This window comes from Acinetobacter sp. A22 (assembly GCF_030913345.1).
GTDB classification, from domain to species: Bacteria; Pseudomonadota; Gammaproteobacteria; order Pseudomonadales; family Moraxellaceae; genus Acinetobacter; species Acinetobacter junii.
Genome location: NZ_CP133162.1, coordinates 2,997,896 through 3,055,566, shown reverse-complemented (window position 1 = coordinate 3,055,566; position 57,671 = coordinate 2,997,896). Strand labels below are relative to the sequence as shown.

Sequence of the window (57,671 nt, the reverse complement as noted above, 5' to 3'; positions counted from 1 at the left end):
TTATCATGTGCCATATAAGCTAAGAATTCTTCAAGAGGAATTTTTGGACATGATATCGGTAAACGAGCACGTTGAATGATTTTTTTTGTACGCTCAAGATCTTCACTTGTAATCCAACCCAAACGTTCAGACAAGTCAGCAGCCATCACCATCCCCGTAGCAACAGCTTCTCCATGCAACCAAATACCGTAACCTAAATAAGACTCTATTGCATGCCCAAATGTATGACCTAAATTCAACAAAGCTCGTTCACCTTGCTCTTTCTCATCATTTGCAACAATTCTAGCCTTATGAGCACAAGAGCGATAAACTGCTTCAGCTAACAAGTTAGCATCTCGAGCAACCAACCCATCCATGTTCTCTTCGAGCCAAGTTAAAAAATCAAGATCACCAAGTAAGGCATATTTAATCACTTCTGCCAATCCAGCCGATAACTCTCGATCAGGCAAGGTTTCTAACTGCGCCATATCCGCAAGTACAACTTGAGGTTGTTGAAACGCACCCAGCATATTTTTACCCAGTGGATGATTAATTCCTGTTTTCCCCCCAACACTCGAGTCCACTTGCGACAATAAAGTTGTAGGAACCTGAATGAAATTTACACCACGTTGAAAACAAGCGGATGCAAAACCAGCCATATCACCTACAACACCACCACCTAAGGCAAGCACTGTACAATCTCGATTAAAACCCGCTTCTAATAAAGCATTAAAAATCAGATTCAAATGCTCAATATCTTTATACTGCTCACCGTCAGGTAAGATACAAGTTGCAACTTGCTTATCTAATTGCTCTAAAGCTTTAACATAATGCTCCGCGTATAAAGGTGCGACAGTTGTGTTAGATACCAACATCACTTGTCGTCCGAGCAGATAAGGTTCAAGTAATCTCTTGGGATCTAAATGACTACCAATAAAAATAGGATACCGACGATCCCCCAACTCTACATGTAACGTCTGCATAGCATTAACCACTAAATAAATTACTTGTCTTGTTTAGATAAAATTAACTGAAGAATTCTTTGAGCTAAATCTCTTGCTGCACCTTGATTTGTTTCAATAATATAATGAGCAACTTCGCGATAGAGTGGATCTCTCGCATCTAGCAATTCTCTAAGTTTCTTTTCAGGATTTTCAACTTGAAGTAATGGACGATTTTTATCACGATAGGTACGCTGCAGTTGAAGTTCTACAGGCGTATAAAGATAAACAACTATTCCTCGCTGATGAAGGAATTGACGATTTTCTGCTTGAGTAACTGCACCACCACCTGTTGCTAGAACTAATGATGAACGAGAAGTTAAGTCATTTAATACATTTGTCTCGCGTAAACGAAATCCAACTTCACCTTCTTTTTCAAATATCCATGGAATGGTAGCGCCTGTTTTACGTTCGATTTCATGATCACTATCAATAAAATCACGACCTAACAATTCTGCTAAATGCCGACCAACTGTTGTTTTACCTGCCCCCATTGGCCCTACCAAATAAATATTTGGTAGGGATTCAAACGCTTTGCTTGGCAACGCGCCACCTATATTCATTGCGACTATTGAAAATATATTAATGATTTCTTGTCAAAGTGTCATTAACAATTCTCGGCGTAACAAAAATAAGCAACTCGCGTTTATTGTCTTGTTTAGACTCTCTGCGGAATAATTTCCCAACATAAGGTAAATCACCCAAGAATGGAACTTTGGTCTGAGAATTAATATTTTCTTGCTCGAAGATTCCACCAAGAACAACAGTTTCACCATTATCAACCACAACATTCGTATCAATTGTGTTTTTATTAATCGTCAACTGCCCTGTAGGTGTTGGTGTTCCTGGTGAGTCTTTGGTGATGTTTAATTTCATCATCACCTTACCCTCAGGGGTAATACTTGGTGTAACATCCAAACTTAAGGTCGCATCAATAAATTCAGTTTTTGGAACAGCATTAGCTCCACCACCCGTAGAAGATGAATAAGGAATTTGAGTCCCTGATTCAATTTTTGCAGCTTGCTTATCTGCGGTTAGAACTTTCGGAGTTGAGATTACTTCACCATAACCATCAGCCTGAACAGCCGACAACTCTAGGTCCAACATAAAATCTGAAAGACTAATTAAACCAAAAGCAATACGACTTGCTCCACGTGTCACAGCACCTAAATTCACATTCAGATTATCTGGACGCTCAATATCATATTTCCAACCACCAGTTTCACTATCAGCTGTAGGTTCTCGTAAATTCCATAAAGTTGTATCACTACCACCAACAAGCAAATCATTATTAGATGCTATACCTTGAGACAATATCCCCCACTTCACACCCATCTCTTTGGTAAAGTCTGTACTTGCACGCACAATACGTGCTTCAATCATCACTTGTTTAACCGAAACATCGAGTAAATCGATCATTTTACGTATTTGATCAATCTTTTGAGATGTATCATTTATAATCAACGTATTTGTCCGTGGGTCAATCGAAACAGTTCCGCGTGGGCTCAATAAACTACCTACGCTATCCCCTAACAGATCATTAGCTCCCTGATTACGATTACCATTACCTGAGCCATTTTTACCTTGAGTAATGAGTTTTTCAATATCTGCCGCTTTCGCATAACTCAATTGAATATACTCTGTTTGCAAAGGTGAAAGTTTCACACTTTGAGCGATTGCTTTCGCTTCATCCTCTTCCGCTTTGATTAGCTCAGTAACTGGTGCAATCCAAATTACATTTCCATTACGACGCTTATCCAAGTTTTTTGTTTTCAAAACGATATCAAGAGCCTGATCCCAAGGAACGTCTTTAAGACGTAGTGTAATATTTCCTTGTACAGTATCAGCAGCAACCATGTTGATTCCCGTAAAGTCTGCTAATAATTGCAAAACACGGCGAACCTCGATGTCTTGGAAATCCAATGAAATTTTATTTCCAGTATAAGTTTGTGGCTTAGCTTTATTCGGTGATTTATCTTCTGGTCTTTTTAAACTAATTGTAAGTTTGTTCTCTGCCTGATAAGCCATGTACTCATAGCTACCCGCAGATTGAATAGTAATAACCCCATTTCCTTTGTCGTTATAAGCATCAATACTTGCTACTGGGGTCGCAAAATCATTAGTATTTAAACGACGCGCCAAGTGCGTTGGGATTTTATTTCCAAGAGTACGAACAACAATTTTACTTCCTTGTTGTTGTACATCTACTGGTGTATTACCCCCCAATAAATCGATAACAACTAGTCCTTCACCTTGATTTCCTCGTTGAAAACCAATATTGGAAACCCCTTGTTGAACTTGTCGAGTAGCAACCGTAGGATTACTGATTAATGTTGGTTTTGCAGAATTTATTTTTAAAACAAAAGTATTACCTTCAACACGGGTTGTGAAAGCACCCGAGTCTTTTAAATTTACAATCAAACGTGCACGCTGATCATCTGCAGCCACATTGACGGAACTTGCCTCATTGGTTGAAACAGGAATAGACGTTTGCTTTAAGTTCTGCTGAGCCTTATCAAAATCTAAAATTAAACGAGCAGGCTGCTCAAGTTGATAGGCCTGTGGTTGAGGAGGCAAACCATTAAACATGACTCTGATTTCAGTACCCTGATCCCCCAAGTTCATCGGCACAATATTTGTAATACCCACCTGTGCCGAAGCTACTTGCGAAATAGCAATTGCAACCGCAGCCATAGAAAATTGACGGAATGCATGATTCATGGTCTTCGCTTCCCCAAATAAAGAATCTTTAATCTGTTTTTTCATTTTTATTCCCTTAATTTTATGGTGCCATACCAATTAGAACGAGTGTTCTTGGTCTCTCCACATAACCATCACGCCCATCTGGTACAATTTCCACCAAATCAATCTGAGTCGGACTAATTTTTACCACTCGACCTTGATTCATTCCTAAGTAGTTTCCAACCTGCACCCGCTCAATTTGTCGGTCCGGGGTCTGAATCAGCGCTATCGTTTCATTCGTTTTACCACGCATGCTACCCTTCATATTTAGGGATTCCAACGCATAACTTTCCAGTGGTTGTGGTTGACGATTGAAATTTGGATAAACACGTTTACCCGCCATTATTTTCAACTCAGCTGCCAATGAGCTTGGCATAAATGGACTTTTCAATTGATGTGCTGAATAGTTAAATAATGGTACAGGGCTAAATACCGGTGCTGGCTCAATAGGTAAAGCAGGTTCATTCCGAATTTCAGCCATTTTTTGGTTTACAGCGTCAATTTTTGAATCACATCCAACCAAAACAAGCCCGGCCATAAAACTAAACAATAATTTATAATTATTCATTAGTTAGTTCCTCCTTGACTAGGTGGATTATTCTGAGGAGGTACCGCCGCTCCAACCTCAGTATTTGCTGCATCATCAGCACCCACATAACGGTAGGTTTTTGCCTTAACGGAGTAATTCACAACAGGAATATCTGACTTCTTCGTCGTATCTTGTGATGCTTCAACCGTGAAATCGTGTAAAGTTACAATTCGAGGCAATGCCGCAATACCTGTAGCAAATGCTCCAAATGCATGATAATCGCCAGTTGCTTCTATACTAATCGGTTGTTCAATAAAGAATTCTTGCTTAACCTCATTTTCCAAGCGAATGTTTTTAAACTTCAACCCCGAATTCACACCAGTCAAGTTAATATCTTCAACCAAACTTGGAATCTCAGTTTCTTTCGGCAATTGTTCTAGTTGCTGATTAAAATTAGCTTCCATTTCTTGTAACTGAGCTTGGTAACGCTGCAAATTACGCAGTTTAGAGTCTTTTTCTCTAAATTCATTCAATAAACTTTGCTCTTTAGCCTCTTCATTAGCAATACGCTCAAGCTGAGATTTAATAACAACAAAGTAACCAAGTGCTAAAACAGCTAAAAAAACAAAAATCCAACATGTCACTTTTACAGATAGCGGCCAGCTACCGTAATTATTCATATCAAGCGTATTAAATTGCTGAAAGAATTGCTCTACTGTCATTTTCTTTTTCTTTACAGCAACATCTTGATTGAGTTCATTTAATTCTTCTTGACTCATTGTGCTGCCCCCACTGTTCCTGATGCGACCGTTTCTGCTAATGGGTCAGCTTCAACTGTTGTACCTATTTCACCAAGATCAACAGTTACAACAAAACTTCCATAGTTTTCTTCAATACGAGGTATAAGCGAGCTGACAGTTTTGTCTTTTTTCTCTTCAGCCGCTAAAAAGGAATTCATAAAAGCATTGCGATACCACGGCGATGCTTCAAGATTTCTCAGTAACTCAGCAACCGTATTTGGACTTTCAGCTTTACCTTCTATCGTGAACTTATCTCCTGTACGTGTAAATTTAGTCAAATACATGGTTGGCGGAGTAACTCGCACCAATTCATCGATTAAACGTACAGCAACAGGTCTTTGACCTTGCAATCCTTGAATGAGTTTCATCCGTTCAATAATTGCATTACGTCGCTCTTGCAAGCCATCTAAGGATTTTAATTGAGCATCAAGATTTTGATTTGTGCTCACAATCAGTTGGTTCGCTTGTTCTTGATCATTTAATTTGTAATCAAGATAACCCCATCCTGCCAAAACTGACGCCACACCTAATGCAGCGACCCCTACACAATATGCAATAAATTGTTTCTTTCGTTGTTCTCTTAGCTCATCACGCCAAGGGAGTAAGTTAATCTTTGCCATTAATCAAAACTCCTCAATGCTAATCCACATGCCACCATCAAGGATGAGGCATCATTTTCTATTTTTTTGATATCGATTTGGGGAGAAAAGCCCATTTGTAAAAATGGGTTGGCAATCGTTACTCGATAACCTAGCTTTTGTTGCAACAGTTTAGCTAGACCTGGAATATTGGCATTACCACCTGCTAACAGGATGTGGTCAATCTCATTAAATTGAGATGATGAGAAAAAGAATTGCAGCGAACGTGCAGCTTGTTGCACAACTGCATCAAGAAACGGTTCTAAAACTTCGGTATCGTAATCATCTGGCAAACTTCTTTCTTTTTTAGCTCGACCAGCTTCTTCAAAAGATAAACCATAGCGATTTTGAACGTCTTGAGTAAGTTGTTTTCCACCAAACACTTGCTCACGAGTATAGATAATTTTACCTTTTTGCATGACCGATAACGTCGTCATCGTATGCCCAATATCTAGAATACCCACTGTATTCGCACCCATAGGTAGCGTATCAGCGAATACACTAAAAGCACGTTCCATCGCATAGCTTTCGACTTCAGCAATCTTTGCCTTTAGACCTGCTAACTCAAGAACTTCAACACGTGAATCGACATTCTCAGTACGCGTAGCGACTAATAACACATTGACACGATTAGGATTTGCCAATCGATCAGCTAAGACTTCAAAGTCCAAACTAACTTCATCTAATGGGAATGGAATATATTGCTCTGCATCCATACGAATTTGAACTTCCCGCTCATCATCCGTCATGTCAGCATCCATCTCGATGATCTTATTAATGACCATCGAAGTAGGCACGGCAATAGCCACATTGGTAGTGTGAGGGTTTGCAAGATTAACAACTCGTTCAAGCGCGTCGCCAACTGCTTCTGGGTTTAAAATGCTTTTCTCAACCACACTATTTTCAGGTAGTGGCATCAATGCATAACTTTCAACCCAATATCGACCGTTCTTAACAGAGAGTTCCAATAACTTAACAGTTGTCGAACTAATATCGACACCCACTAACCCCTTATTTGGTTTACGATATAACCTGAGCACAGTACTTTCCTATTTATTTTTTTATCCCCAAAAATACAACACACTAATTTGTTTTGGTCTTTAATTTATACGGATACAATATCTCATCTAACAATCCGTATGTCTAAAGGATATACTGACCACAATTAGTTTGCCATTCGCTCTTATTAAAACTTACTTATTATGAAAAAGCTATCCAGTTCTGGCATTGTTCGCCCATTTTTTTTGATGCTTATTATTATCTTAGTCTCACTTCCAATGGGTTTTTATGGCATGTATCTCTATCTAGCACCCTCTTTGCCAGATATGAGCTCTCTTAAAAAAGCGCCATTATTGAAGCCATTACAGGTGTATACAGCTGATAATAAGTTAATTGCAGAATATGGTGGGAAGCTATCCATTCCAGTTCAATATGAGCAAATCCCTCCTACATTTATTCATGCTTTTTTAGCAGCGGAAGACTCCTCTTTCTTCGAACATAATGGCATCAGTTTCAAAGGTTTAGGTCGAGCACTCACTGAATCAATTACAGGTTCTGACGTGCAAACAGGTGGCTCAACAATCACCATGCAGGTTGCGAAGAACTATTATTTAAGCCCAGAAAGGACACTTAAGCGTAAGCTTACCGAAGTATTTTTAGCACGAAAAATAGAGCAAAATCTAACCAAACAAGAAATCTTAAGTTCATATGTAAATAAGATATTTTTAGGTAAAAATGCCTATGGAATTGCTGCGGCAGCCAGAATTTATTACAACAAAAATTTAGATCAACTCAGTATCGCTCAAATGGCGATGATTGCTGGTTTACCTAAGGCACCATCGAAATACAATCCAGTCGTAAATCCTGAACGTGCTTTAGAGCGTCGTAACTGGATTTTAGGTCGAATGTTACAGCTAGGTTACATCAATCAATCACAGTATCAAAAAGCAGTTGCTGAACCGATCAATCTCAATATGATTGATCGCTCTGTGAGCAATATTCATCCTTACGTCGGTGAAATGGTTCGTTCTGAACTCGTAGAACATTTTGGTGAACAAGCGATTGATTCTGGTTATAAAGTTTACACAACGATTGATAGCAACAAACAAAAATTCGCCGAACAATCCATTCAAGATGGTTTAGAGGCGTATGATCGACGACATGGCTGGCGTGGTCCTGAAGATCACGACAAACCACTTAATCAATTTATGGCATATGCAAATACTTTTCCAGCGCAAGTAACTAAAGTAAATACCAATTCATTTGAAGCTTTGATGCAAGATGGCTCGACTGTCACCGTAAATTGGTCAGGCATGTCATGGGCACGTCCTTATCGCAATGCGAATAGCGTTGGTGGTGCGCCTTCTCACGCATCCCAAATTGTGAAGGTAAAGGACATTATCCGCTTACGTCCTAATGAAGACAAATCAGCCTGGTCACTGGTCCAAGTTCCAAAAGTTCAAGGGCAATTAATCGCCTTAAACCCAAATGATGGCTCAATTGAAGCAGTCGTTGGCGGATATAATTTTTATCAATCGAAATTTAACCGTGCTGTGCAAGGCTGGAGACAACCTGGTTCGACCATTAAACCTTTTGTTTATGCACTCGCTTTAGAACGAGGTATGACGCCCTATAGCATGGTAAATGATAGCCCGATCCGTATTGGGAAATGGTCGCCAAAGAACTCTGATGGACGCTATCTTGGGATGATCCCTCTACGTCGTGCGCTTTACCTTTCTCGAAATACTGTCTCAGTTCGTTTATTGCAAAATGTAGGAATTGAACGAGCTAGACAGCTGTTTATGGACTTTGGTTTAGAAGAAGAACAGATTCCTCGCAACTACACAATTGCCTTAGGTACACCACAGGTATTACCAATTCAAATGGCTACTGGTTATGCTACTTTTGCAAATGGTGGATATCGAATTCAACCACATTTCATCAAACGTATTGAAGATGCAACAGGTAAAGTCATTTATGAGGCCAAACCTGAATATGCCTGCATCCCATGTATCAACAATCCAAATGCTTATGCAGAACAACAAGCTGCAGAAGAAGCTAAAACCAAAGAGATCACCAATGAATCTTTAGATGACGCACTCGCAGCTTCAGATGCACAAACAACGACATCTACAGTCGACACCAAAACCTATAGCGATTATCGTCAAGCTCAACGTATATTAAAATCAAGTTCAGCATATGATATGGCGAATATCTTACGCGATGTAATTCAACATGGTACAGGTCGTGCAGCGCTTAAAATTGGTCGTGATGATTTAAGTGGTAAAACAGGTACAACCAATGATGCAAAAGATGCTTGGTTCGCAGGTTTTAATGGAAAGTTAGTTGCTGTAGCTTGGGTTGGTTTTGATCAGCCACGCACATTAGGTCGTAGAGAATACGGTGGCGTTGCAGCCCTACCAATTTGGACAACATTCATGGCAAATGCACTCAAAGACACACCTTCGTCATGGGTACATTTAGATAAAAATGCTAAAGATCCAATTTCACGAGATAAACTACAGATCCAATCAACTGAAGATAAAAAAGAGTATCGCGCCGCTCCACCATTGGCTCGACCATTGTATCGCCCAGAACCAGCACCACAAACACGCTCTGTTGAGAATGATTTTTCTGATTTACCAGGAACAAATGCTTCAGGTGAAGAACAAATTATTGTTCCAGCAAATAGACAACCACCTCCAATGAATAATGATTCACAAAACCCCGCGCCTAAAAAGGAACGGGATGGAATTGAAAACCTAATTAATCAAATACAATAACTCATTCGAAGCCATCAATTTGATGGCTTCTTTCTTTTCTGAAATAAATAAATCTGAAAAGCAGCCGTAACCTCAAATTCATTTTGCTGCTCTAATTGTGCTCTACGCTCAGGATTTGCCTTATAAGCATAAGGAGTCATCGCAATAAGATTCTTCAAATCTTGTTGTTCCAATCGCAGTGACGCTTCTATAACCTGTGCTTGCTTTAAATCAAATTCATCATTTAACTGATCGACGAATTTTTGTGGTTCATGCAAATTCACTTGTTCAAATAATGCTTCTCGCAATGCAAACAAGTGCTTCGGTGCAGGCGTTACTACAATCAAATATCCTTCTGGTTTTAATACCCGCCCAATTTCACTTTGCGGGATGGGACTAAAAAGACTGCTACAAACATCAATTACAGAGTCCCTCACTGGCAATGTAGCACCTGTGCCAACAACCCATGTGACTTTATTATTCAGTTTTGCAGCTCGTTGTACTGCTGTTTTTGCAATATCAACACCGATACAGACTTTTGCACAACCTTGCATTGCACTTGTGTAATAGCCTTCACCACACCCAATATCCAAAATAGAACTGGGCTGCAATGTTTGTAGCAACTCAACAACAGCGTTTTGAAGAGGTGCATAAAAACCTTTTTGCAAGAATTCACGTCTAGCCAAAACTGATTCTGCTGTATCCCCTGGGCTTTTACTATGTTTATGCTGTACCACATGCAAATTGACATAGCCTTGCTTAGCAACATCATAATGATGTCCATTTTCACATCGCCATGAGTTTTCAACCAAATCCAATGAGTGTCGACAGACAGGACACATCAGCAAACTCATTTATTTTCTCCAAAAAAAAAGCCGGTATCCACCAGCTTTTTTGTGAATTTTCGCTTAACGTAATTTTAACGTCATCAACCCTAATACAACGAGGAAAATCGTAATAATCCAGAAACGGATAACAACTTGCGTTTCTTTCCAACCTTGCTTTTCATAATGATGGTGTAAAGGTGCCATCAAAAACACTCGCTTATTCCGCATGCGTAAGGAGCCGATTTGCAAGAAAACTGACACAGCTTCCATAACAAAAACACCACCCATAATAGCAAAAACAATTTCTTGTCGAACCATCACCGCAATTGTACCCAACATTGCGCCTAGTGCTAATGCTCCTACATCACCCATAAAGACTTGTGCAGGGTGTGCATTATACCAAAGGAAAGCTAAGCCAGCACCGATCATTGCTGAACAGATCACCACGAGCTCTGAAGTATATTTTACATACGGAATATGCAAATAATTGGCAAAACGAATATCACCAGACAAATAAGCAAACACGCCTAAACCTGCAGCAACCATAACAACTGGCATAATCGCTAATCCATCTAAACCATCAGTTAGATTGACGGCATTCGACGCTCCATTGATGACCAAATAAGTAAATACGATAAATGCTAATCCAAGAGGAACAACTGAAAGTGGGATCGAAAGATTCTTAAAGAACGGGATAAGCAAATCCAGCATATTTGCTGTATGCACGACACTATCTTGTTGCTTTGCAATAACATACAACGCAACACCTGCTCCTAAAGATGCAACCGAAGTCCAAAAGAACTTCTTACGAGCAGGCAAACCAGCGTTATCTTTATAACGGATTTTAATCCAGTCATCAGCCCAACCAACAGCACCAAAGACAACCATGACACCTAGGACAATCCAAACATAAGGATTTGAAAGATCAGCCCACAATAGCGTACTGATCCCAATTGAAAGCAGAATCAGGATACCCCCCATCGTTGGCGTACCCATTTTTTTAGCATGGTTTTCTGGAGCAAACGAGCTAACTGCCTGACCATATTTCAAAGCTTGTAGCTTGCGTATCATGATTGGTCCTAAAACCAAACCAATCATAAGCGCAGTTAACACGCTCAATAACGAGCGTAATGTTAAATAACGAACAACCTGAAATGAGCTGTTATAGCCCGCCAGTTGCTCAAATAACCATAACAACATTTAGATTTTCTCCATCAAATCAGCCATCAACGTTTCCATGTGGGTAAAACGAGACCCTTTAAAGAGGAAACTCATTGACTGGGGTTGATGTGTTTGAATTAACTGAATTAAAAATGGTAAAGCTTCTGCTTGTGTCCCAAAGGCGTGTAATTTTTCTGAGTGGGATGAACCTTGTAATGCGGCATTTGCATATTCACCCACTACAACAATTTGATCCAAGGCTAAAGCAGCTAAATCGCGACCTAAATCATGATGCTCTTGCCAACTACTATCACCTAACTCACCGATATCACCCATGACCATGACCTTGAGGCCTTGTTGTTGCAAAAGCACTTGGGCAGCAGCACGCATTGAAGTTGGATTCGCATTATAAGTGTCATCGATGAACAAATGGTTTTGATGTTGAATAAAATTCAAACGCCCTTTAGCACCTTGGGCCTGTTCCAAACCCTCTACAATATCATCTAATTCGATACCAATTGCCAAAGCAAAGGCTGTAGCTGCCGTTGCATTTTGAACATTATGCTCACCAGCAAAAGGTAAATTAACTACACGCTGACCTTGTGGGGTGTGTAAACTAAATCGAACTGATTGAGGTTTTAATTCGATCTCAGTCGCGTAAACATCACCACCTTGACCAAAGCTTAAATTTGAGTGTGCTTGAGCACTATTTCTAATGTCGGCAGTAAAATCATCAGCAGTAGGAACGATCGCCACTCCTTGAGGTAAAATGTGCGCATAGATCTCAGATTTAGCACGACAGATTCCTTCACGCCCTCCAAATTCACCTAAATGTGCAGTACCAATATTTAGTATTCCTGCGACATGAGGTTGAACCAAATTAGACGTATAATCAATCTCACCTTGGTGACTGGCACCTAATTCCATAACCGCGTATTGATGTTCTTTACGCAATTCAAGCAACATCATTGGGACACCCAAATCGTTATTTAAATTGCCACGTGTAATCAATGTCGGTGCCAAACGAGAGAGAATACTCCCGAGCATTTCCTTAGTTGTTGTCTTACCACTACTTCCAGTCAATGCGATCACTTTCAGATGTGCATTCTGTTTACGACGATAGGCTCCTAGATCACCTAAGGCTAAACGTGTATCTTTAACAACCAATTGCGTAATATCAACATCTATAGGACGTTCTACAATCGCAATTTGACAGCCTTGAGTCGCGACCTGAGCCACAAAATCATGAGCATCAAAACGCTCACCTTTAAGCGCAAGAAATACATCACCAACTTCTGCATGACGTGAATCCGTCAAAATTCGCTTTATTGCACCTTGAGGAATATTGCCATGAAGCCATTCACCTTGAGTTGCTTCTTGTAATTGTTCTGGAGTCCAAGGCTCTAATGGAACTGTACTGGTCGTGGAGGTATGCATAATATTCCCTATTGCGCAGGATAAGCTGAATCTAAAACATGTGATTGTGCAGCGATTGCTGACTGTACTTCATCCACATCATCAAACCAATGTCTTACACCATCGATTTCTTGATAATTTTCATGTCCTTTACCCGCAATCACAACAATATCGCCTGCCTGTGCTTGCTTGACCACAAATTTAATTGCCTCACGGCGATCATGAATTTCATCTATTTGATGACCATCAAAATCAACACCATGCTTCATATCAGCAAAAATTTGTTCTGGATTCTCAGTTCGAGGATTATCTGAAGTCAGCACTACTGGATTGGCATGATCAAGGGCTGCCTGAGTCATCAGTGGGCGCTTTCCTCGATCTCTGTCTCCACCACAACCAAAAACAGCCCAAAGTTGACCTGTGACGTGGCGTTTCAAAGTGGTCAACACTTGAATCAATGCATCAGGTGTATGCGCATAATCCACCACAAATAAACGTTCATGGTCTTGGATCACCTGCATACGACCAGGTGCACCTTTTAGTTCGGGTACAAATTTCACTAAGTCAGCAAGATCAAAACCTGCATACTCCGCAGCAATTAAGCTAGCTAAAAGATTTTCAACATTGAACTGACCCAGCAGTGGACTATTTACCGCATAACTTCCGACAGGGCTGATCAGTGTAAAACTTGCCCCACTCAGACGATACTGTAAATCCGCAATATGATAATCAGCAGAAGTTTGAGTTAAAGAATAAGTTAGAATTTTAGGTTGTGAAGGGTTATTTTTTGCTGCTTTTAGCATAATAGAAGCATATTGATCATCTAGATTAATCACGACCGCTTTTAAAGTAGCAAATTTAAATAACAATGCTTTAGCTTCGGCATAAGCCTCTAAAGTGCCATGGTAATCCAAATGATCTCGACTCAAATTACTGTATACCGCAATTTCGATATCACAACCATTTAAACGACCTTGCTCTAGACCATGAGAACTCGCTTCAAGCGCAACAAATTTGGCACCTTGCTGCGCATAGTCATGTAATGCAGTTTGCAACTGCAAGGCATCCAAGGTCGTATGTGTTGATGGTGTGAGATTAGGTAAAATCCCATTACCCGTCGTTCCCATAACGGCACACCCCAAACCTTGAGAACTAATTAACTCAGCCACCAAACGTGAAATTGTTGTTTTGCCATTTGTTCCCGTTACAGCAACGCCCCGCAATGCTTGTACAGGCTCACTCGCTTGTAGATACTGCTTTTGCCATTCACCCATCAAGTAACGTACTTGGGGACACACCCACTCACTCTTTAAGCCTAAAGCACTTTCGCTAATCACAGCCAACGCACCTGAATCTAGAGCTTTTTGGGCAAACTCAATGGTCTTTTCAGGTTGGCTATAGCTATTTAGTGCGATAAAGATCTGCCCAGAGGCTACCTTGCGGCTATCCAAACAAAAGCCATTGAATGGCTGTGAAACCCAAACCGCATCGATATTAACTGGGTGTATCTGCTGAAAAGTAATCGACATAATCTACCTACGGATTGGATTTTGTGGAGTATCAAGAGGTTTATCTAAAGGAACGTTTAATAAGCGCAATGACTCTTGCATAATTCGAGCAAAAACAGGAGCAGCAACAAGACCACCATAATAACGTCCCTGTGGATTCTCAACGACAATAATCATGGCAAGTCGAGGATCACTGACTGGTGCAACACCTGCAAACAAGGCACGATATTCATTATTGGAATAGCCTTTACGGTCTGCACGTAATTTATGTGCTGTACCTGTTTTACCACCAACACGATATCCTGGAATGTTGGCTTGTAATGCAGTACCACCTGGCATCGTCACCTGCTCTAACATCAACAAAACTTGATCTGCAATTTTAGGATCAAGCACCTGTTTTCCTTCAGGTGCTTTGTCTAACTTACGCAGACTGAGTGGCATTTCAACCCCATGATTTGCCAACATTGCATAGCCTTGAGCTAACTGCAAAATAGTCGCATTCAACCCGTAACCATAAGCCATGGTTCCTAATTGAGAAGGATTTAATTTATCTCCAGAATAAAGTAAACCTGCACTCTCACCAGGGAATTTAACGTCGGAACGATGACCAAATCCAACACGACGGAAAAATGAAGGCAGAGCGTCTTTAGGCAGAGATAGCGCTAATTTTGCGGAACCAACGTTAGAAGATTTAACAATAATACCTGTCAGTGTTAAAGCACCATAATTATGGGTATCACGAATGGTATGCCAACCTAAACGCATGGTTCCTGGCGCAGTATTTACAATCGTATTTGGTGTGTATTTACCACTTTCTAATGCTGCGGCAACCGTAAAAGGTTTCATCGTTGAACCCGGTTCGAACATATCAATCGCACCACGGTTACGCATCGCATCTTTATTGGCTAAACCATTTTTATCATTCGGGTTATAAGATGGCCAACTAGTCATTGCCAAGATTTCACCCGTTTTTACATCTACAGCGATTGCCGTCGCAGAACGTGCATTATTGGCAACACCTGCTGCAGTCAATTCCCGATACATGATGTACTGTAGGCGAGAGTCGATGCTTAGTGTGATATTTTCACCAGACTCAACTTCTTTGATAACTTCTGAAACTTTTAAGCGATTACCTTTTTTATCACGGATGATTTTCTGCTCACCATCCATTCCAGATAATTGCTTATTCAGTTGCATCTCTAAACCTTCAATCCCTTTACCTTCACTATTGGTTAAACCAATAATTTGCGCATTGGGTTGAGGTTGTGGGTAGTAACGCTTATAACTTTTCTCAGCATAAACACCCTGAAAGTTACGTTTAACAATTAAATCAGCTTGTTGAGGCGGAATTTCTTTTTGTAGAACTAAATAGCGTGAACGAGGTCGATCATTCATCTGCTTTCTTAAATCTTTGCGATCAATACCAACTGCGTCTGCTAATTCATCTAAATTTAAGTTTTTATCAGGTAACTGGCGTTTGAGTTTACGATTAGTTGGGTCCTTTTGGAGTTCAGCTGTAATTTCATCATAAAGATGCTTCGCCTCCCAATAATCACGTGGATCAATCACAATTTTCATGATGGGTGTACTGATCGCCAAAGGCACACCATGACGATCACTAATCACACCTCGCATTGCTTCAAGGCGTTCAGTCCGCAAAATATTGGCATTGGCTTTATTTTGTAAAAAGTCTTTATTAACGACCTGCACATAAAATGCACGCGCAACCAAGACCACAAAGCACAGTAGCACTGTTCCCCAAAGCAGGTAAAAGCGCCACATATCCAAAGCTAAAGTTGGCTTTTCTGAGATAGACTGCTGTTTTTTACGTATTGGTTTACTTCGCTTATCTGCCATACAGCATGCCTTATTTATCTTGCTTTGTAGTCATAGGTAAAGAAATCACAACGGTTTGCGCAGCTGGAGGTGAAAACATACGCAATTGCGTTACTGCACGTGAACCAATCTGGGCAGTTGCACCAAAGGTTTGTTGCTCGATCAGCAAACGCCCCCATTCAGCATTTAAATCATCTCTTTCACGCATATAAGCACTCAGGTCACGATAATCATGTCGATATTCGAACACCTGAAATACCACCATCATGGCGCTGATAAATACTGATGCAACTAACACCGCATAAACAACAACTTTTTTTAGACCTTTTTTGGTGTTCGATACAACTTCGTCATCATTTTTGTTGTTCATTGTTAGCCTTTCTTTTCTAAGCGCTCTGCCACGCGCAACCAAGCACTACGCGAACGAGGATTTGCTTTTACTTCTGCTTCACTCGCACGAATACGAGAAACCTTCTTCAAACGACGGGTATCAATCTGAGCTTGAGGCATACCCCAGCCCATATCCTCCGCTAAAGTAGATTCTTTTTGGATAAACTGCTTAATTAAGCGGTCTTCTAAAGAATGGAAGCTAATCACAGCCAACTGTCCTTTAGGTTTGAGTAATTCTACAGCTTGCGGCAAAAATATCTCAATATCTTCTAGTTCTTTGTTAATTGCGATACGGATTGCCTGAAAAGTCCGTGTTGCAGGATGCTTATGCTTCTCCCATTTAGGATGCGCAGTTTTCACCAATTCGGCTAATTGTGCAGTAGTTGTAAGCTCACCTGCTTGTTTAATCGCTTTAGCAATACGGCGGCTATAACGCTCTTCACCATATTGATAAATAATATTCGCTAATTTTTCTTCTTCAATTTCTAGTAACCACTCGGCTGCTGTAGGACCTTTTGAATTATCCATACGCATATCCAATGGTCCATTTTGCATAAAACTGAAGCCACGCTCTGCTTGATCTAACTGAGGAGAAGAGACTCCAAGATCTGCCATAACGCCATCAACTTCAGTAATCCCAATATTTGCTAATTCAGATTGAAGATCAGCAAAACTGGCATGAATAATTTTAAAACGTGGATCTTCTTGTTCTAATTGCGCAGCAACTTCTAGCGCTTGAGGATCTTTATCAAATGCATAAACTCGAGCATTTTGATCTAATTTAGAAAGCAAAAGTTTAGTATGACCACCTCGACCGAACGTGGCATCAACATAAATGCCAGTATCGCGACCTGCCAATACGCCATCAACGGTTTCATGAAGTAAGACAGAAATATGCGACATAAGAAATGAATCAACAGCTAAAAATGTAACTGCACATTATCACCTTGTTTTATGCCAGTACCAAACGACTTTTTGTAGAGAATTCTTAACTTTCCATAGATAAAACCGTTTTCTTGTCATTTTTCATCCAATAAAAAAGCAAATACATGACATATTTGCTTTTCACGACTAACTAGAGAGCTGATATAACTTTATTGAGCTAAGGTTTCTCAGCATAAATCTGATCAAAAATCGCCCCATTCACAAAATGAGTTTTTTGTGCCTTTGCCCACCCTCCAAAGACATCCTGAATATTAAATAATTTGATCTTTGGAAACTGTTTTGCATATTTCGTAGCGACCTGTGGATTTCTCGGGCGGAAATAATGTTTTGCAGCTAACTCTTGTCCTAGGGGTGAATAAAGAAAATTGAGATATCCACGCGCTAAATTACGATTACCATCCTTTTCCACCGTTTTATCAACGATCGCAACTGAAGGTTCCGCCAAGATCGAAATAGATGGATAAACAATTTCGAATTTGTCTTTGCCTAACCCTTGTGTCGCTAAAAGTGCTTCATTTTCCCATGATAACAATACATCTCCAATTCCACGCTCTGCGAAGGTTGTTAATGAGCCTCGAGCACCAGAGTCTAAAACTTTGACATTTTGATAAAGTTTTTTTACCAACTCACGAGCTTTGGCATCATTTCCATTCGGCTGTTTTAAAGCATATCCCCAAGCAGATAAATAAATCCAACGTGGAGCACCACCAGTTTTAGGATTTGGAGTGATGATTTCAACTCCTTCTCAGGTCAAATCATTCCAATCACGAATATTTTTGGGATTACCTTTTCGGACTAAAAAAACGACAGTTGAGGTATAAGGTGCAGAATTATTTTTAAACTGTTTCTGCCAATCTTTTCGAATTAATCCTGCATTCGCAATCTCATCGATATCATTAGCTAATGCCAAAGTTACAACATCGGCCTGTAAGCCATCAATCACAGAGCGTGCTTGCTTGCCCGATCCGCCATGTGATTGCTTAAATTCGACTTCCTGCCCTGTTTTACTTTTCCAGTATTTGCCAAAAGCTTGATTATATTCTTGATAAAATTCACGTGTTGGATCATAAGACACATTCAAGAAAGAAGTTGCTGCATGGGCACTCCCCCATAATCCAAATATCAATGCAACTGATGTGAATACACGCTTCATATTTATAACAACCTTATTTTTACTATTTATAGCACTATATTTTAATAAATATATCTTACAATCAATTAGTTATAATGTTTTCTTCTTTATTATTCAGTTTTTAATCTAAATCATTTTGATCTATACATTTAGATGAGGAATCGTATTAGCTTATTTAAAATTGAACGTTCTTCACGTTTTCTACATATTTGCTTGCTAAATTTGACTTGCAAACAAACTAGCCACAAGGCTATAAATATTGAGTAGAAATTTACTGGAAGTTTATCTTTTTTGTGAAAAGTGTGACGTAGTTCTACTTTTTATTAAGATTTATGTTTGAATCGTATCATTAAAGCAATAGTATAGTTGTTTAGTTAGTCTTGTAGACTCGGAAGTAATAAGGGAATGTTAGCAATGCGAGCATTAAAATTGAAAAAAACGATATGCTTAAGCCTATTTTTAGCTTGTTCAGTACAAATGGGACACGCTGCTGCTATCAAAGAAAGCAACAACATAAAAACTGTAGACAAATCTTCTTCTTTAATTGTCAAAGCGCTGGATCAGCAAAAACGTAATACATCGATGATCCCGTCGAGCAATGATGAACTTAAAATGTTGAATACGATTCGTACAACACCAACGCAAAACTTCTTTGCTACACAGCACGAACGTTTTTCACGCTTTGTTCAAACCATTTTCCAACCGCATAATTCTTAATTCTTTAAATATGTAACCCCTAACATGTTTAAATGCGCCTAGTCATTCCGTGACTAGGCTTTTTCGTTATAATAGTTTCAATTCTAATTTTAAATTCGATCACTTATGAAAGTCCGTACTCGTATTGCTCCCTCTCCTACTGGTTTCCCTCATGTAGGAACTGCATATATCGCTCTCTTTAACCTATGCTTTGCGAAACAGCATGGCGGCGAGTTTATTTTACGCATCGAAGATACGGATCAACTTCGTTCAACTCCAGAATCTGAAAAAATGATTTTAGATTCTTTACGTTGGCTTGGACTTAACTGGTCAGAAGGTCCTGATGTTGGTGGACCACATGCACCGTATCGCCAATCAGAACGTATGGGTATCTACAAACAATACGCACTTGAATTAGTGGAAAAAGGTCATGCTTTTTACTGTTTTGCGACAGCAGAAGAACTCGACCAAATGCGTGCTGAACAACAAGCACGTGGTGAAACACCTAAATATGATGGACGTGGCTTAAAATTAACTCAAGAAGAAGTACAACGTCGTCTTTCAGCTGGTGAACCTCATGTCATTCGCATGAAAGTTCCAGAAGAGGGTGTCTGTAAAATCAATGACCTATTACGTGGTGAAGTTGAAATTCCTTGGGCACAAGTAGACATGCAAGTGCTATTGAAAACTGATGGCTTACCAACCTACCACCTTGCAAATGTTGTCGATGACCATTTAATGGAAATCACTCACGTTTTACGTGGTGAAGAATGGCTACCATCTGCACCTAAGCACCAATTGCTTTACCAATACTTTGGTTGGGACATGCCAACGCTTTGTCACATGCCTTTACTTCGTAATCCAGATAAGTCAAAGCTCTCTAAACGTAAAAATCCAACATCTATCAACTACTATCGTGACATTGGCGTATTGCCAGAGGCGTTGCTCAACTATTTAGGGCGCATGGGTTGGTCTATGCCTGACGAACGCGAAGTCTTTACTCTACAAGACATGATTGAAAACTTTGATGTGCAGCGTGTTTCACTTGGTGGACCAATTTTTGATGTAGAAAAACTCAATTGGCTTAATGGTCAATGGATCAAATCATTAACACCAGGACAACTCCTTGCTCGTTTGTTGACGTGGAAGTCTGATCGCCAAACACTTGAAGATATTGCAGCGGCGATTCAGCCACGTATTAATCTTTTGTCTGAAGCTGTTAATTGGGCAGGTTTCTATTTCAACCATATGCCTCAAATCAACAAAGAGCAGTTTGAAAGCAAGAAATTGACAGAAGAACAAGTCCGTCAAAGCCTGCAATTTGCGATTTGGCGCTTAGAAAGCCAGTTCACATGGAACAATGAAACTGTCAGTCAAATTTTGATGGATTTGGCAAATCAAATGGAAATCAAACTACGTGATTTCATGCCTGCTTTCTTTATCGCAATAGCAGGTTCAACAAGTTCTACGCCTGTAATGCAAGCAATGGTGACTTTGGGTCCAGATTTAACTTTTGCTCGACTACGCCATGCTCTAGAGATCGTAGGTGCGCCTAGCAAGAAAGAACTGAAAGTGTGGGAAAAGTTAAATGAATCATTAAAATTGCCGAAAAATGATGCAAATAGTGAGACTTAAGTCCGTTTAATCATTGACGTGTGAGCGTAATCCACCTAATATTGCGCTCACACAAACTGGGGTCATAGCTCAGTTGGTAGAGCGCTACAATGGCATTGTAGAGGTCAGCAGTTCGATCCTGCTTGGCTCCACCAAACATTTTGTGTTGCCTCATCTGTCCCTATCGTCTAGAGGCCTAGGACATCGCCCTTTCACGGCGGTAACCGGGGTTCGAATCCCCGTAGGGACGCCAAATTCTTTTATCTAATAATTATATTTTTCTCTCAATCTTTCTCTTAATCAGATTGCACATTTCATAATTTTCCATAAAATAGCCGCTTCTCTATGCGTGGACAAATTGTCGTATGCAATCTTCCAACTCAAATTCGAATTCAGAATCAAAAACATTAAAACGTTCGATGAGCACGCGCCATTTAGTCATGCTATCTCTTGGCGGTGCAATTGGTACGGGCTTGTTTTTGGGTTCTGGTGAAGTAATCGCCCAAACTGGACCGATAGGTGCAATTATCGCCTATGTCTTGGGTGGATTGATCGCCTATATGGTGATGTTGTGCTTAGGTGAACTTGCAGTACACATGCCTGTCGCAGGATCATTTGGCGCATACGCTCAAAAATATATTGGTCCAGGCACAGGCTATATGATCTCATGGGTCTACTGGCTGACATGGACAGCAACATTAGGCACAGAATTTACTGCTGCCGCACTACTAATGCAAGAATGGTTTCCTCATATTTCTATGTGGATATGGACGATTATCTTTGCCGTAACTATTTTTGGACTCAACATGAGTTCAACACGCATTTTTGCTGAATCAGAATTTTGGCTGGCTTTAGTAAAAGTTGTTACAGTAATTGCCTTTATTCTTCTTGGTCTGCTGGCAATTTTTGGTTTAATCCCATTTAAAGGTTCTGAATCAGCACCTTTATTTCACAACTTAACTGCTCACGGTTGGTTCCCAGAAGGTCTTTTACCAATTTTCACCACGATGTTAATTGTGAATTTTGCCTTTTCAGGTACAGAACTGATCGGTGTCGCTGCTGGTGAAACAAAAGATCCTGCGGTGAATGTACCTAAAGCTTGATCCTAGCCAAGATACTGGACAATCAGTCCCTCTAAAGATAGTTTAATTTTAATCTTTGGAGATGTAAAAATGGCTAAACGCTTTAGTCCGGAATTTAAACAACAAGCGATTGATTACGCCTTAGCGAACTCAAGTGAATCGATAGCCGCACTAGCCAATAAACTTGGTATCGGTTACTCAACACTAGATAAATGGATTCGTCAATCTAGCGAAGCAGGCTCCAGTAAACGTCAATTAACACCTGAGCAGCAGCGCATTCTAGACCTTGAAAAAGAGAATAAGCGACTCCGTGAGGCGAATGAGATACTAAAAAAAGCGCATGTGTACTTTCTCACCGAGGATGCCAAGAGAAGTACACGTTAATCAAAGGAATAGCGCCTGAAATGGTTACTGTTGCTTCAGCTTGTGATTGCATTGGTGTGAGTCGATCGGGCTATTATGCGTGGTTGAAACGAACACCTAGATGCGAGAAGCAACTCAATGATTTACAGTTACTTTATTGGCAGCATCACGCACGTCTAGGTGCCCCATCATTGGTCCATGATATGCGTGATAAGGGCTATTGTTTGAGTGAAAGAACGGTAGGTAGAATGTTACGTACTCTGGGGTTGCGCAGTAAAATATCCCGTAAATTCAAGTATAAAATTGACCCAGCAGATTGCTTATCAGCAGCACCAAATTTATTGGACCGTCAGTTTAAAGTATCGAGACCAAATAAGGTATGGACTACCGATATCACCTATATTTGGACTCAGCATGGCTGGCTATATTTATGCGTCATGTTGGATCTATTTAGTCGCCGCATCGTTGGTTGGCAGACTAGCAAACATATTGATCGTCACTTAGTCTGTGATGCGTTTAATTATGCGATGGCGCGTCAAGGTTATCCTCGTGGAGTAATGGTTCATTCTGATCAAGGCAGCCAGTACGGCAGTCATGACTACAGAGACTTGTTAGCTGCCAATAGAGCCATTCAAAGTATGTCACGACGAGGCAACTGTTGGGATAATGCCGTCACTGAAAGCTTCTTTCACACATTAAAAGTACATATCGTGCATGGCAGTGTATTTAAAACGCGAAAAGAGGCAAATAAGGACTTGTTCGAATATATTGAGGTTTATTACAATCGAATCAGACGACATTCTGCAAATGGCTGGGTTAGTCCCGAAGCTTTTGAAAAAGAATATTTGAAAAATTTAGAGGGAACCGCTGTCTAATTATTTGGCTAGGATCAGCTATTAATGCTGCAATTTGGCGTCTGCTAATTTTCTTTGTTGGTACAATTATTGTGATCAGCGCATTATTACCATTCCAAATTGCAGGATTGGGTGGTGAAGGTGTCAGTAGCAGTCCTTTTGTTACCGTATTCAACTATATTGGCATTCCTTACGCAGATGACATTATTCGATTTGTCATTATCACTGCCCTTCTTTCTGCAGCAAACTCAGGTTTGTATGCAGCCTCTCGTATGATGTGGTCTTTATCTGATCAACGTCAATTACCGAGAGTTTTTTCTAAACTGTCTAAAAGTGGCACGCCAATTATTGCACTTATCGTGACGATGTTTGGTGCTCTACCAGGATTATTATCTGAACATTTTGCACCTGAAACAATCTTTAAAAATTTACTTGGAATCGCTGCATTTACGATGGTGATCGTGTGGATGAGTATCTGCTGGAGTCAATTTAATTTTAGACGCCAATGGTATAAAGCTGGATACACAGCAAAAGATTTAAAATTTGCTGCTCCTCTTTATCCTATCGTTCCTATTTTAGGTTTTGTGTTCTGTTTCATTACTGGTTTAAGTATGGCAGCAGATCCCGAAATGCAGGCGGGCTTTATTGGTTGTCTATTATTCATTGCGGCATGTTACTTAAGTCACTATGTCTTTTATCGTGATCAAAAATAAGACGGCAAACAAAAATGCAGCTTAAATAAGCTGCATTTTTTATTTAGGTATAAAAATCATCATCTAAATCGCATTTTATCTCTTAAATCCTTATTTTTGATTATTTATTCCCCAATGCGCTTTATTTTTAAACATTCATTTATTTTTTTTAATTTTTCTTTAGAAAAGTGTTTGACACCCCACCCAATTCACCCTAATATACGCCCACCTCTGAAACGTCCCTATCGTCTAGAGGCCTAGGACATCGCCCTTTCACGGCGGTAACCGGGGTTCGAATCCCCGTAGGGACGCCAATATTTATTATTGTTTTCAGATGTATGCCTCATATAAGTCCCTATCGTCTAGAGGCCTAGGACATCGCCCTTTCACGGCGGTAACCGGGGTTCGAATCCCCGTAGGGACGCCAAATTCTAAAAAGCCACTGCATCGACAGTGGCTTTTTTCTTATTCGCTTCCAATCCCAACTTGTACTTCTAAACGACCTGATTGTACGCGCAAGCCTCGAATCTCGAATTGATCTACTAATTGCTGAACCAACTCCCGACTTTCTTGCAAAATATTTAATCCCGGCAAAATACTAAAGTCAGTCAAACTCAATAATTTATCGACCATCCATGAACGGTTATTAATGAAATCAATAAATCCCGCTTCTTCAAGGTCGATATACCACAAGCGATGTCCCTCTTTTTGAATACCAGGTATATCGCGAACCAAATGATTAATCAGAAATGGAATCGGTAGGGAGTTAATCAGCTCAAAACTCACGTTGCCGACACGACGTGTTGCCCAATTCGTTAAAGTTCCAGCATGGCGAACTTGTAAATCAAGATGCTCATCGACCTGACGCAAGCGTAAATATTTTTCTTGTCCTATCCGACACTCTAAAACATTGAATTCAAGCGACAGACGATACAAAAAACGACGATAGTGCCCATCCAATTCGATATGAAAACGATCATTACCACATTCGATTTTGATATCGTCGATTTCGGTACGGTCAATGCGTTTACGAATTTGATTATTGAGCAACATTTCAGGTAAATAAAGCGTTAAGCTACTTTTGCCTAAAGATGCTCTAGCCATTGCCAATGCAACCTGACGAGCAGCTTCACTGGTTTCCGAAACCATGTCTCGCACAGTATTGCGTACACCTTCCACACCACGTTTCGTATGATGTGTAACATGATCTAATGCATCTAATGCCGCATCCGCCACACCTGCGATATTTCGCGAGGTATCACTAGCAAATTCAACTGCATCTTGTGCATGTTGTAATGTCTTATTGATTAGCCGACGTGATAAAGATGGTTTCGCAGTCACTTCATTGTCTGCAGGCATAATATCAAACATCGCCTTTTTATCATCTTGTCGATTCAAGATGCTCTCCCTCTTCCCTTTTTTACTGGCTCAATACGAATGAGCTGCGATCTGCTTTCTGAACTTATTAGACGTTTTTAAGTAGATTAGCATGCTATCTAGAGCAATTTGCGTATTTTTGTTGCACAGAAATAAATAATCCTGATCAACATTTAGCCCTAGATGACGTCTAAAATCTACTCCTCATCTTTATGAACGATATTCAATTCATCCTGATCGATCTGCTGTTTCTGCTGCTCCAATAAAGCCTTATATTGTGCAAGCTCCTGTTGTATCGTGGCTATTTTGCTTGGAATGTCGTTATCGCTAAATGATCGACATTCTCTTAAAGCAACCCATGCCGCTTGTAAGTTTTCAAAATCATTTGTTTTCTCAAGCTTTGCTTGCATCCATTCCATCAATCTTTGTGCTCGACTCTGTCTCTCAAATTGGTAAGCAAACAGCGCACTCCACAAAGCTTGCTCAATCGGTTGTTTCAACAATGTTTGTTGTATTTGCTCAAAGAGCTTCAATTGCTGATCACAATATACCGTGAGGATATGCTCATAAAACCAATGTGCAAATTGAGCCATCTCATCTACAATTTTCTCACGTTGCACAAACAGCTGCTCTCGATCAGGATGTTGGTTATTCAAACGGAACTCACCGAAATATGCATTGGTCCCTTGATCTAAAATAAGTTGAATATCTGCTAAATCAAGCAGCTCTCCTAGACGACGTGTTGAAGAAGCCAATTGTTCGAGCAGCTGTAGTCGAGAAAAAGGATCAGATAATGTCTCGATTGATGCAGGATCAGCTTCCATTTCTAACCAAAATTTAGTCAATAATCCTGCATCATGATTTAAATAGTGCTGAAACTGCTCTTCTCCAATCCATCGTCTAAAGGATTGTTGCAGCGTAGCAGTCCGCTCTAAACTCGTTATAATTTGATCTGTACTGAGCAGTTGGGGTGCACTGGCTATCACATCTTTACTCAAAGGAATATTTAAGTCTTTTGCTCCAAAAATTCCTCCTAAAGTTTTACCCAATGAGTTTAAACCACGCCCAACATCTGCAAATACACTGGTTTCTGCACTTCGTGATTCCAAGATCGCAGATGGTAGTAACTTCGAAATTGATTGGTCTAATATTTTGTTGTAACTCTTTTGATCTATTGGCTTTTCAAATCGACACAACAAATCAATCGCATGCTCAACATCGCTAATACCTTTTTTGTACTCAGACTGGTTTCGATGAATGAGACACTCGATGTAACTATAAAAGGCAACTTCATTACGTTGTGTTGATTGTTGTGCTGCCCATTCATACAATTCGATCGCCTTTGAATATTCGGCGGCTCCAGCATATGATTTTGCTAATGCTGTAGCGTGCTGAACTGTAGGATATTGCTGGTAAAAATACCTCAACAAATCCAATTTTGGCTGTTGATCCAAACATTGATCCAATTGCCTTAAATAATGATTAATTTGTTGCTGATTAGGTTCGGTCACTAAAAAATTAAGCTGATACTCTAGACATTGTTCATACCAAGCATGTTTTCGGGCATGAAACTCATAGGCAGGGATAAATTCGTTCTCGATCAACTGAATGAGTTGACGTGTATACAGGACATCTTCCTCAGTCTCTGAATGAAACTTCCATTGCTTGGGCAAAGACATCTTAAATAAGCGCAGCAAAAAGTTAGCACTCAGGTCTGGACTCTCCATACTCACCAACATCAATTTATCATGAGTGGAAAGATGCTCTTTACCTTTTTGAATGCGTGATAAACGTAATTTTAGAATTTTAGTCGGTAACATACGTATTCTTCGAATAACTATTCGGTAACTCTTCAACTCAAATTAGCATGGCTGAATACTGCTTAGCGAATAGCTTTAGACGAAGTGCAAAATATATCAATCTAATTACCCAAACTGTTCTAGAATTGGCATACCTACAACTGAATCAGTAAATAAAACAATTTCATAGCCACAACATTTTAGCTTTTTCACAATTTTCGCTAAAATAAGCAAAACCCTATAGGATAAATCTATGCAATACCGTTGCCCTAAATGTCAAAGCGTGAAAATTATGCCTGTCAGTCAGGGTGCAAATAGCCCTCGTCCCAATGTACCTAAAAGCTTAGTACTATTAGTCCCTGCGATCTTTATTTTACTGATCCTTGTCTTAATTAGTATTGGGATGTGGATTTTTGGAAATGGTGCAGGACAAGGCTTACAAATTGCGACAGTTGCTGTATTTGCTGTGTGTGTAATTGCAGGTGTTCTATTTTGGCGTGATCTTCCAGATTTTAAAATTTCAATGCAAGCCTTTATGCAAGCGCAAAAGCATTGGAAATGTCGTGATTGTAACCACGAATGGCAGAATTAATTTAAAAAATAGAAAAGTTCACATCAGCTCAATGCTGATGTGAATGTTCTTGTTCGGCATGTTGATGCGTATGCTGGCAGTTCATTTCAGCATCATCTTCAATTTGTAATGTCACCTCAGCTATACCATGTTCATGTGCCAACATTTCGGTCGCAGCTTGATGTAATTGCTTACGATCAGCATTTGGTGCAAATAAATGTACGGTCAGATGAATATTCTTTGAGGTAATCGCCCAAACCTTAAGTTGATGAATACTCTCAACACCCTGTAACGCCAATAAGTCGTTACGCAGTTTTTCAATATCTACTTCTTCAGGTACACCTTCAAGGAGAATATTGATACTTTGACGAAGCAAAATCCAAGTTCTTGGTAACACCCAAAACCCAATTGCAACGGCAATAATCGTATCAACCCAATACCAATTGGTGTAGTAAATAATGACCGCACCAATGATCACACCAACTGAGCCAAGCGCATCACTTAACACTTCCAAATAAGCGCCTTTCATATTCAAACTTTCGGCTGCACTCGACATCAAAATCTTCATGGAAATAAGATTAATGACAAGACCCAAAGACGCAACAATAAGCATCCCTACACTTTGAATCTCAGGAGGTTGCGTAAATCGTTGATAAGCTTCGTAAAGGATATAGATTGCAACAAAAAATAGCATGGAAGCATTAAATAACGCTGCCAAAATTTCAAAACGCTGATAACCAAATGTGCGTTTATTATCTGCTGGGCGTTTAGCGATTTTAATCGCAGCCAAAGCAATCGCGAGTGCTGCCGCATCAGTAAACATATGCGCTGCATCGGACAGCAATGCCAAACTTTGTGTAATTAAACCCGCAATAACTTCGACGATTAAAAATGTTGTTGTCAGCACCAACGCAATCGTCAATTTTTTTGCGTTGCCTTCAGTGACGACAGCATGACTATGATCATGCCCTTGATGTCCACTCATGTTGGACTCCTTATCATTATTAGCGTAAAACCCAATGAGTTTTACAAGTCAGCCAAAGTTGAAATGCTTTGGCTGGTTTAGTTTCTTCTTAATAAAATGCTTTACTAAGAAGATAACATAAATAGATTAAATGGTGCTTTCCTGACTTTTGCTGGATTTCATCTCATTCATCCAACGATAAACGATTGGTAAAATGAGCAAGGTCAGTAAAGTTGATGAAATAATCCCACCAATCACCACAGTTGCTAAAGGACGTTGCACCTCTGCACCAGTACCAGTCGCAATTGCCATTGGAATAAAGCCAAGCGAAGCAACAAAAGCCGTCATTAATACAGGACGTAATCTTAAGATTGCTCCCTGCCATGTGGCTTTATGCACATCAAACTGCTCACGAAGTTCTTTAATAAAACTCAGCATCACAAGACCATTCAATACAGCGACACCTGACAGTGCGATGAATCCCACACCTGCTGACATCGACAAGGGAATATCGCGTAACCACAGCGCCACCAAACCGCCAGATAGGGCAAATGGCACGCCACTAAACACCAGCAAGCTTTCTTTAAAGTTATTAAACACCGCCATCAACAAAACGAAGATCATCAGCAATGCCAATGGCACCACAATCTGCATTCTGGCTTTTGCCGAGGCTAGATTTTCAAACTGACCGCCATAACCAAGCCAATAACCGCTTGGTAATTTTTGCTGAGATAATTTCTGCTGCATTTCACCCACAAATGAGCCCAAATCACGGTCGCGTACGTTGGTGGTGACCACAACACGGCGTTTGCCATTTTCACGGCTGACTTGCGCCAAGCCTAAAATATTCTCAACTTTTGCCACGTCTTGTAGTTTGATCAAACCACCATTCGGCAGCTGAATCGGCAGCATGGCCAATTGCTGCGGCGTACGCATCCCATCATCCAAACGCACCACAAAATCAAAACGACGGTCACCCTGTAAAATCTGCCCAACACTTTGTCCACCAATACTGGCAGCAACCAAATCCTGAATGGATTTCACCGATAAACCATATTGTGCAGCCAGTGCGTGATCGATATCGACATTGAGCAAAGGTAAGCCATCAGTCTGCTCGACTTTGACTTCACTTGCACCAGTAATCGTTCTCAAGGTTTGCGCGACTTTTTCTGCTTCTTGGTTCAGAACCTGCATATCATCACCAAAAATTTTCACCCCAATATCACTACGTACGCCTGAAATCAGTTCGTTGAAACGTAATTCAATCGGCTGAGAAAACTCACTGTTGTTGCCTGGAATTTTCTCAACATAGGCCAACATTTTGGTTCGAAGCTCGTCAATGGTTTCCGATTTATCTGGCCATTGATCACGCGGCTTTAACAAAACGATTGCATCAGAAATATTAGGGGGCATCACATCCGTTGCCACTTCGGCCGTACCTGTACGGGCAAAGATCGCCTTGATTTCTGGAAACTCTGCGAGTAATTGCTTCTCAACACTTTCCTGAATCTTCAGTGATTCTTCAATTCCTGTACTTGGTGCACGCATCAACTGTAAAGCAAAGTCACCTTCACTCAGTTGTGGCGCAAACTCACTACCGACACGCGAACCAATCGCAGCGGTGAGTATCAAAATAGTCACTGCACCGGCCACCACCACATAGCGGAAAGCATAGGCTTTATCCAGCAAGGATTTATAACCGCTTTTTAATGCCGCCATCCAACGGCTTTCTTTCTCTTTGACCTCACCGGTAACAAATAATGCCACCGCAGCAGGGACGAAAGTCACCGATAAAATAATGGCACCGATCAAGGCCAAGACCACGGTCATTGCCATTGGATGGAACATTTTCGCTTCTACACCTGCCAGTGCAAAGATTGGCAAATACACCACCATAATGATGATTTGTCCAAAAATCAGCGGACGTCTTGCCTGTTTTGCCGCCAAGAAGACTTCGGTAAAGCGTTCAGAACGGGTCAGGAGTCGACCTTTATGGTGTTGAGCCTCTGCCAGCCGTCGGATACAGTTTTCGACAATCACCACCGCACCATCGACGATAATACCGAAGTCCAATGCGCCTAAACTCATCAGGTTGGCACTGATTTTCTGCTCCGCCATCCCTGTCAGGGTAAACAGCATGGATAAGGGAATAATACAGGCGGTAATCAATGCCGCACGGAAGTTACCTAAGAACACAAACAGGATCACAATCACCAAGATTGCGCCTTCAATCAGGTTCTTCGCCACCGTCTTAATGGCTTTATCAACCAAGTTACTGCGGTTATATACTGTTTCGACCACCACCCCTTCAGGTAATGAACGTTTGATTTCCTGCATTTTGCTGTCGAGTGCTTGAGCGATGGATTTACTGTTCTCACCCATCATCATCATCGCGATACCCAGTACGGTTTCTTCACCGTTATAGGTGGCACCACCTGTTCTCAGATCATGTCCAATCGAAACTGTTGCAACATCGGCAACACGAATCGGCAAGCCATTCTTGGTACTGACCGTGACATTCTCAATGTCTTGTACGGTTTTCAACATCCCCGGAATACGTACGGTAAGCTGCTGACCATTTTCTTCAATAAAACCCGCACCGCGGTTTTCATTATTTTCAGTGAGTACAGTTTGCAAATCGGTTAAGGGAATTTGCAGTTGTTGCAAACGTTTCAGATCGGGGGAAACCACATAGGTCTTGTTATATCCCCCAATGGTATTGATTTCAGCAACACCTGGCACACGTTGTAATTGAGGACGAACAATCCAGTCCTGAATTTCACGCAGGTCCATAGCCTCATAAGGCGTACCATCTGCCTTTTTGGCATTCGGTTCAGCCTTGATCACCCATTGATAGATCTCGCCTAGCCCCGTTGAAATCGGTGACATTTGTGGATCAATATCATCAGGCAAAGCACTCTTGGCTTCCTGTAAGCGCTGGTTAATCAGCTGGCGTGCCCAATAGATATCGGTACCATCTTTAAAGATCACCGTGACTTGGGACAAGCCGTAACGCGAGATGGAACGGGTTTGTTCCAAGTTCGGAATACCCGACATGGCATTTTCAATCGGATAAGTAATGCGTTGTTCAACCTCAGGGGCAGTGAATCCTCCCGCCTGACTGTTAATCTGCACCTGCACGTTGGTAATGTCAGGTACGGCATCAATCGACAGTTTTTGGTAGCTATAAATACCGACCCCGATCCATGCCACCACAAACAGCATGACCCAAATCGCATTGCGGATTGAAAACTGAATAATCCGATCAAACAGGCCTTCCGCGGGAGGAAGCTGCAACTTATCTTTAGTGTCCATGCTCAGCCTCTCCCTTCTCGATCTCAGATTTCAAAAGGAAACTGCCTTGACTGACATATTGTTGCTTTTCAGTCAGACCCGATTGGATTTCCACCCACTGCCCATCACTTGAGTAATTACCCAGTTGTACAGGTGTTGGAGTGAAATGCATTTGGTCTTTCTCTTGCTTAGCGACAAAAACCGTGGCTTTACCCTCGATCTGCTGAATCGCCCCTTTGGCAACACGAAGCACAGGCTTCTTGTCCGTACCATCTAATAACACGTTTACCATCAAATTAGGTCGAAGTTCTTTGGCTGGGGTTAACACTTTGGCACGCACCTGCAAACGACCTGTCTGCGTATCTGCTGCGGTGGTCAAAGTCTGGATTTGTGCTTTAAAGCTATTATTGGTTTGCAGCGACTTAAACTCGATCTGCTGATCTGGTTGGACATTGATGTTATTGACGCTTGGTAAAATAAACTCAATCCAGAGTTGATCCAGCTGATCAATCACAAATAACTGCTTATCTGCGGTAATTTGCTCTCCCACCACAATATCTTTCAGACTCACCACACCGCTTAAAGGTGCAGTCAAGACATAGCGACCCTGACTGCCACTGGATGCGCCCAAGGCAGATAACCGGCTACGTGCAGCTTGTACCTGAATCTGTGCCTGACGATAGGCATTGTAGGCACGTTGATAATCCTGACGTGCAGAAACCCCTTGTTCCCAAAGTTGTTTTTCACGTTGATAATCTTGCTGTGCAAGCGTTAAAGCTTCTTGTGCAATACTTAAATTAGCCTGCTGATCTACCAGATCAGGGATAAATAGAGTGGCTAAAACTTGCCCTTTCTTGACTTGTTGGCCAAGTACCGCATTGACACTTTCCACACGTCCGGCAAAGGTTGCTGAAACATGCGCTTGCTGATCGGTATTGGTCACCAGTTTTGCTGGGTAAGCAAATTGCTGTCCGACTTCACCCACACCAACCTGAGCCAGCTTAACCCCATATTCAGTCATCTGTTTTGGGCTGAGATTTAAGCTACCTTCCTCACTTTCAGCCTGTCCAGCCTCACCTTCTGTATGTCCTTCCTCACCTTCGCCATGACTATCAGCTGCTGCATCACCGCTGGCTTTGTTCTTGCCAGTGAAAAATAATAACGCGCTCAGGACTAAGCCAACGGCAATAACCAGAATGACCCAGAACCACTGCTTTTTAGATTTATTTGTCGACATTATTCTGCTCCTACTACAGCGGGAAGGTTATTGGTATCTTTCCAGAGGGTTTGATTAATCTGATTTAAGGCATCACTTGAACTCACCATACTCGGCTCAATTCCTAGTGCTAAACTTTCTGCATCAATTTGCTTTTGCCATGCACTCTTGAGTAACTGCACTTTATTTAAACGTTGATCCTGCAATTGCATGGTGGCTTGCTGCACATCAGTAATGGCATATTTACCGACTTTGAAACCGAGCAACATTTTCTCTTGTACCGTTTCAGACAATGGAATTTGTCGTTGATTGACGAGATCGAACTGTTGTTTCAACCCCGCCAACTCTGCTGTTAAGGTCTGAATCGCATTCAAGTTCTGCTGCTTGTAAAACTGTTGCTGTTTGACCAGTAAATCTTGTTTGGCATTGGCAATTCGCAATGAATACTGTTGACGATTAAAAATATTCAACGGGATATCGATACCCACTCGGAACTTGTTATCGGTCGAGTTTGTTTCAGCACTTTTACTTTGCACCATGCCTAAATTGACGGTCGGATTCGGTCGATTGGATACTTTTAAATAATCGATATTGGCTTTTTGACGTACAATATCGAGTTGAATAGCACGCTCAAATAAATTGTTCTGCAAATAATCTTGCAAATCATTTTGTTGTGGCCAGACATTGCTTGCCTGAGTAGAGAAGCGGTTATCGGTACTGCCCCACAGATTTGCCAATTGACGCTTTGCAGTGGCTAAGGAGAGTTCGGTTTGTTGAAACAACCGTTGATTTTCAATATGCGCCATCAAGGTACGGTCTAAATCGACCTGCGCAATGCTGCCCGCTTTGAGTCTTAAGCGAGTTGCATCCAAAGTATCCTGACTGGTTTTTAACTGTGCCTGAAGCACATCATGTTCCAGCTCTAGCACCACGACTTGCGACCACAGATATTTAACTGCTAACTCAAGTTGCGCATTGTAGAGTTCCTGATTAAGCCCCACTTGAGATGCTTGTACATCGGCAAGCTTAACCGCAGCACGACGTTGACCAAAAATGTCTAATTTTTGTGAAACACCAAATTCCAGCTCTTTGTCTTTGCCCGACCTAAAGTCGGTTTGCTGAATAGAAATACTTGGATTCGACCATAACCCCGCTTGTTTTACATTGGCCTCAGCGATTCCTTGCTGTGTTTGCCACACCCCTGTGCCTGCCTGATATTGTTTCACATCCTGCAAGATTTGCTCAAAATTCAGATTGCGTTGTGCAGCTTTGCTTACAGGCTGCTGATTCGCATCCAGTAAAGATTCTGCGGCAATGGATGGACTCAAAATGGCCGTGCTTAAAGCAAGTGCCAACACTGACCACTTCAATGACAATTGAGTACGATTTTTTTGCGTACGCTGCTCAACTGCATGAATACGCTGATTTAAACTAGAAGACATATAAAGCCCCGCAAAGTAATAAGAATGCGGTGGGCTATTTTTCGGCTACCCCACCTATAGCGGGGTAAAAAGCGGCGGTGGGTTTAATCTAGATAAATGCGGGGATTGGTAGGAATTCGACCAAATATAATTCTGCTTAAATTCTTTGACTCTAAGCAAAGGTTCATCAAGTTGCTGCTGTGCTTCAATCATCACAACATGAAAACAGGATGGCAAATGATCATGGTGATCCTGTAAATTCAAAGACATCGGTAAATCAGAGGCTTCCTGATCGGAAACCACTGAATAATGAGTCGATGCAATAGAACTTTCTGGAACATGATGACCAAAGTGCGTAACCACGCTGCTATTTGTCGTATTGATATTTTCATGTCCACAATACGCAGCCGCCACGTTCCAAAGACTTTGAAACATGAACAAACTGAGCAAGACGGTAATAAAAATACTAGAACGCTGCAAAGGTTACTCTTTTAGATAAAAATTGCACAGATGAACTATAGCAAGTAAGGTCAATGTAATAAAATTACATTTCGGTCAGTTTAAATAAAAACCAACATTGCTGACCTTTAACTACTAAGTTCGACCGTATTCATGTTCAATCTTATTTTTGTTGAGCACTTAACTGCTCACCATGATTGACTTGCTTGGTTTTCGTTTCCTTTTGCGCTTGTAAATTCTTTTCCAAGAACATCAAGCCGCCATCAGCGTGCGCTGTGCCAGCAAAAAGACAGAAAACTACGGCACATAACTTTAGATTAACTTTAGATAACATAATTCAGACCCTATTCAAAAAATTCATCAATTATTGGAAAAACGCCAATAACCAAATCAGATAAACAGCCCTAGTTTGAGTAAGCTCTGAAGCTTAGATAACTCGTACCAAGACCAAAATAAAACTAAAAAACAGTTGCTTAAAACCACCTAAAAATAGATGGGATTACACCTAAAAGCCGAAGCTTTTCAAATAATTGAACCAGTGCTGCAATCCAAAAGAACCAGACTACCTGCACCAAGAAAATCCGAAAATGTTTAGGCGAAATCTGATAGCATTCAGGTTCTGTATACTTTTTAAAACTAGGAATAAACCGAGGAATGCGATCCATATACGCTAAATACTTCATCCCATATTTCTTGCTCAAAAATTTTTCTTCTTGACGCATAACATAATGGTAATAACCAAGAAAATAGATCGTAAATAAGATTGGGAAGACAAACGTCTCTGTCAGAAACATGATGCCAACGCCGCCTAAATAACTAAATAGATATAGTGGATTTCTACAAAGAGAATATGGACCTTCGGTCACTAATTTTGCATTCTTAAATCCTGAAATATAAAGACTGCACCATATTCTCCCCATCACACCAATGCCTACAAATAGCCATCCGAAGAACCATAAAATATGTTCTATAAATGAAGACTGGAAATGCCATTCACTAGAACTCAATGCAAGAATAATCGCCAATGTAAATCCAATAACTCTTGAACTCACAGTCCTAACACGTGGGGAAAATAAAATATTCATTTTATAAACCTCAATGACTGCAAATCATTAAAGATGAAATAGGAACTTCATTAAAATGATATTTTTGCTGATGAGGAATGGAGGATGAATACTGGAACAAATTGGATTCATGAATGAAGGAAACGTTCCGTAAAGATTTACAAAATCTTGATAAAACTGTAGATAGCATCGTCTTATCAGCATAATGATGAGCACGTTTCAGTGAGTAATCTACAGAGAAGATCGTTGTACTGTATTTACAAGTATAATTAAGCATAGAATAACCCTTTGAAATAGATATATTTCTAGTGGGTTATTTTTTGGCTACCCCACTAATAGCGGGGTTGATTCAGGTGGTGGATTAAATTCAGACAAATAAGGGGATTGGTAGAAATCTACCCAATAATATTTTTGTTTTAATTCATGTGCTCTGAAAATTGGCTCATTTAGTTGTTGTTCTGAAGCTAAAACGACTACATTCGTACAGGTTGGCAGATGATCATGATGATCTGTGACATTAATAGATTTCGATGTATCTGAAACCTTTAAATCAACCTCAGCATCACTGCTATTTTTGGTTGAGCTTTCAGAAAAATGATGACCAAAATGCGAATCTGAGATAATTTGTTCAGTTGGATTTTCGTGCGTGCAATAAGCTGCAGCCACATTCCAAATGCTTTGGAATATGAACAAACTCAATAAGACTGTCATAAATACAGCAGAACGTCGCACGTTTGATCAACTGTTCAAAATTTATTGAAGCATAGCAACGAAAGCTTATGTAATAAAATTACATTATTAAGTGAGATTGTTTTAATTACGTAACCAATCTTATAAATCCATTTTTTGTCCTTCAAATGATAATCTAAGCAATAAAAAAACCAGCCCGAAAGCTGGTTTCTTTTAGTTTACGGGCAATTAACCTGTAATCTTCTTATATTTGGTGCGTTTCTGGGCCGCATCTTCACCTAAACGTGACTGACGGTATGCTTCGTATTCTGCATAGTTACCAGTATAGAATTCTGGTTGTTCGTTTTCGAACGATAAGATATGCGTTGCAATACGGTCAAGGAACCAACGGTCATGCGATACTACCATTACCGTACCAGGGAATACCAAAATAGCATCCTCTAGTGCACGTAAAGTTTCGATATCCAAATCGTTTGATGGCTCATCCAGTAGGATTACGTTAGCGCCCATTTGAAGGATCTTGGCAAGTTGTAAACGGTTACGTTCACCACCAGACAATTCACCTACGCGTTTTTGCTGATCTTGACCTTTAAAGTTAAAGCGACCGATATATGCACGTGATGCAATTTCGTAATCACCAATTTTTAAGATATCTAAACCACCAGAAACTTCTTCCCAAACAGTTTTATTGTTGTCTAGGGTGTCACGGATCTGACCAACATAAGCCACTTTAACTGAATCACCTAATGTCACAGTACCTGTATCAGGTTGCTGCTCACCAGTCATCATACGGAATAACGTCGTCTTACCTGCACCGTTTGGACCAACGATACCGACAATCGCTGTAGGCGGTACAGTAAAGCTTAAGTTCTCGTACAATACGCGACCATCAAACGATTTACTGATGCCTTCAACTTCTACAACCTTATTACCTAGACGTGGACCAGGTGGAATGTAGATTTCAGACGTTTCATTACGCTGTTGGAATTCTTTAGAGTTAAGCTCTTCAAAACGTTCCATACGCGCTTTGTTTTTCTTTTGCTGACCTTTCGCATTTGAACGAACCCATTCAAGTTCTTTTTTCAATGCTTTAGCAAAAGATTCTTCTTGTTTCTGTTCTTGCTCTAAACGCGCATTCTTTTGCTCTAACCAAGAAGAATAGTTACCTTGATAAGGAATACCATGTCCACGGTCAAGTTCAAGAATCCACTCAGCCACGTTATCTAAGAAATAACGGTCATGCGTAATCGCAACGATAGTACCAGGGAAATCTTTTAAGAAACGCTCTAACCAAGTAACTGATTCAGCATCCAAATGGTTCGTTGGTTCGTCTAGAAGCAACATGTCTGGCTTAGAAAGCAATAAACGACACAATGCTACACGACGGCGCTCACCACCTGAGAGTTTAGTAACATCAGCATCCCAAGCAGGAAGATTTAATGCGTCAGCAGCAATCTCAAGTTGATTATTGAGATTATGGGCATCCCAAGCATGAATAATTGATTCTAACTTTTCTTGCTCTTTTGCAAGTGCATCAAAATCAGCATCAGGATCAGCGTATTCAGCAAAAACTTGATCAAGACGTTCTAGAGCATCAAGTGCCTCACGTACGCCATCTTCAACGTTTCCGCGAACATCTTTAGTAGGATCAAGTGGCGGTTCTTGTTCTAAATAACCGATTTTGATTCCAGGTTGTGCACGAGCTTCACCAGAGAAATCTTTATCTACGCCCGCCATAATACGGAGCAAGGTAGACTTACCTGCACCGTTTAAACCAAGCACACCAATTTTTGCACCTGGGAAAAATGATAAAGAGATGTCTTTTAAGATTTCGCGCTTAGGCGGAACCATCTTCGACACTCGGTTCATCGTATAAATATATTGGGCCACGCAGGACTCCTCAATTGAAAAACCAATACATCGCAAAAAGCGAAAAATAATCGCACGTATTATACGCTGAAAACCCAATCAACATGAAGTTAAGTTAGATTTTGTTTGTGCCGATTAAAAGCATTTTCTTTTTCAAGACATTACGCCATTTGATTAAAAACACACAGCAAGTCTTATGCAGCCACATCTTGCTATAGATATGAATAAAACGCTATAAATCGCATAATTTATGCACCATTTTGGATAAGTTTTAGGCTACACTCGCTGATTATTTAACTCACGAAGATGATGTAACCATGACATACAAAGATGAAACTTTAGCCATTCATGCGGGATATTCACCAGAAGCAACCACCAAAGCAGTGGCTGTTCCAATTTATCAAACAACATCTTATGCCTTTGATAACACTCAACATGGTGCCGATTTATTTGATTTAAAAGTTCAAGGCAATATTTATACTCGAATCATGAATCCCACCACAGCAGTACTTGAGCAACGTATCGCTGCACTGGAAGGCGGGATTGGCGCTTTGGCACTAGCATCAGGAATGGCAGCGATCACCTATTCGATTCAAACGATTACTGAAGCCGGTGACAATATTGCATCTGTATCCACTTTATACGGTGGTACTTATAACCTATTTGCGCATACATTGCCGAAACAAGGGATTGAAGTTCGTTTCTTTGATTATCAGAATCCCGAAGCTTTACGTTCTATTATTGATGATAAGACCAAACTGGTCTTTGTTGAGTCGATCGGAAACCCTCTTGGGAATATCATCGACCTAGAAGCAATCTCTAAAATTGCGCATGAATATGGTGTCCCTGTTATTGTAGATAATACTGTTGCAACTCCTGCTTTATTGAAACCATTTGAATTTGGTGCAGATATCGTGGTTCATTCTCTGACGAAATACATTGGCGGACATGGCAACAGTATTGGTGGTGTCATCATTGATAGTGGCAAATTCCCTTGGGGCAAATATCCTGAACGTTTTAAAGCGTTGAATACACCAGATCCAAGCTATCACGGCGTGAATTATGTTGAAGTTCTAGGTGAAGCTGCTTATATCGCACGTGCACGCGTTGTTCCGCTACGCAATACAGGGGCTGCGATTAGTCCGCTGAGTGTGTTTTTGATCTTACAAGGCTTAGAAACTTTAAGCCTTCGTATGGAGCGCCATACGGAGAATGCTCTGAAAGTTGCAAATTATTTGAAACAACATCCAAAAGTAAAATGGGTCAATTATGCAGGTTTAAGTGACCATCCACAGCATCATTTGGCACAAAAGTATGTGAAAGGTAAACCTTCTGCGATTCTTTCTTTTGGCGTACAAGATGGTCGTGAAGGAGGAACTCGTTTTATTGATGCATTACAGTTGTTTACTCGTCTCGTAAACATTGGTGACGCAAAGAGTTTGGCATGCCATCCAGCAACTACAACTCATCGCCAATTGAATGCAGAAGAACTTCAATCTGCAGGCGTGAGTGAAGATCTCGTTCGTTTATCTGTTGGTATTGAGCATATTGATGACCTGATTGCCGACCTCGAACAAGCTCTTGCACAAGTATAATTTATAAGCAAAAGAATAAGCCCCATAATTGGGGCTTATTTTTTATACAAAATCCATTAAATATTTGTTCTTTTTCAAGTATTACAATATCTTGTTTTAGAGCTTTTACTCTAAAAAATTATTATGTTTCAAATATTTAAACTGGACAAACCTAAAATATCGGTTAATATTACACCAAAATAAAGTGCAGTGTTTAATCGCAATAAGAAAGCATTGCAAACAACAGCTTGATTAATGTAGGACACGTACATGAACGCAAAACTTAAAAAACTTTTTCAACAAAAAGTCGACGGTAAAACAATCATTGTTACTGGTGCATCAAGTGGTATTGGTTTAACAGTTTCAAAATATCTTGCTCAAGCTGGCGCTCATGTCTTGTTGCTTGCTCGTACTAAAGAAAAATTAGATGAAGTCAAAGCTGAGATTGAAGCTGAGGGTGGAAAAGCTTCTGTTTTTCCATGTGACCTTAACGACATGGAATCAATTGATGCAGTTTCAAAAGAAATTTTAGCTGCTGTTGATCACATCGATATTTTAGTGAATAACGCAGGTCGTTCAATTCGTCGTGCTGTACATGAGTCTGTTGATCGTTTCCATGATTTCGAACGTACAATGCAATTAAATTACTTCGGTGCAGTACGTTTGGTATTGAATATCTTGCCACACATGATGCAACGTAAAGACGGTCAAATCATCAATATCAGTTCGATTGGTGTACTTGCAAATGCAACCCGCTTCTCTGCTTATGTAGCGTCTAAAGCGGCATTGGATGCATTTAGCCGTTGTTTATCTGCTGAAGTTCACTCACACAAAATTGCAATCACTTCGATTTATATGCCGTTAGTGCGTACCCCAATGATTGCACCAACTAAAATCTATAAATATGTACCGACGCTTTCTCCTGAACAAGCAGCAGACTTGATTGCTTATGCGATTGTGAAACGTCCGAAAAAGATCGCAACCAACTTAGGTCGTCTCGCATCAATTACTTATGCGATTGCACCGGATGTAAATAATATTTTGATGTCGATCGGCTTTAACTTATTCCCAAGCTCTACAGCATCTATCGGTGAGCAAGAGAAATTAAATCTTGTACAACGTGCCTATGCGCGCTTGTTCCCAGGTGAACACTGGTAATCTGCGATAATTTGAAAAAGCCTCCTCTACGGAGGCTTTTTTATGTACAAAAATACAATGTGTATAAATCCAGACTTATCCACAGGGTGTTGATTATCTAAGCAGATTTCGGCTGTTGTCCGACCCAACGACTGGTTTTTTCTAAAGCCAATTTCAGATCAGTTTCATGTATATTCCACTTTTGAATCAGTTGAGCCAATGAAGTCGTATTCAGTGGCTCAGTTCGAATAAAATCTAACATTTCCTTAGACATCTCTAACTGCTGAGCCAGCCATTTCCATTTTAGTATCACTCTTAAGACAGCTAAAGGCACATAGCGTGTAGGTGCTTGCTGATTAACTTGTGTAGCGATGATATTAAACATCTCAGCTAAAACAAAACGTTGTTGATGAGCTACCAACAGTTCACGTTGGGCTAAACTGTTCTCGGTTGCAGCAAGTGCCATGACTTTCACCAAGTAATCTACTGTCACCAGTGGCAAATAATGTTGAGGTGTAGCAGGTATTGCACCCATTTTTTTCCGCTTTAATAAATCCACCATTTGGGCAATCGGTTGATTGTCAGGAATTTCTCCCGTAAGCGCATCGCCCACAACAGTTGCTGGATGAATGATTGTCCAATCAATCTTTAATTCTTCTGCCAATCTCATCCACGCATAATGAGCTTCGATCTTGGATGCCTCATACGCACCCAATTGTTGATAAACCCTATTCCAATCAGTGGTTTCAGGTTGATCGAGACAAATTCCCGCTTGTTGTAAATGCGAGTGAATAGTCAACATGTACCCTGAAACGTGGATGGCACGATCTAATTTGCAGTATTTATTCAGACTTGAAAGTAAATTCAGTGCCCCTTCAACATTAACCTTGCGCGCATGTCGCATACTCAAATCCCAAGCAAACAATGCACTACTGTTGTACAAAGTATTCACTTGCTGCAATTGTTCCCAAGTGCTGCTCTCTATACCCAAATCAACTTGCGTCACATCACCTTGCACACACTGAAAACGCTCTAAACTTATATTTCGATTTCTCAGCCAATCTTCGAGCTGTCTTTGCTGCTGAGCTTTATTACGGAGCAATGCAAAAACTTGATGTCCTTGTTGTAACAATTCGGCAATCAAAAACCGCCCAACAAATCCTGTAGCACCAGCAACAAAAGCGACTTGTAAAGATTGCTCTACTTTTAAAGTTGTTTGTTTCATTTGAATGACTCTTTTTTGTCGTTGTAGGAATAGGCTAAAGGATGGAGTACACTCAAAGGTCAAGGGTATTTTTATAAAAACTCAAAAATAAAAAGGTCTTATTATGTTGATTGGACAATTATCTAAACATAGCGAATTAAGTAAGGATACTATTCGTTTTTATGAGAAAATGGCGCTTATACAATCAGTTACTTGCGCTAATGGCTACAAAGACTATCCAGAGCAAACTTTGCAACAACTATTATTAATTCGAACGGCAAAAAATTTGGGATTCTCACTCAATGAAATTAAACAAATTTTAGAAATGACCTCAGAACAAGAAATACCTGCGCATCAAATGCAAAATATCTTTCAAGAAAAACTCGCGGCGATAGATGAAAAAATCTTTCAACTCCAACAAATTCGAAACATGCTGAGCCAATTCACTCAAGGTGAACCGTGTCCTTTGCGAAGGGATTGTTCTATTCCACAATTAAAGTAATTGTTTTTTAATAAATTACTATTTAATCGTCACTATATTCTTACTGCTAAAGCCTTCCAGAACTCTCAGGTCTTTCTCACCATCTAAAAATACAGTCATAAAAAGCATACAAGATAGTGTCATTTTCATGCTTTTTTAGCGGTATATAACAAACAGTAAAGATTCAGTAACAGAATCTTGCTTAGTGTAGAAAGGATCAGATATGAGTCAGACATATAGCAAGGAAGAAAGAACGAGCCGCATTAAAGGCATCGTTGGTGCAGCATCAGGGAATTTAGTGGAATGGTTTGATTTTTATATCTATGCCGTTTTTGCTGCTTATTTTACTCATGCATTAACCGCTCCAGATATGGAACCAACGACCAAAGCCATTTATGTGTGGGGGGTGTTTGCAGCGAGTTTCTTTATGCGTCCAATTGGAAGCTGGTTGTTTGGACGAATTGCTGATCGGCATGGTCGTAAAAAATCGATGGTGATCTCTATTTGCCTGATGGCACTCAGCTCATTTCTTTTTGCTGCCCTACCAACCTATGATCAAGTCGGCATGCTCGCTCCATTTTTATTACTGATGGTTCGCTTATTACAGGGATTATCTGTAGGCGGTGAATATGGTGCAGTTGCCACCTATATGAGTGAACTGGGTTTAAAAGGTCAGCGTGGTTTTTTTGCTTCTTTTCAATACGTCACCTTATCAGGAGGCCAACTACTAGCAAGCTTACTTGGGGTCATCTTACTGGGCTTCATGACCGAACAACAATTAAATGATGGGGGATGGCGTATTCCCTTCGTGATTGGCGGTGTCGCTGCATTGCTTTCATTGGCTGCACGTAGCCGTTTAGAAGAAACCTTATCAAATGAAGATGCTGAACGTGAAGAATCGGGAAGCTTAATTGCACTATTAAAGCAACATTGGAAAACTTTCTTATTGGTGGTGGGTTATACCTCAGCAGGTTCACTGACATTTTATGTAGTGACTGTATATTCAAAGACCTACCTAACCAATATTGGCATGGATGGCAAAACAGTGGGGTTTATCATGACCACTGCTTTATTTGTTTTTATGATCGCTCAACCCTTTTTTGGAATGTTGTCTGATCGAATTGGCCGTCGTGCCTCTATGCTCGCTTTTAGTCTATTGAGTGCTATTTTCATCTATCCCGTGATGGTAACAGGAATGCGTAGTTTTGCAGACTCGCCTGTGATTATTACCTTATTGCTCATTTTCTTGATGATGTTGTTGAGCTTCTACACTTCAATTAGTGGTTTGGTCAAAGCAGAAATGTTCCCGCCTCATGTACGCGCATTAGGTGTTGGTTTCTCCTATGCGGTGGGTAATGCACTATTTGGTGGTTCTGCACCTTCTGTTGCACTGTTATTCAAAGATGCAGGTATTGAAAATACATTCTTCGTATATGTCATTATCATGTTGATCATTTGTTTCTTCTGTAGTTGGGCATTACCGAAAAAACCTGAATATTTAGAACATGACCACTGATAAAATTTAATCATTTAAATCAACCACTTTTGTTCTACTAAAAGTGGTTTTTTATTTTTATTGATCAAGATAAGGATTAAATTTAACTAAATATTTAAACCCACTTTGTACCACCATCGCAGTACGTGATTTCGGACGAGCTCGAGCTTCATGTTGGGTGAATTCAATCATATGTTGATTAAAATCTAAACGCGGATATTGTTGATTTAACTGTGTTCTGAATGTAGTAGAGAACTCAAAACCACGGCTGCCTATCACATCACAACTGGCTGCTTGTTGTAGTAAATGAGCTTCTACACCATCCTCAAGCGCCACGAATGGATTCATATGCATACTGATCGCATCAAATAATTGATCAGCACGTGGTATTTGCCAACCACGTTGTATTGACCAATCTTTGGCTGCATAAGCGCCATGTCCTGCAAAGCAGCGACAGTTTGCATGGTGTTGGTAATGCTGCTCAGTCATTCCCAAATCATGCAACAAACATGAAACTGCCAATAACTCCTCATCCGTTTTTAGCTTTTGAAGCTTGGAAAATGCAACGGCGTAATACCAAGTCCTCAAACAATGATTTTGTAAGGCAATTGAGCTACAGGACTGCATCTTTTCAATTGCGTGTTTGATCTCGACACTATCAGGCAAATGCAAATCATCTATCTGTAATATTTTTGGAGTTTTGGTCATACTGCTTGCAAATGCATACATTTTTACACTTTGCTGAAGTACAGGCAGCAAACTATGACTTAACAATGTCATACGATCTGTTAAGGATAAATCACCTGAAGTTTGAACCATCCATACCTGTCGACCGATTTGCATTTGACCCACCAATAAAATTAGAGTAATTACTCTAATTTTTATAAGTATTCTGTTTATATGTCAACTCAGGATAATAAAGCGTTCCAGAAATCAACTAATTCAACCAAAATACCAAACCATAAAAGCATGCCAAACTTAATATAATTGTTAACAAGGTATGACGAACTACATAGGCAATCAAAATCGTCAAAATTGTGGCGAGAAAATAAGGATTGAGTAAGCTCTCACGAAATGCACCATGCTCATCCATAAACACGATTGGGGTGGCAATTGCAGTCAATAAACATGGAGCAGAATACTGCAAAGATTGTTGAAACCATTTCGGCAGTCGCAAAGGAAGATTAGGTTCAAGCAATATATAGCGATTCATAAATACAACTAATGCCAGAATAATCAGGATAAACCAAGTCATACTTTACGCTCCCGAAAATTCTGTAAGCAAGTTGCAGCAAACATCCCGATCACTCCAGCCATGATTGCTGCACTTTTAATTCCTAGACTTAAAAAAACCACCGTTAATGTGACTGAAACAAGCACACCAACCAAAGTATTTAAGTTTTTAATAAATGGAACCACGATTGCAATAAAAGTTGCCACAATGGAAAAATCGAGATGGTATTGATCTAAATTAGGGACTGCAGAAGCAAGGAATACACCACAAGCGCTAAACAGTACCCAACACAAATAAAAACAAAATCCAGCACCAAGTAGATAATGAATATAATGTTGTTGCTTTTTAATACTCACCGCGAACAATTCATCCGTCAGCAAAAAACCCAACATCAAACGATTTTTTAAGGGTTGTTTGGAGATATCTTCTCGCAAATACAAAGCATATAAATAATGCTGTGTAGTAATCAGAAAAACTGAAATAATGATCGTCAACGCAGGTGTACCCGCCATCACTAGCCCTAAAGTCATCAACTGTGCTGCACCCGCAAAGACAAGTGCAGACATTGCAATGGCTTGCATAGTTGTAAGGCCTGCTTGAATCGCCATCGAACCTGCCAACAAGCCCCAAGGCAATACGGCAAAACACAATGGAAGTATTTTGATCACTCCATTTAAAAATGCCCGTGATTCGGTCATCGGGGTATGATCTATGTTTTCAGCTAACATCTACATCACAATCATTGATTAAAAACCCAATGACTATGCCAAATCTAGATCATCCAAGCTTGTATAAAATTGCTGTTTTTTATTTGAGATAAGCAATATAACCGCCTGGCGTAATACGAAATGTTTGACGAAAATGCCGACTAAAATGACTTTGATCTGAGAAACCACATTGCTGTGAAATTTCTGATAAGTTCAAACCCTGTCTTAATAATTTTTGTGATTTCTGTAATCGCGCTTGGATCAACCACGCATGTGGTGAGAGTCCGACATGCTTTTTAAATTGACGTAAAAAATGCCACTGGCTCAGATTCGCCATTTCAGCCAATTCGATGAGTGAAAACTCTTGCTCAGGCATACTCGCCATTAATTCTTTAATATTTAAAATACGCTGTTTTGCATTACTGAGGTCAGCGGCATGCGGTTTTGTTTGGCTATATTTTGAGATTAGCCAAGCAATCGTCGATAAGAACAAGGTTTGTTTGAGCAAGGTATTGCTCGGTTGTTCTAGCAAATCAAATAGTAATCGTAATTGCTGTGCCAAACCTTCGTCATGCAACACGGCTTCTCTAAACCACGGTGCTGTGCCATGAATATTCGTGAGATCACGCGTCAGTTCATGGAAAATTTCTGGAGTTGGATAAATTGCTCGATAACGCCAGCCCGTTTCTACCGCAGATGAGCCAGTATGTACTTCATCAGCATTCACCAAAATAATATCGCCTTGCGGTGCGACATGATTGCCCCCTGTGCGATAAAAACGTTGCGCACCCTCTTCAATCACACCGATACAAAATCCTTCATGAACATGTCGCGAGAACTCCTGCTGAAAGTAACTGGCTTTCAACATTTCTAAACCACCGAGTTCTTCGAGGTGTAAATAATCGACTTGTTCACGAGGTCTACGTGACATCACGACCTCCATTGCAGTGTAGGCATCAGCTCAGGTTAGCTCGATTTGATGAAATTTATAGAATAAAATTGCTGTTTTATATTTCATAATCTATTTACAACTTTATTAAATCATTTCTAACTACAAACAAAAAACCTTCCCGAAGGAAGGTTTTTTTAACAGATTAGCTTATTTAGAGCCTTTAATCCCTGCTTGTAATAACAAGGCACCTAAACCACCTATTTTTTGCTCTTGCGGTTTTTCAGCTTTTGGCTTGTTATTTTGCGGACGCTTAAAGTCACCCTCTTTACGTGGAGGACGTTGACCTTGAGGCTTACGTTCTGAACGCTCAGTACGCTCTTGCTGTGGACGCTGCTGCTGACGTGGTGCTTTAGTAGGCGCAGAACCTTCAGCACGCATACTCAAGTTCACACGATTACGTTCAACATCAACTTGCATCACACGAACTTGCACGATCTGACCTGGTTTCACAACTTTGTGTGGGTCAGAAACGAATTCATTTGCAAGTTCAGAGATATGCACTAAACCATCTTGGTGTACACCTACGTCCACGAATGCACCAAAGTTGGTTACATTGGTTACAACACCTTCAAGCTGCATCCCCTCAGTTAGTTGTGCAACTTCGGTAATGTCTTCACGGAACTTCGCTGTACGGAACTCAGGACGAGGGTCACGACCTGGTTTTTCCAATTCAGCTAAAACGTCTTGAATCGTCGGCAAACCGAATTTGTCATCGACAAACTCTTCTGCTTTTACTTGGCGAATAATTTCTGTATTACCAATGATGTCTTTTACAGTCGTTGCTTTTGCGGCAACAATTTTCTCAACCAAGCCATAACTTTCAGGGTGAACAGCAGATGCATCTAATGGCTCAGAACCATCTTGAACACGCAAGAAACCAGCTGATTGTTCAAAAGTACGCTCGCCTAAACGTGGAACTTTCTTCAATGCTTGACGATTATCAAAACGTCCGTTTTCTTTACGATATTCAACGATTTGTTGTGCAATCGCTTTGTTTAAACCTGCGATATAAGCCAAGATCGCTGGAGATGCTGTATTGACATCCACACCCACCGCGTTCACACAGTCTTCAACAACTGCATCTAGTGTTTTTGCTAAACCTGTTTGGTTTACATCGTGTTGGTACTGACCTACACCAATTGATTTTGGATCAATCTTTACAAGCTCTGCTAATGGATCTTGTAAACGACGAGCGATTGAAACCGCACCACGAATAGATACATCAAGTTCTGGAAGTTCTTGTGCAGCCAATTCACTTGCAGAATAAACAGATGCACCTGCTTCACTTACAGTGATACGTGTTAATTTCAGATCCGTATTTGCCGCCATCATTTCAGCAACAACAGCTTCTGTTTCACGGCTTGCTGTTCCATTACCAATCGCAATAAGTTCCACGTGGAACTCTCTGCATAAACGCGCAAGCTCCGCAATCGAACCTTCTTTATCTTCTTTCGGTGCAAATGGATAGATCGTGCTGTGTGCAAGGACATCACCAGCTTTACTAATCACTGCCAGTTTTACCCCTGTACGAATACCAGGATCAACACCTAAAGTAACACGACCACCTGCTGGTGCAGATAGAAGTAAATGACGCAAGTTCTCTGCAAATACATCCATTGCTTCAGCTTCAGCAGATAGACGCTTATCTGTTAGCAATGAGTGTTCAATCTGTGGACGAATCTTACCTAACCAGAATAATTTTGCAGTTTGCTTTAAATAATCTTGACGACTCTGTGGTTGTACTTGGTCTAAGTTGTACTCAGTTTCAATACGCGCCAATGGTGCATCATCTTCACCATCCACTTTTAAACCTAATACATTTTCTTGACGACCACGTAGCATCGCTAACAAACGGTGTGAAGGAACTTTGTTTAAGTTTTCAGAGAACTCAAAGTAATCACGGAATTTCTTACCAACTTCTTTTTTCTCTTCAGATGCCACAGCACTCTTTAGCACAGCAGTTTTAGAAAAAGTTTGTTTTAATTCAGTGGTTAACGCAATATTTTGCGCCCAATCATCAATTAAAATATGCTGAATCGCATCCAACTGACTTTCAAGATCTGGGTAATCTTCATGGCTGAAGCCTGATAATGCTTCTGTAGGATCAACTTGTTCAGCAAAAATCTTTTCTGCAATCGGCCCTAAACCGGCTTCTTTCGCTTTGAAAGATTTGCTTGTGCGTTTTGGACGATACGGCGCATAAATTTCTTCTAATGCATTCTTGGTTTCAGCCGCATTTACACGTGCAAGTAAATCATCACTTAACTTATCTTGTTCTTGTAAAGATTGAATCACTTTCTCACGACGTTCGTACAAATCACGTAGGTAAGCCAAACGTGTGTCGAGTTGACGCAATTGAGTATCGTCTAAGCCTTGCGTGACTTCTTTACGGTAACGTGCAATAAAGGGAACACTGGCGCCTTCATCAATTAAACGAATAGCAGCTTCTACTTGGTTTGGACGTACGGCAAGTTCATTTGCCAACTGCTGAACTAAGTCAGTCATCGTGATTGATTCCACAAGGGTTAATTCTAAAAGCACTGATTATAAAGTCCACGGCTATAAAATCCACCATTGTTTTTTTGAAAATTTTACGAGTAGATTATGCAAATTGATCAATGTTTCTAAAATCCCAAGATTTTTTCAGCTAAATATTGAAAAATAGATTGATTGTCATAATTTTACCTGTATATGTTTGGTATCTATCTCTTGATTTTATTGGCAATATTTGTTGCTTTATAACATAGCCAAACCTGTGCAATGAATCGTATACTGCCTGACATTGCATAATTACGATGACAATAAACGATAAAGGAGCACATCATGAGTTTAGTTGTACCTGCTGAATCGACGGAAACCGTACACCATGAGACAGACCGAGTCGAACGCATTTTAGTGGTCGATGACGATGTGCGTTTGCGTACGCTTTTGCAACGATTTTTAGAAGATAAAGGTTTTGTAGTCAAAACTGCTCATGACGCGACACAAATGGATCGTTTATTACAACGTGAATTGTTTTCGTTGATCGTTCTTGATTTCATGCTTCCTGTCGAAGATGGCTTAAATATTTGTCGCAGATTACGTCAATCTAATATTGACACTCCAATTATCATGTTGACGGCACGTGGAAGTGACTCTGATCGCATTGCAGGTTTGGAAGCTGGCGCAGACGATTATTTACCGAAACCATTTAACCCAAATGAACTTTTAGCTCGTATTCGTGCTGTATTACGTCGCCAAGTGCGTGAAGTACCAGGTGCACCGAGCCAACAAGTTGAAGTTGTTAGCTTTGGACCATGGTCTTTAGATCTTTCAACTCGTACACTTACTCGTGAAGGTCAAGTCGTGACTTTGACGACTGGTGAATTCGCTGTATTAAAAGCCTTGGTTCAACATCCACGTGAACCTTTGACCCGCGATAAATTGATGAATTTAGCACGTGGTCGTGAATGGGGTGCAATGGAGCGTTCGATTGATGTTCAAGTGTCTCGTTTACGCCGTTTAATCGAAGACAACCCTGCCCGCGCTCGTTATATTCAAACCGTTTGGGGTGTAGGCTATGTTTTTGTTCCAGATGGTGCTGAGTAAGTTCAGGAATTTCAACGTTGAAACTGGAACCCATTGACCCTCAAACTTTTACTGAGTTTGTATCTTACTCTGAACGACCACGTACCAAGTGGGAACGTTTCTTAGATAAGATCAAACCACGTTCCGCTGCGATGCGTACCACTATTTTGGTACTGTTCACCGTATTCTTCAGCTTATTTATGTCTTTGTGGTTCTTCTGGCGAACTTTGTATTTGCCAGAGTTACAACAACATGCACGCTATCTCGCAATTGAATTAGAGCTGGTCAATAATCCTGATATTCGAATTTTGCATCGTGATACAGAAGTCGATATTGATACATGGTTAAAAAACCGTATTGGTATCGAATACATCACTGATCCGAAAGAATTTCCAAAGATTGAAGACAAATTTCTAGCTGAATTATTTACTGATGAAATCGAAGCCAAACTTGCCAAAGAGTTAGGTGTTGATAACGTCACCGTTTATTTTAAATTTAAACCAATTCCTCGTATCTGGATTCAAACTCCAGAGATGAATGGTAACTGGGTGCGTGAACCACTAAAAACCTATACCAATTACAGTGTTGAACTGATTGCAACATGGTTATTTGGTGTACCGATCTTATCTTCAATTATTATTCTAACCTTGGTTCGCCAAATGAATCGTCCATTGCGTCGATTACAAAATGCCGCCAATAGTTATAGTAAAACAGGTAAAGCACCTTATTTAGATACTAATCACGGGCCTTTAGAAATTCGTCAGGTGAACCAAGCTTTTAACCATATGGTTTATACGCTTGAACAAACTGAGCGAGACCGTCAAATTATGTTGGCTGGGATTTCCCACGATTTGCGCACACCATTGACGCGTATTCGTCTCACTGCAGAAATGCTACCCGATGAATTCTTTCGTGAAGGTCTAATTTATGATGTTGATGATATGGATGCGATTCTTAATCAATTCATTTCGTACATGCGTGATGGATCGGATGAAGAACTCACTGATACCAATATCAACACGTTGCTGCAAGAACTTGTCATTCAATTCAAACCATTAGATATACGTTTTGAAATGCAGGATTTACCTATTATTCCTGCTCGTAGTCTCTCTTTAAAGCGTCTGATCGCCAATTTAATCAATAATGCGAAACGCTATGGTGCCGAACCGATTGAACTTTCTGCAAGCCATGTAGACGAACACATCCTCATCACTGTTGCTGATCATGGTGAAGGCATTCCACCCGATCAAGTTGAAGAACTCATGCAACCCTTTGTACGTGGTAATTCAGCGCGCACTGTTCAAGGTAGCGGACTTGGCCTTGCAATCGTAAAACGTATTGTGGATATTCATCAGGGTAAAATTAGCATTCGCAATCGTGAGCAAGGTGGTTTAGAAGTTGTGATCTCTTTACCAATCGTGACTCCTCATGTTGAAGAGACTGAGAAAAATACGATTAGCAAGATTAAACAAACACTTAGTGAACACTTCTAATTCAATACAAGATCAATCAAAAATGTCTCGTATTTTTGCTCGCAAATCATCTTCTATTTCACATATTAGACCTTAGCCGTAGTCCAATTCCCTTTTGCTTTTTTAGCGCTAAAATCCATATCTAATGAAAAAGCAATATTGAGAATGGATGATGTCTTTAAGTCGTATTCGCCTTGCGTCTCTACACGACAAAGTGATGAGTGCAGAACAGGCTGCTCGCTTTATTGAAAATGATATGACGGTTGGTATGAGCGGATTTACTCGTGCAGGAGAAGCGAAAGCCGTTCCTCAAGCACTGGTTGAACAAGCCAAAAAAAATCCGTTAAAAATCACGTTAATTACTGGTGCAAGTCTCGGAAATGACTTAGACAAACAACTGACGGAAGCAGGTGTACTTGCGCGCCGCATGCCATTCCAAGTTGACAATACCTTACGTCGTGCAATTAATAACGGCGAAGTGATGTTTATTGACCAACATTTATCTGAAACCGTTGAACAAATGCGTAATCAGCAGCTCAAACGTCCAGATGTAGCTGTGATTGAAGCGGTCGCAATCACTGAAGATGGTCACATTGTTCCAACAACATCCGTTGGTAACTCGGCAAGCTTTGCAATTTTCGCTGAAAAAGTGATTGTAGAAATCAACACATCACTCAGCGAAAACTTTGAAGGCTTACACGATATTTACATCCCAACCTATCGTCCAACGCGTACACCGCTGCCTTTAACTCAAGTGGATGATCGTATCGGCTCTACTGCGATTCCAATCGATCCTGCAAAAATCGTCGGCATCGTGTTCAACGATACAGCTGACTCACCTTCAACAGTGACAGCGCCAGATGATGAGACTCAAGGCATTGCGAATCATTTGATTGCATTTTTTGAGAAAGAAGTTGCTGCTGGTCGTTTAGCGAAAAACTTAGGTCCTTTACAAGCGGGTATTGGTTCTATTGCAAACGCTGTTCTCACTGGTTTGAAAGATTCAAACTTCGAAGATCTTGTGATGTACTCTGAAGTACTTCAAGACTGTACGTTTGAGTTGATCGATGCAGGCAAAATGAAGTTTGCTTCTGGTAGCTCAATTACACTTTCAGCTCAGTGTGGCGAGCGTGTATTTGGCAATCTAGAGCACTACAAAGATAAATTGGTCTTACGTCCACAAGAAATTTCAAATCACCCTGAAATTGTGCGTCGCTTAGGTATTATTGGAATCAACACTGCCCTTGAATTTGATATTTATGGCAATGTGAACTCAACTCACGTTTGTGGTACCAAGATGATGAATGGTATCGGTGGCTCAGGTGATTTCGCACGTAATGCGCACTTAGCAATCTTTGTCACCAAGTCAATCGCAAAAGGTGGAGATATTTCTTCGATCGTGCCGATGGTGAGCCATGTTGATCACTGTGAACATGATGTTGATATTCTAGTGACAGAACAAGGCTTGGCTGACCTTCGTGGTTTAGCGCCGCGTGAGCGTGCACGTGTGATTATCGATAATTGTGTACACCCACTCTACCAAGCAGCATTAAACGATTATTTTGATCGTTCATGTGAGCGTGGTGGACATACGCCTCATATTCTTCGTGAAGCATTGTCATGGCATGCAAATTTTGAAGAAACAGGTCATATGCTATCGAACGGTTCTTTAGCTAAAACAGCTTAAATTTCCTTTGTAGCAAATAAAAGGCTGAATCTGTTGATTCAGCCTTTTTCTATTTAGAACTTCACACCGTAAGATATACCTAAGATATGTTGATCCATTTCTAGATTTGCCTCACCCCCACCAAATGCTGTCGGGATCGATTGATTGCCTTTTACGGTTTCTTTTAAACCATAGGTATAGGCAACACTTAACTCTTGCGCTCGGTCAATATCCCACGTCGCACCTAGACTAATATGATCTTTAATCACACCTGGTGCTAGAATATTTAAGAAAGTCTGATCTTGTGGGATAGGCTGATCATTATGGCTATAACCAGCACGCATTGTGAGTTGTGGATTGACTTGATAGCTTGCTCCCAACTTATAGACGTTAATATCTTTCCAACCGAAACCCTGTCCCTTTTCTGATCCGAAAGTATTCCCCTGCATCACAGAAGCTAAACTAAAAGGATTACCGACCGAATCAACATCCGAATAATTGATTCGCTGTATATCCGCTAATACAGTCAAAGCAGGGGTTAACTTGAAGCTCGCTCCAACCCCATAACTCTCAGGAACATCAAAATCACCCGATTCAGCAAATAAACCGCGATACTTATCAAATTTATCTGCATCAATTTTTGACGCATAGTTTGCTCCGACAGTAACGACATCATTTAATTTCGCACTCCAGCCCACTCGCACCCCAATCCCTGTAGCAGAGTCTTTACCTTTATTGCTTAGATTTTTTCCATCATTTGAAAATGGGGCAAAACCAGAAATTCCTTTCGCTTCAAAACGTTGATATAGAAAATTTGTCGCAATCCCGATTGATTGATTTTCACTATAGCGCCATGCAACCGTTGGAGAGACAAATACCTGAGATAAATCAACACCCGCTTCGCCTGTATTACCAAATGCAGCATAAGGATTACGTTTATAGGTCGTATTCATACCACCATTGCCATAAATCGCTAAGCCTAAAGCAACGCTATCATTTACTTTCTTATTGATCGCAAATTCAGGCAGTACAAAGTATTCACGACCATTACCGCTGTATTGTCCATTAGCACCTGCTAAGTTCCCCTCAATCGCAGCAGAGCGTTTAGGATTAAATAGAGTCGCACCAACATCCACACGGCTATCAATCCAGTTCAAACCTGATGGATTACTCGCTATAGTGAGCGCATCGTTAAATGCAGCTATAGAGGCACCAGCTTGACCTTGGGCTTTCACGCCATAACCATGCATAAAATAGCCCGTTGTCGCAGATGCGTGCTGTGCTATACCCGATAAAAGAACAACTGGAAGAGCTACCCCGATAAACTTTTGCATAACTTATATTCAACAAAAATAATATATTTGCAAGTATATTGTTTTTCTTTTATTCATATAACTAAGTAAAATTGAGATGCATATTCTTTTTTTTCATAAAGAGTTTTTAATATAGAACTTAGAAAGACTTAAATATGAATTACGCATAATTTAACCCATAAAAAAACCCCAAACTGATGTTTGGGGTTTTTGAATATGGTGGCGTGACCCAGGATCGAACTGGGGACACACGGATTTTCAATCCGTTGCTCTACCTACTGAGCTATCGCGCCAATGGCGTGTATTAAGCCGTATCTACAGCAAATAGTCAACAATTATCCTGAGCTTTTGATTTGATTGCCCATTTTTCAGGCAAAAAAGTCCAGATAAAAAAAATCCCTGATGGGATCAGGGATTGAAATTTCGAATCTATGGTGGCGTGACCCAGGATCGAACTGGGGACACACGGATTTTCAATCCGTTGCTCTACCTACTGAGCTATCGCGCCAAAGTGGGCGTATTAAACAATGTTTGTCAAAATCCGTCAAGTTAATTTAAGGATTTTTAGATTAAGTGTTTAATTTAACTCCAATTAGACCCTATATTTAGCTCGCGATTAGATTTTTCCAAGATGTGATAGACAACGATGAATCGCGCCACATCCAGGTTCAAACTGTTTTACGCCCTGCTCTTCTTCGATACGGCAAACTTCCTCAACGAGGCGTTCTGCCACACCGCGACCGCGATTGGATGGATGTACAACAATATATTCCAAAACACGGCTTTCACCTTGTCCTGTGACCCAGATTGCACCTATAATTTTGGTGTTAAATTCAGCGGTATAAACTGTGGTATATTGCTGTAGATCTTGTTCAAGTTGCTGCATTGCATCTTGCCCATCACCAAACTCTGGACTGGTGTCATAAAGTCGCTCTAGCTGGGTACGAATTCCTAGATTTTCTAGTGAACTGTAAGCATGTACGGTAATAGGCATTGATTAACCCTCCTGAGCAAACTATGATGCTGTCACTTTTTCGTCACAGCGAAACTTTGGTTTTTAATTCAATCATTTTTGACGTTTTTTGAGGAACGTGTCCATGACGCAACGTATCAGTGAAGTGGTAAGAAATACCAACGAAACAAAAATTCGAGTTCGTCTCAATCTCGATGGTACTGGTCAAGGCACACTCAACACTGGAGTTCCATTTTTAGACCATATGATTGATCAAATCAAGCGCCATGGTCTATTTGATATCGATATTCATTGCGATGGTGACTTGGAAATCGATGATCACCATACCGTCGAAGACTGTGGAATCACCTTGGGACAAGCCTTTGCACAAGCTTTAGGCGATAAAAAAGGCTTACGTCGTTACGGTCATTTTTATGCACCACTCGATGAAGCACTCTCTCGTGTTGTCGTTGATCTCTCTGGTCGTCCAGGCTTGTTTATGGATATTCCATTCACACGTGCCCGTATCGGAACATTCGATGTCGATTTATTTTCAGAATTTTTCCAAGGTTTTGTCAACCATGCGTTGATGACCTTACATATCGACAATTTAAAAGGCAAAAATAGCCATCACCAGATCGAAAGTGTATTCAAAGCTTTGGCACGTGCTTTACGTATGGCATGTGAGGTTGATCCTCGTGCCGAAGGCATGATTGCATCAACGAAAGGTAGCTTGTAATGACGCGTATTGCTTTACTTGATTATGGCATGGGCAACTTACACTCAGCAGCCAAAGCGCTAGAGCATGTAGGTGCAACAGTTGATGTGACTAACGATCCTAAGCTGATTGCCAAAGCGGATAAAATCGTGTTCCCAGGCGTAGGTGCCATGCGTGACTGTATGCAAGGCATGCATGAGGCAGGAATTGATGAAGTCGTTCGTCAAGCGGCTTTTAACAAACCTGTACTCGCGATTTGTGTTGGCATGCAAGCATTGCTACAAAGCTCTGAAGAGAATGGTGGCGTAGAAGCTTTGGGTATTTTTGAGGGTGTGGTCAAACACTTCCCTGAAATTCCGAATTTAAAAGTTCCGCACATGGGTTGGAACCAAGTACATCAACTTGATCCAAGTCATCCAATGTGGAACAACATCGAGCAAGATGCTCGTTTTTATTTCGTACATAGCTACTATGTCGAACCAAAAGATTCTACAGTTACAGCGGCAACT

47 protein-coding genes, 6 tRNA genes and 3 pseudogenes (2 of these 56 running past the window's edge) are annotated in these 57,671 nt (G+C 40.5%); 20 read left to right on the top strand and 36 right to left on the bottom strand.

Translation table 11 applies throughout. The annotated features are described in order from the left end of the window. From aroB to Q9Q86_RS14805, 7 genes are all read right to left on the bottom strand, one after another. A protein-coding gene (gene aroB, locus Q9Q86_RS14835) for a 3-dehydroquinate synthase (protein ID WP_112986742.1) crosses the window boundary here: on the bottom strand, nucleotides 1-962 show its 5' portion. It extends 121 nt beyond the left edge of the window; the window shows 962 of its 1,083 coding nt (coding positions 1-962); its start codon is at nucleotides 960-962; the stop codon falls past the left edge of the window. 20 nt (nucleotides 963-982) lie between these two features. Further along, nucleotides 983-1,543: a shikimate kinase AroK gene (gene aroK / locus Q9Q86_RS14830; protein ID WP_112986741.1), complete on the bottom strand. Its 561-nt coding sequence runs from the start codon at nucleotides 1,541-1,543 to the stop codon at nucleotides 983-985. A gap of 19 nt (nucleotides 1,544-1,562) precedes the next feature. Next, nucleotides 1,563-3,701 carry a type IV pilus secretin PilQ gene (pilQ, locus tag Q9Q86_RS14825; RefSeq protein ID WP_171293826.1) on the bottom strand — a complete coding sequence of 713 codons (2,139 nt, stop codon included), beginning with the start codon at nucleotides 3,699-3,701 and terminating at the stop codon, nucleotides 1,563-1,565. 61 nt (nucleotides 3,702-3,762) lie between these two features. Further along, entirely contained in the window at nucleotides 3,763-4,290 is a 528-nt protein-coding gene (locus Q9Q86_RS14820) for a pilus assembly protein PilP (protein ID WP_004909624.1), read from the bottom strand. Continuing rightward, nucleotides 4,290-5,030 (bottom strand): type 4a pilus biogenesis protein PilO, encoded by a 741-nt coding sequence (locus tag Q9Q86_RS14815; protein ID WP_075696026.1) that lies wholly within the window; start codon nucleotides 5,028-5,030, stop codon nucleotides 4,290-4,292. The genes Q9Q86_RS14820 and Q9Q86_RS14815 overlap by 1 nt, the downstream gene beginning before the upstream one ends. Then, nucleotides 5,027-5,671, bottom strand: coding sequence for a PilN domain-containing protein (locus tag Q9Q86_RS14810; protein ID WP_004909633.1), 645 nt, complete (start codon nucleotides 5,669-5,671; stop codon nucleotides 5,027-5,029). Before Q9Q86_RS14810 ends, Q9Q86_RS14815 begins: the two co-directional genes overlap by 4 nt. Further along, nucleotides 5,671-6,729, bottom strand: a complete 1,059-nt coding sequence (locus Q9Q86_RS14805; RefSeq protein WP_004951546.1) for a pilus assembly protein PilM — start codon at nucleotides 6,727-6,729, stop codon at nucleotides 5,671-5,673. The genes Q9Q86_RS14810 and Q9Q86_RS14805 overlap by 1 nt, the downstream gene beginning before the upstream one ends. 162 nt (nucleotides 6,730-6,891) lie before the next feature. On the opposite strand from Q9Q86_RS14805, the gene ponA reads away from it, so the two are divergent. Beyond that, a complete protein-coding gene (ponA, locus tag Q9Q86_RS14800; RefSeq protein WP_112986739.1) occupies nucleotides 6,892-9,471 on the top strand; it encodes a penicillin-binding protein PBP1a in 2,580 nt (859 codons plus the stop codon). A 14-nt stretch (nucleotides 9,472-9,485) separates the two neighbouring features. On the opposite strand, the gene Q9Q86_RS14795 is transcribed toward ponA, so the two are convergent. The 8 genes and pseudogenes from Q9Q86_RS14795 to Q9Q86_RS14760 all read right to left on the bottom strand — a co-directional run bounded on the left by Q9Q86_RS14795 (nucleotide 9,486) and on the right by Q9Q86_RS14760 (nucleotide 18,686). Further along, the gene (locus Q9Q86_RS14795) at nucleotides 9,486-10,304 is read right to left on the bottom strand and encodes a putative RNA methyltransferase (RefSeq protein ID WP_004964610.1); all 819 of its coding nucleotides are present in this window, start codon (nucleotides 10,302-10,304) and stop codon (nucleotides 9,486-9,488) included. Nucleotides 10,305-10,358: 54 nt separating this feature from the next. Beyond that, nucleotides 10,359-11,477 (bottom strand): phospho-N-acetylmuramoyl-pentapeptide-transferase, encoded by a 1,119-nt coding sequence (gene mraY / locus Q9Q86_RS14790; protein WP_112986738.1) that lies wholly within the window; start codon nucleotides 11,475-11,477, stop codon nucleotides 10,359-10,361. Beyond that, nucleotides 11,478-12,875, bottom strand: a complete 1,398-nt coding sequence (murF, locus tag Q9Q86_RS14785) for a UDP-N-acetylmuramoyl-tripeptide--D-alanyl-D-alanine ligase (protein ID WP_112986737.1) — start codon at nucleotides 12,873-12,875, stop codon at nucleotides 11,478-11,480. It abuts the gene before it with no gap. Between the two features lie 8 nt (nucleotides 12,876-12,883). Continuing rightward, the gene (locus tag Q9Q86_RS14780; protein ID WP_112986736.1) at nucleotides 12,884-14,383 is read right to left on the bottom strand and encodes a UDP-N-acetylmuramoyl-L-alanyl-D-glutamate--2,6-diaminopimelate ligase; all 1,500 of its coding nucleotides are present in this window, start codon (nucleotides 14,381-14,383) and stop codon (nucleotides 12,884-12,886) included. 3 nt (nucleotides 14,384-14,386) lie between these two features. Next, nucleotides 14,387-16,219 (bottom strand): penicillin-binding protein PBP3, encoded by a 1,833-nt coding sequence (ftsI, locus tag Q9Q86_RS14775; RefSeq protein WP_004964619.1) that lies wholly within the window; start codon nucleotides 16,217-16,219, stop codon nucleotides 14,387-14,389. 10 nt (nucleotides 16,220-16,229) lie between these two features. Next, entirely contained in the window at nucleotides 16,230-16,568 is a 339-nt protein-coding gene (locus Q9Q86_RS14770) for a cell division protein FtsL (protein ID WP_004951532.1), read from the bottom strand. Between the two features lie 2 nt (nucleotides 16,569-16,570). Next, entirely contained in the window at nucleotides 16,571-17,491 is a 921-nt protein-coding gene (gene rsmH, locus Q9Q86_RS14765) for a 16S rRNA (cytosine(1402)-N(4))-methyltransferase RsmH (RefSeq protein WP_112986735.1), read from the bottom strand. Nucleotides 17,492-17,690: 199 nt separating this feature from the next. Beyond that, nucleotides 17,691-18,686, bottom strand: a pseudogene (locus tag Q9Q86_RS14760) (sulfate ABC transporter substrate-binding protein). Between the two features lie 456 nt (nucleotides 18,687-19,142). Here Q9Q86_RS14760 and Q9Q86_RS14755 point away from each other — a divergent pair. The 9 genes and pseudogenes from Q9Q86_RS14755 (at nucleotide 19,143) to Q9Q86_RS14715 (ending at nucleotide 24,393) form a co-directional block, all read left to right on the top strand. Further along, complete coding sequence (locus tag Q9Q86_RS14755; RefSeq protein ID WP_371863821.1) at nucleotides 19,143-19,382, top strand: DUF4179 domain-containing protein; 240 nt, start codon at nucleotides 19,143-19,145, stop codon at nucleotides 19,380-19,382. 105 nt (nucleotides 19,383-19,487) lie between these two features. Then, a complete protein-coding gene (gene gltX / locus Q9Q86_RS14750) occupies nucleotides 19,488-20,996 on the top strand; it encodes a glutamate--tRNA ligase (protein WP_042891745.1) in 1,509 nt (502 codons plus the stop codon). A gap of 58 nt (nucleotides 20,997-21,054) precedes the next feature. Next, nucleotides 21,055-21,130, top strand: a tRNA-Ala gene (locus Q9Q86_RS14745). A gap of 22 nt (nucleotides 21,131-21,152) precedes the next feature. Beyond that, nucleotides 21,153-21,228, top strand: a tRNA-Glu gene (locus tag Q9Q86_RS14740). 112 nt (nucleotides 21,229-21,340) lie between these two features. Further along, nucleotides 21,341-22,075 (top strand): annotated as a pseudogene (locus Q9Q86_RS14735) (amino acid permease); the annotation flags it as partial. 72 nt (nucleotides 22,076-22,147) lie between these two features. Then, a protein-coding gene (locus Q9Q86_RS14730) for an IS3 family transposase (RefSeq protein ID WP_100222360.1) occupies nucleotides 22,148-23,295 on the top strand; the annotation gives its coding sequence in 2 pieces (ribosomal slippage) (nucleotides 22,148-22,385 and nucleotides 22,385-23,295; 1,149 coding nt in all). Between the two features lie 17 nt (nucleotides 23,296-23,312). Further along, nucleotides 23,313-23,987, top strand: a pseudogene (locus Q9Q86_RS14725) (amino acid permease); the annotation flags it as partial. Nucleotides 23,988-24,204: 217 nt separating this feature from the next. Further along, nucleotides 24,205-24,280: transfer RNA gene (locus tag Q9Q86_RS14720), tRNA-Glu, on the top strand. A 37-nt stretch (nucleotides 24,281-24,317) separates the two neighbouring features. Then, nucleotides 24,318-24,393, top strand: a tRNA-Glu gene (locus Q9Q86_RS14715). A gap of 38 nt (nucleotides 24,394-24,431) precedes the next feature. Here Q9Q86_RS14715 and Q9Q86_RS14710 read toward each other — a convergent pair. Then, the gene (locus tag Q9Q86_RS14710) at nucleotides 24,432-25,364 is read right to left on the bottom strand and encodes a hypothetical protein (RefSeq protein WP_004909701.1); all 933 of its coding nucleotides are present in this window, start codon (nucleotides 25,362-25,364) and stop codon (nucleotides 24,432-24,434) included. 176 nt (nucleotides 25,365-25,540) lie between these two features. After that, nucleotides 25,541-27,163 carry a hypothetical protein gene (locus tag Q9Q86_RS14705; protein ID WP_112987251.1) on the bottom strand — a complete coding sequence of 541 codons (1,623 nt, stop codon included), beginning with the start codon at nucleotides 27,161-27,163 and terminating at the stop codon, nucleotides 25,541-25,543. A 232-nt stretch (nucleotides 27,164-27,395) separates the two neighbouring features. Between Q9Q86_RS14705 and Q9Q86_RS14700 the strand changes: the two genes are divergently transcribed. Then, nucleotides 27,396-27,734 carry a hypothetical protein gene (locus tag Q9Q86_RS14700; protein ID WP_004909706.1) on the top strand — a complete coding sequence of 113 codons (339 nt, stop codon included), beginning with the start codon at nucleotides 27,396-27,398 and terminating at the stop codon, nucleotides 27,732-27,734. Between the two features lie 28 nt (nucleotides 27,735-27,762). On the opposite strand, the gene Q9Q86_RS14695 is transcribed toward Q9Q86_RS14700, so the two are convergent. The 9 genes from Q9Q86_RS14695 to ettA all read right to left on the bottom strand — a co-directional run bounded on the left by Q9Q86_RS14695 (nucleotide 27,763) and on the right by ettA (nucleotide 38,711). Continuing rightward, nucleotides 27,763-28,698: a cation diffusion facilitator family transporter gene (locus Q9Q86_RS14695; protein WP_004909708.1), complete on the bottom strand. Its 936-nt coding sequence runs from the start codon at nucleotides 28,696-28,698 to the stop codon at nucleotides 27,763-27,765. 126 nt (nucleotides 28,699-28,824) lie between these two features. Then, on the bottom strand, nucleotides 28,825-31,992 hold the full coding sequence (locus tag Q9Q86_RS14690) for an efflux RND transporter permease subunit (RefSeq protein ID WP_112987250.1): 3,168 nt from the start codon (nucleotides 31,990-31,992) through the stop codon (nucleotides 28,825-28,827). Then, nucleotides 31,982-33,208, bottom strand: a complete 1,227-nt coding sequence (locus Q9Q86_RS14685; protein WP_004803870.1) for an efflux RND transporter periplasmic adaptor subunit — start codon at nucleotides 33,206-33,208, stop codon at nucleotides 31,982-31,984. The genes Q9Q86_RS14690 and Q9Q86_RS14685 overlap by 11 nt, the downstream gene beginning before the upstream one ends. After that, entirely contained in the window at nucleotides 33,208-34,629 is a 1,422-nt protein-coding gene (locus tag Q9Q86_RS14680) for a TolC family protein (protein ID WP_004909713.1), read from the bottom strand. The genes Q9Q86_RS14685 and Q9Q86_RS14680 overlap by 1 nt, the downstream gene beginning before the upstream one ends. Before the next feature lie 54 nt (nucleotides 34,630-34,683). Beyond that, nucleotides 34,684-35,088, bottom strand: coding sequence for a cation efflux protein, CzcI-like (locus Q9Q86_RS14675; protein ID WP_004683448.1), 405 nt, complete (start codon nucleotides 35,086-35,088; stop codon nucleotides 34,684-34,686). A 142-nt stretch (nucleotides 35,089-35,230) separates the two neighbouring features. Next, nucleotides 35,231-35,401 carry a hypothetical protein gene (locus tag Q9Q86_RS14670; RefSeq protein ID WP_004909716.1) on the bottom strand — a complete coding sequence of 57 codons (171 nt, stop codon included), beginning with the start codon at nucleotides 35,399-35,401 and terminating at the stop codon, nucleotides 35,231-35,233. 139 nt (nucleotides 35,402-35,540) lie between these two features. Continuing rightward, a complete protein-coding gene (locus Q9Q86_RS14665) occupies nucleotides 35,541-36,152 on the bottom strand; it encodes an isoprenylcysteine carboxylmethyltransferase family protein (RefSeq protein ID WP_039047987.1) in 612 nt (203 codons plus the stop codon). A 303-nt stretch (nucleotides 36,153-36,455) separates the two neighbouring features. Then, nucleotides 36,456-36,863 carry a cation efflux protein, CzcI-like gene (locus Q9Q86_RS14660; RefSeq protein WP_017397365.1) on the bottom strand — a complete coding sequence of 136 codons (408 nt, stop codon included), beginning with the start codon at nucleotides 36,861-36,863 and terminating at the stop codon, nucleotides 36,456-36,458. Nucleotides 36,864-37,049: 186 nt separating this feature from the next. After that, nucleotides 37,050-38,711: an energy-dependent translational throttle protein EttA gene (gene ettA, locus Q9Q86_RS14655; RefSeq protein WP_004964655.1), complete on the bottom strand. Its 1,662-nt coding sequence runs from the start codon at nucleotides 38,709-38,711 to the stop codon at nucleotides 37,050-37,052. A gap of 296 nt (nucleotides 38,712-39,007) precedes the next feature. On the opposite strand from ettA, the gene Q9Q86_RS14650 reads away from it, so the two are divergent. Then, nucleotides 39,008-40,285, top strand: coding sequence for an O-acetylhomoserine aminocarboxypropyltransferase/cysteine synthase family protein (locus Q9Q86_RS14650; protein ID WP_112987249.1), 1,278 nt, complete (start codon nucleotides 39,008-39,010; stop codon nucleotides 40,283-40,285). 249 nt (nucleotides 40,286-40,534) lie between these two features. Then, nucleotides 40,535-41,422, top strand: coding sequence for an SDR family NAD(P)-dependent oxidoreductase (locus tag Q9Q86_RS14645; protein ID WP_005156652.1), 888 nt, complete (start codon nucleotides 40,535-40,537; stop codon nucleotides 41,420-41,422). 97 nt (nucleotides 41,423-41,519) lie between these two features. Here Q9Q86_RS14645 and Q9Q86_RS14640 read toward each other — a convergent pair whose 3' ends face one another. Next, the gene (locus Q9Q86_RS14640) at nucleotides 41,520-42,626 is read right to left on the bottom strand and encodes an SDR family oxidoreductase (protein ID WP_112987248.1); all 1,107 of its coding nucleotides are present in this window, start codon (nucleotides 42,624-42,626) and stop codon (nucleotides 41,520-41,522) included. Nucleotides 42,627-42,729: 103 nt separating this feature from the next. On the opposite strand from Q9Q86_RS14640, the gene Q9Q86_RS14635 reads away from it, so the two are divergent. After that, nucleotides 42,730-43,107, top strand: a complete 378-nt coding sequence (locus Q9Q86_RS14635) for a MerR family DNA-binding protein (protein ID WP_004909736.1) — start codon at nucleotides 42,730-42,732, stop codon at nucleotides 43,105-43,107. 202 nt (nucleotides 43,108-43,309) lie between these two features. Further along, nucleotides 43,310-44,602, top strand: coding sequence for an MFS transporter (locus tag Q9Q86_RS14630; RefSeq protein WP_004951479.1), 1,293 nt, complete (start codon nucleotides 43,310-43,312; stop codon nucleotides 44,600-44,602). A 57-nt stretch (nucleotides 44,603-44,659) separates the two neighbouring features. Here the strand turns inward: Q9Q86_RS14630 and Q9Q86_RS14625 are convergent, their stop codons facing one another. From Q9Q86_RS14625 to Q9Q86_RS14605, 5 genes are all read right to left on the bottom strand, one after another. Then, nucleotides 44,660-45,424, bottom strand: a complete 765-nt coding sequence (locus tag Q9Q86_RS14625) for an HD domain-containing protein (protein WP_112987247.1) — start codon at nucleotides 45,422-45,424, stop codon at nucleotides 44,660-44,662. A gap of 94 nt (nucleotides 45,425-45,518) precedes the next feature. Further along, the gene (locus tag Q9Q86_RS14620) at nucleotides 45,519-45,836 is read right to left on the bottom strand and encodes an AzlD domain-containing protein (RefSeq protein WP_004909748.1); all 318 of its coding nucleotides are present in this window, start codon (nucleotides 45,834-45,836) and stop codon (nucleotides 45,519-45,521) included. Beyond that, on the bottom strand, nucleotides 45,833-46,543 hold the full coding sequence (locus tag Q9Q86_RS14615; RefSeq protein WP_112987246.1) for an AzlC family ABC transporter permease: 711 nt from the start codon (nucleotides 46,541-46,543) through the stop codon (nucleotides 45,833-45,835). Before Q9Q86_RS14615 ends, Q9Q86_RS14620 begins: the two co-directional genes overlap by 4 nt. A gap of 79 nt (nucleotides 46,544-46,622) precedes the next feature. After that, entirely contained in the window at nucleotides 46,623-47,453 is an 831-nt protein-coding gene (locus Q9Q86_RS14610) for an AraC family transcriptional regulator (RefSeq protein WP_112987245.1), read from the bottom strand. A 168-nt stretch (nucleotides 47,454-47,621) separates the two neighbouring features. Continuing rightward, the gene (locus Q9Q86_RS14605; RefSeq protein WP_112987244.1) at nucleotides 47,622-49,979 is read right to left on the bottom strand and encodes a Tex family protein; all 2,358 of its coding nucleotides are present in this window, start codon (nucleotides 49,977-49,979) and stop codon (nucleotides 47,622-47,624) included. Nucleotides 49,980-50,297: 318 nt separating this feature from the next. Between Q9Q86_RS14605 and ompR the strand changes: the two genes are divergently transcribed. From ompR to Q9Q86_RS14590, 3 genes are all read left to right on the top strand, one after another. Continuing rightward, nucleotides 50,298-51,062 carry a two-component system response regulator OmpR gene (gene ompR / locus Q9Q86_RS14600; protein WP_112987243.1) on the top strand — a complete coding sequence of 255 codons (765 nt, stop codon included), beginning with the start codon at nucleotides 50,298-50,300 and terminating at the stop codon, nucleotides 51,060-51,062. Between the two features lie 17 nt (nucleotides 51,063-51,079). Further along, entirely contained in the window at nucleotides 51,080-52,534 is a 1,455-nt protein-coding gene (locus tag Q9Q86_RS14595) for an ATP-binding protein (RefSeq protein ID WP_004964683.1), read from the top strand. A gap of 151 nt (nucleotides 52,535-52,685) precedes the next feature. Next, nucleotides 52,686-54,200, top strand: coding sequence for an acetyl-CoA hydrolase/transferase family protein (locus tag Q9Q86_RS14590; RefSeq protein ID WP_004964686.1), 1,515 nt, complete (start codon nucleotides 52,686-52,688; stop codon nucleotides 54,198-54,200). Nucleotides 54,201-54,253: 53 nt separating this feature from the next. Here the strand turns inward: Q9Q86_RS14590 and Q9Q86_RS14585 are convergent, their stop codons facing one another. From Q9Q86_RS14585 to Q9Q86_RS14570, 4 genes are all read right to left on the bottom strand, one after another. Then, entirely contained in the window at nucleotides 54,254-55,513 is a 1,260-nt protein-coding gene (locus tag Q9Q86_RS14585; protein ID WP_112987242.1) for an OmpP1/FadL family transporter, read from the bottom strand. 196 nt (nucleotides 55,514-55,709) lie between these two features. After that, nucleotides 55,710-55,785, bottom strand: a tRNA-Phe gene (locus tag Q9Q86_RS14580). 139 nt (nucleotides 55,786-55,924) lie between these two features. Further along, a tRNA-Phe gene (locus Q9Q86_RS14575) sits at nucleotides 55,925-56,000 on the bottom strand. 108 nt (nucleotides 56,001-56,108) lie between these two features. Further along, nucleotides 56,109-56,486, bottom strand: a complete 378-nt coding sequence (locus Q9Q86_RS14570) for a GNAT family N-acetyltransferase (RefSeq protein WP_004909759.1) — start codon at nucleotides 56,484-56,486, stop codon at nucleotides 56,109-56,111. 103 nt (nucleotides 56,487-56,589) lie between these two features. On the opposite strand from Q9Q86_RS14570, the gene hisB reads away from it, so the two are divergent. Both hisB and hisH read left to right on the top strand, forming a co-directional pair. Continuing rightward, nucleotides 56,590-57,183: an imidazoleglycerol-phosphate dehydratase HisB gene (hisB, locus tag Q9Q86_RS14565; RefSeq protein ID WP_004877928.1), complete on the top strand. Its 594-nt coding sequence runs from the start codon at nucleotides 56,590-56,592 to the stop codon at nucleotides 57,181-57,183. Beyond that, on the top strand, nucleotides 57,183-57,671 hold the 5' portion of the coding sequence (gene hisH, locus Q9Q86_RS14560) for an imidazole glycerol phosphate synthase subunit HisH (protein WP_042893150.1). The gene runs 129 nt beyond the window's last position; only the first 489 of its 618 coding nucleotides appear in the window; it begins with the start codon at nucleotides 57,183-57,185; its stop codon lies off the right edge, out of view. The genes hisB and hisH overlap by 1 nt, the downstream gene beginning before the upstream one ends.

Bases quoted from the DNA above. Each gene is read 5' to 3' on its own strand.
- aroK (WP_112986741.1), bottom strand. From the start codon at position 1,543: ATGAATATAGGTGGCGCGTTGCCAAGCAAAGCGTTTGAATCCCTACCA.
- pilQ (WP_171293826.1), bottom strand. From the start codon at position 3,701: ATGAATCATGCATTCCGTCAATTTTCTATGGCTGCGGTTGCAATTGCT.
- Q9Q86_RS14820 (WP_004909624.1), bottom strand. From the start codon at position 4,290: ATGAATAATTATAAATTATTGTTTAGTTTTATGGCCGGGCTTGTTTTG.
- Q9Q86_RS14815 (WP_075696026.1), bottom strand. From the start codon at position 5,030: ATGAGTCAAGAAGAATTAAATGAACTCAATCAAGATGTTGCTGTAAAG.
- Q9Q86_RS14810 (WP_004909633.1), bottom strand. From the start codon at position 5,671: ATGGCAAAGATTAACTTACTCCCTTGGCGTGATGAGCTAAGAGAACAA.
- ponA (WP_112986739.1), top strand. From the start codon at position 6,892: ATGAAAAAGCTATCCAGTTCTGGCATTGTTCGCCCATTTTTTTTGATG.
- Q9Q86_RS14795 (WP_004964610.1), bottom strand. From the start codon at position 10,304: ATGAGTTTGCTGATGTGTCCTGTCTGTCGACACTCATTGGATTTGGTT.
- mraY (WP_112986738.1), bottom strand. From the start codon at position 11,477: ATGTTGTTATGGTTATTTGAGCAACTGGCGGGCTATAACAGCTCATTT.
- murF (WP_112986737.1), bottom strand. From the start codon at position 12,875: ATGCATACCTCCACGACCAGTACAGTTCCATTAGAGCCTTGGACTCCA.
- Q9Q86_RS14780 (WP_112986736.1), bottom strand. From the start codon at position 14,383: ATGTCGATTACTTTTCAGCAGATACACCCAGTTAATATCGATGCGGTT.
- ftsI (WP_004964619.1), bottom strand. From the start codon at position 16,219: ATGGCAGATAAGCGAAGTAAACCAATACGTAAAAAACAGCAGTCTATC.
- Q9Q86_RS14770 (WP_004951532.1), bottom strand. From the start codon at position 16,568: ATGAACAACAAAAATGATGACGAAGTTGTATCGAACACCAAAAAAGGT.
- rsmH (WP_112986735.1), bottom strand. From the start codon at position 17,491: ATGTCGCATATTTCTGTCTTACTTCATGAAACCGTTGATGGCGTATTG.
- Q9Q86_RS14755 (WP_371863821.1), top strand. From the start codon at position 19,143: ATGGGACACGCTGCTGCTATCAAAGAAAGCAACAACATAAAAACTGTA.
- gltX (WP_042891745.1), top strand. From the start codon at position 19,488: ATGAAAGTCCGTACTCGTATTGCTCCCTCTCCTACTGGTTTCCCTCAT.
- Q9Q86_RS14705 (WP_112987251.1), bottom strand. From the start codon at position 27,163: ATGTTACCGACTAAAATTCTAAAATTACGTTTATCACGCATTCAAAAA.
- Q9Q86_RS14700 (WP_004909706.1), top strand. From the start codon at position 27,396: ATGCAATACCGTTGCCCTAAATGTCAAAGCGTGAAAATTATGCCTGTC.
- Q9Q86_RS14695 (WP_004909708.1), bottom strand. From the start codon at position 28,698: ATGAGTGGACATCAAGGGCATGATCATAGTCATGCTGTCGTCACTGAA.
- Q9Q86_RS14690 (WP_112987250.1), bottom strand. From the start codon at position 31,992: ATGGACACTAAAGATAAGTTGCAGCTTCCTCCCGCGGAAGGCCTGTTT.
- Q9Q86_RS14685 (WP_004803870.1), bottom strand. From the start codon at position 33,208: ATGTCGACAAATAAATCTAAAAAGCAGTGGTTCTGGGTCATTCTGGTT.
- Q9Q86_RS14680 (WP_004909713.1), bottom strand. From the start codon at position 34,629: ATGTCTTCTAGTTTAAATCAGCGTATTCATGCAGTTGAGCAGCGTACG.
- Q9Q86_RS14670 (WP_004909716.1), bottom strand. From the start codon at position 35,401: ATGTTATCTAAAGTTAATCTAAAGTTATGTGCCGTAGTTTTCTGTCTT.
- Q9Q86_RS14665 (WP_039047987.1), bottom strand. From the start codon at position 36,152: ATGAATATTTTATTTTCCCCACGTGTTAGGACTGTGAGTTCAAGAGTT.
- Q9Q86_RS14650 (WP_112987249.1), top strand. From the start codon at position 39,008: ATGACATACAAAGATGAAACTTTAGCCATTCATGCGGGATATTCACCA.
- Q9Q86_RS14645 (WP_005156652.1), top strand. From the start codon at position 40,535: ATGAACGCAAAACTTAAAAAACTTTTTCAACAAAAAGTCGACGGTAAA.
- Q9Q86_RS14640 (WP_112987248.1), bottom strand. From the start codon at position 42,626: ATGAAACAAACAACTTTAAAAGTAGAGCAATCTTTACAAGTCGCTTTT.
- Q9Q86_RS14635 (WP_004909736.1), top strand. From the start codon at position 42,730: ATGTTGATTGGACAATTATCTAAACATAGCGAATTAAGTAAGGATACT.
- Q9Q86_RS14630 (WP_004951479.1), top strand. From the start codon at position 43,310: ATGAGTCAGACATATAGCAAGGAAGAAAGAACGAGCCGCATTAAAGGC.
- Q9Q86_RS14625 (WP_112987247.1), bottom strand. From the start codon at position 45,424: ATGCAAATCGGTCGACAGGTATGGATGGTTCAAACTTCAGGTGATTTA.
- Q9Q86_RS14620 (WP_004909748.1), bottom strand. From the start codon at position 45,836: ATGACTTGGTTTATCCTGATTATTCTGGCATTAGTTGTATTTATGAAT.
- Q9Q86_RS14615 (WP_112987246.1), bottom strand. From the start codon at position 46,543: ATGTTAGCTGAAAACATAGATCATACCCCGATGACCGAATCACGGGCA.
- Q9Q86_RS14610 (WP_112987245.1), bottom strand. From the start codon at position 47,453: ATGTCACGTAGACCTCGTGAACAAGTCGATTATTTACACCTCGAAGAA.
- Q9Q86_RS14605 (WP_112987244.1), bottom strand. From the start codon at position 49,979: ATGACTGACTTAGTTCAGCAGTTGGCAAATGAACTTGCCGTACGTCCA.
- ompR (WP_112987243.1), top strand. From the start codon at position 50,298: ATGAGTTTAGTTGTACCTGCTGAATCGACGGAAACCGTACACCATGAG.
- Q9Q86_RS14590 (WP_004964686.1), top strand. From the start codon at position 52,686: ATGTCTTTAAGTCGTATTCGCCTTGCGTCTCTACACGACAAAGTGATG.
- Q9Q86_RS14585 (WP_112987242.1), bottom strand. From the start codon at position 55,513: ATGCAAAAGTTTATCGGGGTAGCTCTTCCAGTTGTTCTTTTATCGGGT.
- Q9Q86_RS14570 (WP_004909759.1), bottom strand. From the start codon at position 56,486: ATGCCTATTACCGTACATGCTTACAGTTCACTAGAAAATCTAGGAATT.
- hisB (WP_004877928.1), top strand. From the start codon at position 56,590: ATGACGCAACGTATCAGTGAAGTGGTAAGAAATACCAACGAAACAAAA.